Origin of the sequence: Chryseobacterium sp. ZHDP1, from assembly GCF_018603435.1 — a bacterium.
Classification (GTDB): domain Bacteria; phylum Bacteroidota; class Bacteroidia; order Flavobacteriales; family Weeksellaceae; genus Chryseobacterium; species Chryseobacterium indicum.
This window is the reverse complement of record NZ_CP075682.1, coordinates 2,191,519-2,249,189: the sequence shown is the minus strand read 5'-3', so window position 1 is coordinate 2,249,189 and position 57,671 is coordinate 2,191,519. Positions and strand designations below refer to the sequence as shown.

Genomic DNA, 57,671 nt, shown 5'->3' with positions numbered 1-57,671 from the left:
CCACTGTTTTTTTACCGTTTGTAAATTCCAGAATGTACGGATTGGAAGGAAGTTGTTTGTTAGAATCCAGCTTTATGTCGAGATAACTTGTTGTAGTATAAACAGGCGCAACATCGTTACTTTTTTTTTTATTGAGGTTTGAAGCGCTGCAACTTACAAGCAACACAGAAATAAAAATGCAGATCAAGGGATGTTTCATAGTGATTTTAATTCATTGCGGCTGGCTTTCAAATTTACACATTCGTAGATTGTACGCATACACAAACCATTGTTTTTCTTCACGTTTTTTTTGGAAAGTTAATGATTTTGTAGATATTACGATGATTTATAATTTGTCCACCGTAATAATAATCTTGTTTTTCTTCTGCTGAATATTCACCATTTTTCCTTCTCCGAAACCGAGTTCATCAAGCCATTTTCCTCTGAGGCGGATTTCCGGAACGATGATGAGTTGGTTGCTGCTTTTCTGAAATCTTGAATAAATTTTAAGTTTTCTTGAATTCGTCATGGTGTTTTTGTTATCTGATAAATTTGGTTTTGGTTATTTGTTTTTACATTTTTTCTGGCTGTACAGGAGGAAGTTGTAAAATTTATGAACTTCCTGCCTATACAAACCAAGGGTATATGATAAATTGTGTTTTTAAATCTCTAAATAATCAATTTGTTTTATATTAAATTAAATGCTTTTATTCGACAAATATAACAAAAAATCACAATACTGGCATATATCCCAATAGTATTTATTTTTTATAAATGCAATTTAGTTGAAAACATAGTATTAATGGATTTTCACAAAGACCTGCAAATTTTGATAGGAAAGCGTATTTCTGAAATTAGAACAAAAAATAATCAAACTCAACAAGATTTGGAATTCCTAACAGGTATTGATTCGGCGGAAGTAAGTAAATATGAAAAAGGGAAAAGAAATCTAACTTTGAAAACTATGATAAAGTTTGCCGTAGCATTACAAATTCATCCAAAAGAATTATTTGATTTTGACTTTGATATAGAAAAGTATAAAATTGAGTAAACCTCAATATTGCGGATTTTCAATCCGTGATTTTAACTTTTTATAGATTGGAAATTTTTACGAACGAGGTTTTTTGATAGGGAAATGTCACGGATTTAAAATCCGCGATATCGGTGAAATCGGGAAGTTGTTTATTCATCAAGCCTATTTTTCAAGTCCATTCTTTCGTGTAAAATTCTGACAACTTCAATTCTGTCTTTTGAAATAACTTGATAGAAAATTATGTGTTTTCCAGTTCTCAAACCAAGCAAATTCTTGCTTATTCCATCATATTCTTTTCCAAGTTCAGGGGTTTTTCCTATTTGTGTACAAGCAAACTCTATAGCTGCATAGTATTTGTCGGCTTGTTTTTCAGACCACTCGTCAGTAGTGTAAACCCAAATGTCATTTAAGTCGTCAATGGCTTCCTGTCTGAAAATAACTTTAGCCATTTTTTCTTTTTTCTTCTTTTAATTTTTTTAAGTTTTCTTTAAAGTCGAAATTTTCAATGAGAGGACTGTCTAATCCTTTCTGAATTGCAGCTTTCAGGGCGATTACTTTGTTTTCTTCGTCCTCTAAAAGTCGAAGTCCGGCACGAACAACTTCGCTAACATTTTTATAGCGTCCTGATGAAATCTGACTACTTACAAACTGATCAAAATAGTTTCCCAGTGATATTGATGTATTTTTCATTTTGTCCAAACTTTTCTCAAATTTACCAATTTTTGGTAAATTTACATATGCTCTGCTTACGCTTTTTCAATTAAAGTTGTTAACGTGCTTTCACAATGTGGATATGGAAATTAAGGTCACGGATTGCAAATTTGAGCTATTGGGTTTATAATTTGTTCTCGATATTATCGAGTTTGTTTTAAAATGAAAAACCGCTCTTGGAATTAAGCGGTTTTTTTGTTGATACGAGCGTGACGCTCGTACTAACAGGGGAGTCCAAATTTTGCCAAACCCTTGTTAGCGCCCGTATTGTTTAATTAAAAATAAATCGTTGAATTTATTAATTGATTTTAATAGTTCTTGTGAATTTTCGGGATTAACTTCATCTACCTCAATATAATTAATAGTCAGTTGTCCACTTATAGTATCAGATTCTTCATCAAAGTTTAATTCATAAGGAACTTCAATCTTATCTAATGTAGAATCAACTCTAATAAGATTTATTCTATTTCTATAAGCATCATTGTGACCTAATCTATTTTCTTGCATTTTATATACATAATCAGAATCAGGTTTAATTTTATCGTTTGGAGTATTACTTGTTTTGTTTTTTACGATTGAATTTTGAAACAAATGTGTTTCTAAATAAATTTCACCAGGTTGTTTTGTGTAAAAATCGTCTATATCAGGAACAACTTCCTTAAATTCGGGAAGAAAATCATTTATATCATCAAACATTATCTGCCCAGTATTATAAAATAATTTTAAATTAAAATTATTTGCAGGAGTATTTCCTTCATTTTCTATGATAAATTCTATAATGTTGGTACTTGATAAACGATATATATATTCTTCAAAATTTAAAAGAAAATTTTCTAATGAGATATTATAATTATCAATTTCATTTTTATATCGGTTATAATCTGTAGTCGAAAGTGTTCTTTTAGGATGTTTTTTCTTATTTAAGAAACTTAAAGGACTTCTGTCTGTATTAGGAGTATTCTCAATATATTTTAACTTCTTTATTTGAATAATATTTATTATTTTTTCATGGATAATTTTACGAGATGGTATTGATAATGTAAATTCATTTATAATTCCTTTATCAGATAAAACACCAAATTTTAAGCTTGGTTTTCTATTTGAAAGTCCTGTTGAAATCCAATTTTTGATTGCATCAACTTTCATAAAATCAAATTGTTCTTGAGACTCAAGTATTTTTTTTGCTTCTTGTGTTTCTGGGAGTAAAGGAAACCACGGTTTATTATTATAATAACCAAATTTCCAAAAAATTGGAATCAGAGATTTAGGAACATTGTAATAAAAAGCTGTTAATTTTCCTAAATTACCATATCCCAAAACTCGATTGTAAACTTTTTCGTATGACCAATTTTTATCAGAAAAAAGTTTTCTAGATATATCAGAAATAAATTCTTTTGTATAATCGGAATCTTGAATTGTTAGAAAAATATTTGATTGATAATCAAGATAATTTATATAATCAACTTTTCCACAAAACACTTTTAAGTCAATTTTATATTCATTTCTAATATTTTCAATTATTTGATTACTATTTTCAGATAATTGAATAGCATAACATATTCTTATTGGAATTTTTTTCAAAATTTCATGCTGACTGCTCGTAAGCGGTTGTTTGAAAAATTCCGGTTCATCACTACCTACAAATAATTCCTTAAAAAATGCTTCAAGTTGTGTCCCTGAAGTAATATTATCGTCAAATAAAATAAGAGCAGAAGGAATATTAGACTCAATATTAGATCCAATATTTTCGATGTTTATAATTTTATTTAATATATCATTCTCATCATCGAATAAATGTTTTAGTAACTGATAACAAATAACGGCACTACTATCTTGAATTCCTCCTAATGAAGATAGCATAGGCTTAACTAAATGTTCTTCTTCAATTTTATTATATGCAACTTTTAGCAAATAAGTTATCATTTTGCTATCTAAGTAATCAAACTTTTTCAAAAGTTGAATAATCATTTCTATTTCTTTATAACTATTAAATTGAGTCAAAAAGTAAATGATTCTAATTACATCAATTTTAGCATTTTGATATGTATTAAGACGTGTTTCTAATTCTTTAAAATAGTTTAAATTCTCAATAATTAATTGTTTAGACCTTTCATCCATTATTGTTAATTGTATTTATGATATTGCCGCTAACGTTCTAGCGCTATGCAAGTGGAAGCGATTATTGCTTATCAAGATAGAATTTCTTACGAAATATAAACGTGCATTTGCAATCTTACTAAACGCTTGTAAACAGGAGTTATTTTTGGTTAAGTATTTTGAATTTTTCTTTTTTCTTGATTAAAGAAGCGAAACTATCCATTTGATTTTTTAATTCATCTATCTCTCTTATTAATTCTCTGTTGGCTAGTTGTGGATTATACTGTGTATCTACATTATTTTCGATTTTATTAATCTCTTTAATATAGACGTCAAGTTCTAAAAATTTTTTCCCAATATTGGAATTTAAATCAACAGCTGCTTCATAAGTTTGGATGTCAAGATTTGTTTGATTTTCACTTAGAAAGTTAACAGTCTTCAAATATTCGTTGTAGGCTTCTGTATGTAAAGTTCTTATCTTTTCAGAATAGTAATAGTACAGTCTATGATTAATAGCTGTTCCATATTTGTCTAAACATTTACGTAATTGTATAAATGTTTTTGAATAGATTTCGATTCTCCAATTAATAATAATTAGATAAAAAAGAAACAGAGAAAATAAAATTAAAATTATTCCAATCCAAAATCCATATTCATTATTGTCTTCATTAAACACTTGCTTATTAAAAATTGATATTAAGGCTAGAAATATATTTCCATTCACCAAATTGGCTCCCGAAACGAGTAATAAAGAAGCGATAGTAAAAACTATTCCCCTCCTAAAAATTTCCAATGTAAAATATTTTGTCTTTATTCTAAGAGGAACCATATTAATCTCTTCTAAAAATAAAAATCGAGAATGAAGAATGAGAAGTTAATTGATATTGTTTCATGGTTTTATTAATTAGTTTTTCAAATATAATTAAAAAAATAATACAAAATAAAAACCGCCCTATAAATAGAGCGGTTAGTATATTAAATTGCCTCGGTCGCTGACCGCGCCCTTACATCATTCCTGGCATTCCACCACCCATTGGCATAGCTGGTTCGTCTTTTTTCACTTCAGTGATGACACATTCAGTGGTTAATAACATTCCTGAAACAGAAGCTGCGTTTTCAAGAGCAACTCTTGTTACTTTTGTAGGGTCGATGATTCCTGCTTCAAGCATATTTACATACTCGTCTGTTTTTGCATTATATCCGAAATCTCCGCTTCCTTCTGCTACTTTAGCAACGATTACAGAACCTTCACCTCCTGCGTTGGCAACGATTTGTCTCAATGGCTCTTCGATCGCTCTTTTTACGATCTTAATTCCTGTATTTTCGTCTGCATTTGCACCGGAAAGGCTTTCAAGAGAAGCGATTGCTCTTACCAAAGCAACACCACCACCTGCAACAATACCTTCTTCTACAGCAGCTCTTGTTGCGTGAAGCGCATCGTCCACTCTGTCTTTTTTCTCCTTCATTTCCACTTCAGAAGCAGCACCTACGTAAAGTACAGCAACACCTCCTGCTAATTTAGCCAGTCTTTCCTGAAGTTTCTCTCTGTCGTAGTCAGAAGTAGTCGTTTCCATCTGAGCTTTGATCTGTGCAACTCTTCCTTTGATTTTGCTGTCGTCACCACCACCGTTTACAATCGTTGTGTTGTCTTTGTCGATAGAAACTTTTTCAGCAGTTCCCAACATATCTAAAGAGATGTTTTCCATGGTGAAACCTTGCTCCTCAGAAATTACCTGTCCTCCTGTTAAGATCGCGATATCTTCCAACATTGCTTTTCTTCTGTCTCCGAATCCAGGTGCTTTTACTGCAGCAATTTTAAGAGAACCTCTTAATTTGTTTACCACTAAAGTTGCCAAAGCTTCACCTTCAACTTCTTCAGAGATAATTAATAAAGATTTTCCTCCCTGAGCGATTGGTTCAAGAACAGGAAGCAATTCTTTCATGGAAGAGATTTTTTTCTCTACCAAAAGAATGTATGGATTTTCAAGTTCAGCCAACATTTTTTCAGGATTCGTCACGAAATACGGCGACTGATATCCTCTGTCGAACTGCATCCCTTCTACAACGTCTACCGTTGTATCGATTCCTTTAGCTTCTTCTACTGTGATAACACCTTCTTTACCTACTTTTCCGAACGCTTCAGCGATTAAAGCACCGATTGTTTCGTCGTTGTTAGCAGAAACAGAAGCAACCTGCTTTACTTTATCTGTAGAATCTCCAACTTCCTGAGACTGAGCTTTTAAGTTCTCAACCACTGTTGCAACCGCTTTGTCTATCCCTCTTTTCAAATCCATTGGGTTTGCACCTGCAGCTACGTTTTTAAGACCTTCTCTTACGATAGCCTGTGCCAGAACAGTAGCGGTAGTAGTACCGTCTCCTGCAATATCATTGGTTTTGGAAGCCACTTCTTTTACCATTTGTGCTCCCATGTTTTCTACTCTGTCTTCAAGTTCGATTTCTTTTGCAACTGAAACCCCGTCTTTGGTAACGTGAGGTGCACCGAAAGATTTTTCGATGACTACGTTTCTACCTTTTGGTCCTAAAGTTACTTTTACTGCATTAGCCAATGCATCAACACCTCTTTTTAAAGCGTCTCTTGATTCGATATCGAATTTTATTTCTTTTGCCATAATATTTTGATTGTATTAATGTACTTTGTACAATGTATTAATGAACTTTTATATTCATGAAGTCATTTTACATGAATACATTTTACTTTTTACGAATTAACCGATGATTCCTAGTAAATCTCCCTCTTTTACAATTAAATAATCTTTTCCTTCCAATTTCAATTCAGAACCTGAATATTTCCCGTAAAGAACTTTGTCACCCACTTGTACAGTTGTAGGCTCATCTTTTTTGCCCGGACCAACTGCCACAACAGTACCTTCCTGAGGTTTTTCTTTTGCGGTGTCCGGAATAATAATACCTGAAGCTGTTTTAGTTTCTGCAGCGATCGGTTCGATCAAAACTCTGTCTGCTAATGGTTTAAAGTTTACTGACATAATATATTTAATTTTTTAATTATTTCTGTCTTGAAATTCTCTAATTGTATGCCAACACAGGCAAAAGAAAATTTTGGCAGACTAATTTTTTTTGAACGGAAATTTTGGCAGAAAAAAAGTCACTTCAAAAATGAGGTGACTTGTATTTTATTGATGACAAGAATCTTCGTAATCGTCGATCAGTTTTTTATAGATATCAGTGTATATTGCTGATTTATATTTCATATTTATCTTTGAAGCTTCAGCTCCTCTTTTACCTTTAAGCGCTGCTTTTCTTTCGTCATCGGTTGCTCTTTTCTTTTCCTTAAAAGTTTTATTGGAAAAATAATCGTTCTGTCTTGCTTCATCTACTTTTTTAAGAAACTCCGGACAGTCTGCTCCTACCATTTCATAGGCTGTATAGAATTTTTTGTATAATGTTTTAAGATTAAATAAATCTAAGGGACTTAAGGAAGGATAATCTACCGGCGCAATGGCAACGGTGTCGCCTGGTTTGCTTAAATAAACCATTACATAAGTTAACTGACAATCGTTTTCGTTTCCATTGGAAGCTGCGGAATAATTATTTCCAAAATCTGCCTTGCACATCATGCTTCTGTAACCATAAAGATTTATCAGTCCTTTTTCCATCAAAGGAAGCATCAGTACTTTTCCTTCGGATTCCAGTTCCTGATCTTTGTTGATCTCTTTTACCAGACGTTTGTCCAGTTGAAATTGCTCCTGGGTTTCTTCATTTGTATACAATAAACTTTTAATATCAGAAACAGGGATTAATTGTACTTTGGTATCGCTTTTTGAAGATTTAAATTTTACTTCTTTTCTGTCTAAATTGGCATATTTAGGACCTTTTCCCATGAAACTGAATGTTGCAACATCAGGAAGCATAAAGTCTTGTGCAAATCCTTTTTTTGTACTGCCGTCTTCCATTAGAATTTCTATGGGAAGGAAATCTCTTTTTCCTGTATAAAACTGTAGAGATTGTGCAAAGAAGTTTTGTGCTGAAAGAATAAACACCAATAAAAGGCTAAGTTTTTTCATGGATATTTTTAAAGTTTTTATCTGGTGCAAATCTAAAAAAAGTATCCAGATTCTGAATACTTTTAAAGAATAATCTTTTTATTTTACAGATTCCATAACCATTTTTCTTCCGTCGGAATCTATTTCCTGTTTCAGAACCTTCCTTGTGGAAAAATCAATATAATACGTGACTACAGACTTTCTGTCCTGAATATCATCCGTGGTTTTTACGATCCAGACTTTTTTACCGTTAAGATCTCCTTGGGTTACATTTTCCACATAGGCTTTTATAACGCCTTTTTTAGCAGCCGGATTATAATCGAAAATCGGCATTTCTGCGGATATATTTTCTTTTAAAGGCATAAATCTTATGATTGCGGGATACGCATTGCTGTCGAAATATTCAGTGGAAATTTTTTCGTTAATAACGTCTTTTTTCTGTGCTTTTTTATCGAAATAATATCCTGTTGCTTTATTTTTTTCAAACTTAATCACCATGTCTCTCATCATATTGTAGGAAGAATGATACATCGGCTGAAAATCTGAAATTCTTACCACCGTAGAATCTGTCCATGGTTTGTCCGGAGCCTGATTCATCTTTACTGTAGTTTTAAGAAGAAGTCTGTTTTTGTCTAGCTTTTTTACCTCGGAGGTTATTTTCCCGATTTCCATTTTCTGGTCACCTTTTGCAGCGTACCATACTGCATCGGATATTTCATCTTTAATGTATTGGGATTCAAGCTTTACATTACCCGGAGTAACAGTTTTCTGAGCAAAAATTTGGGCACTGCTCATTATTAAAAGGATCAGAAATAGTCTCATGAATTTTTTTAATAATTAGTTGTACCCTTTGTGTAAAAGTTACAGTATTTTAGTCATTTGTGTTCTTAAATTTCACAAGCCATTTATTAAAAAAATATTGCAGCAATAAAGCAACGGGTAGATAAATTACAGTATTTCCGATAACAAATAAACCCTGAATATTTCCGCATCTTGATTTTTGATCTGCAAAGTTCAGAAAATCCTCCAAAGAGAATAGCAAAAAAGGGTATATCAAAATAATAAATGTGGTAAGTAAATAGGTTAAAAATTTCTTTGTTAACATTAATTTTTTAAACAAAAGAGCGATAAAAAACGGTACTAAAATGTACGTTAACAGTTCCAAATTCCTTTTATTTATTTGATGAAATTAAATTTATCTTCAAATAACCTGCCGATCATAGGAATCGGCTTTTCTACTGAATTTACAACATTAATGATTCCGAAAATCCATAATATCAAAAATACAATTGCAAAATAGTTGATAAATGATAATGATGGCATTATTGAAGTCAGAATGCCTGCAGCAATACCAAAAGAAAATTGTGAAATAATAAGCCCTAAAGACTGTTTCAAATGATATTTTACAAAAGAATCTCTTTTGTCGCTGTTTGTAATCAGATACGCAATCAGCCATCCGATGATGGTGAGGTAAGAAATGATTGCTGCATTTTTTCTGTCCATGATGAAATTATTTTTAGATGATTAATAAAATTGTGATTTGGTTAAAACAACACTGCGTGAATGGAAATTTACTTTTATTATTGATTTGTGTTTTTAAAGTGTAAGGTTTTTATTTAAAACTTAGAAATTATGATCCAGTTACTTCCGTCACTTTGTACAGAAATACCTCTTCCTCCGTCAGAATTGTTAAGTGTATAGGAATTAAATATATTTCCGTTCAATCTGAAATTTCCCGAAACAGTTTGTGAGGCGGCTGTATCGTTAATAAGATAATATATACGTCTTATGTTGGCGGAACTTGCAGCAGGCAGACTTACAGAACCCTGAACCAATAACGTGAAATCATTATCTGCAACAGTTCCCGAAGACAAAGCTCTGATATTTCCGCCCACAGAACCTCTTACGTCCAAAGTGCTTACCGGAGCAAGATTTCCCACATTGTTTACAATCCCCATCCCTACATTTCCGGAAGCCGTCATCGTAGTAATTGTTCTGGAATTGATTACAAAATAGTGGTTTCCTCCTACTGTGCTTCTTAGCTCATGGCTAATGTTGTCTCCGTTGGAAAAGTAAACCCCCAGATTAGCGTAAGGTATTCCATCTCCTCTGGTTCCGGTATAAGATCCGTCAAAAGTTGTGACCTGGGTTTCCTTTCCCTGAAAATTAGCCACTCTTAGAGTAGATTTTTCCTGTAAAGATCCCGGAATCATATAAATATCCGCACTTGCTTCCTGAATGTTTGGAATCTGATTGGTAGGACCCACAATTTCCAGCATATGACCGGAGCCTATTGTTGTCGTTCCTATTCCTACTTTTCCTGTTTTGGTCACAATAAAATCATTGGATTGCTGATCTGTTGTCGGAATTCCGGATGATGGATTGTCTTTTCCGCCGTCAACATGAAAAGTGTCTAACGGATTAGGAGTATTAATACCGATCTGTGCTGTTGCAAGACCCGAAATGAATATAAGAAATAATTTTGCCGTCTTTTTTGTGTTCATTATTTAAAAGTTGCTATTTATTGGTTTACATTTTTTATTTAAAATCTTAATGCAAAACTCTTTTAAATTGTCAGCCGAACAATAAAAAAGGATACCACAAAACGGCTACCTTTAGTAAAAAGTGTGACTACAAAGTGACTACATGATTTTTAAATAGCTGATGTTTAGTTTTTTAGAAGTGCTTTGAAATTGTATTCGATTTCATTATCTGTTCCTAAATAATATAATTTTGCAACATGAAAAACTATAAGCAGGTACATGATTAACCATCTTCTGTCAAAAGCAAAAAGAAAAACGGAATTATAAAGACTGAATTATTGCTCTTTTGCGGAAAAAAATATCAATCGGAGAAAAATATGCTGAATTTTCCCTTTGCTTCTGACGTCATTCCTGGAGCTAATTGGATTAAATGCTGAAGTTTTTCACTACATTTTAAAACCCAATATGAAGAAAATTATTTTTTTAATACTGATTCTTTTGAACGTATTTTATCTGCAGGCACAGGTGAAAGATATAAAAGTTGTAAAACTTCTGAAAGATGCCGAACTTTCAAGATTAAATGAGGATTTTTCAACGTCTTTAAGACTTATAAATAAAGCAATTTCAATATCAGAGCCTAAAAATGATGATGTTGCTCTGGCGTACGAATATGCCTCTCTAAGCAAAATCTTCACGTTTAATGACAATGTAAAAGAGGCTAAAAATGCGATAAGCAAGTCATTATATTTTGCTGAAAAATCGAAAGATGATCTCGCAAATGCTGTGGCTTTATCAGCAAGTTCCTACTTCTATAAACACAATGAAATACTGGACTTGTCCATCCGCGATGCACAGAAAGGAATTCATTTTCTTAAAATTAAAAAAGATTACAGACTGTTGTCTTTGCTGTACTGGGATATGTATTATGCCTATGAACAGTGGGGAAAACAGGATAAGGTAAAAATATATGCTCATCTGGCATTGAAGAATGCAGAAAAATCGAAAAATGTTAATTGTATAATAGATGCATATGACGCAGAAATGCATTATTACGATCATATGGAATTTGCAACCAAAAGCAAAAAATACAAAGACAGTGTATTTTATTTTGCAGAGAAAATAAATAACCTCTGCGAAAAATATCCGGAAGAGATTGGCTACACTGCCTATTCCAGAATGAACATTAATCTAGCCACCTTTTCTTTAGCTTATCTTCCTCAAAATAATGATACTAAAAGAAAAATAGGCCATTATTTACAGATAGTAGAACAAACAGTAAAAAATCATCCTCTCAAATATGATTATCTCACCAATGTATACGGAATAAAAGGTGCATATGCGGAAAATGAAGGCGACTTGGCAGAGGCAGAGAAATATTATCTTTTGGCAGAAGAAAAAATGCTTCAGAAAAATCCTCCCTATTACTATACCTGGATGAATGATTATCAGGCTTTGGTCAATTTATATGAGAAAAAGAAAAATTTCAACAAAGCATTTGTCTATCAAAAAAAACTGCAGGATGTTATTGGAAAAATCAATAATCAGGAACAAATAAAAAATGCCCAGAAATTAGAGATCCAATACGAAGTAGAGAAGAAAAATACAGAATTGGCAACATTGAAGGAAAGGGCAGAGAGCAGGACGCTGCAAAATTATCTTTATCTTGGAATTTTTGGGGTTACTTTAGCGGGATTGGGATTCATGTTCCGTTCTTATCATTACAAACTTAAATACTCTACACAAAGAGCAAAAGAACTGGAAGCCAAAAAGCAGGAAGCCGAACTGCAGGCAAAATTCGAAAAAGAAGAAAAAGCAAGGCTTAATCTGGAGCATGAACTCTTAGCCGTAAAACAAAGCCAGCTTCAAAAAGAAATGATAGCAAGCAGTTTGCAGCTTTCTAAAAAAAATGAAATGCTTCAGCAGATTAAAGCCAAAGCCAACGAAGGAGAAACCCAGCAGATCAATAAGCTCATCAAAGAAGAAATGCTCAGAGATCATGATTTTGCCGAAATAAAATCTCAGGTACAGCAACTACATCCGGATTTTTTTAACTTACTCCATGATAAATCTGTGCAGAAACTTTCGCAGTTAGACATGAAATACTGCGCCTGTCTTCATTTACAGATGAATACGAAGCAGATTGCAGGTTTATTTCATATAGAAGCCAAAAGTGTAAGAGTGGCAAAATACAGAATTAAGCAGAAATTGGGGTTGGGAAAAGAAGATGATCTGGACCTTTTTCTACAGAAAATAAGATAAAATAAAACAGATACTTTTTGAAAAGAAAGAAAAATAAATAAATCTTACATTTTCAGAAAATATCTGTTTTAAAAATATAACTTTTACAGTTATGGATATGCTTTGATGGAAAATTTTATTTTTTCCCTGCAGCCTGCATCGGATTTACTTTTCCGTTAGAAGCGCCTCTTGCATTTCCTGTTTCTTTCTGTTTGAACAGATCGAATTTGGAAACCTGTGCTGTTCCGCCGTCATTGCTCCAGAAATTGTTGGAAGTATCAATATCGGCAGTTTCTCTCATTGGATCAAGCTGAACAGATTTTAATTTCTTTTCAAAATAATACGTTTTAGAAACTTTCTGCTCGTTCATTCTCCAGATCTGTGCAGAAGATTTGTCGGTAAGTTTTGTTCCGTCCTCAAAAGTAAATTCTAAAATAATCGGCATTACCAAACCTCCTTTGTTCACGAAATCAATCTGATAAGCGGTAAGATTTTTAAATTTATCTTTTTCTTTCTGCGTTAAAGGTTCGGTTCCCTCGAATTTAGAAACGTATTCCTTATCGTTATCCACTTTTTCCTGACTTCTGTCGTATCTGTAATAGAAATCCTGTGCTTCCTTGTCTTTGTCTACGTAGAAAGTAATGTTTTTATCTTCTCTGTTTCTGATTTTTGAAATATCTTCAAATTCGTTCAGGGCAGGTTTATCAACTTTATATTTATTTTCTTTGGCTTCTCTTGGAGCAGTATTCAGATCCGGAGTTGCAATCGTCACTTTATCAATCGCGATATCTACAGGATCAGTTCCGTAGAACCATCCTCTCCAGAACCAGTCCAGATCTTCACCGCTTGCATCTTCCATCGTTCTGAAGAAATCTGCAGGTTCAGGATGTCTGAAAGCCCATCTTTTAGCGTAGGTTTTAAAAGCTTTATCAAAAAGTTCTCTTCCCATGATCGTTTCACGAAGAATATTTAATCCGGTTGCCGGTTTGGAATACGCATTCGGACCAAACTGAATAATGTTTTCAGAATTACTCATAATTGGCTCCAGTTGATCTTTCGGAAGTTTCATGTAATCTACAATTGTCCACGCCGGACCTCTTTTTGACGGGAATTTATTGTCCCATTTTTCTTCAGTAAGATATTCCACGAAAGTATTTAAACCTTCGTCCATCCAGCTCCATTGTCTTTCGTCTGAATTAATAATCATCGGGAAAAAGTTATGTCCCACCTCGTGAATCACAACGCCCAACATTCCGTTTTTAATTCCTTCCGAATAGGTTCCGTCTTTTTCCGTTCTTCCGTAGTTGAAGCAGATCATCGGATATTCCATTCCGTTTGCCGCTTCTACAGACTGTGCGACAGGATAAGGATAAGGAATGGTGAATTCTGAATAGGTTTTAATGGTATGCGCAACTGCTTTGGTTGAATATTTTCTGTATAACCCATAAGCTTCTTTCGGGTAAAAGCTCATTGCCATTACTTTATTGTTGTTTTCAGGAATCGTAACGCCCATTCCGTCCCACACAAATTTTCTTGAAGAAGTCCATGCGAAATCTCTCACGTCATTCGCTTCAAAAGTCCATGTTTTTCTCTGCTTGGAATGATTTTTCTCCGCTTTTTTAGCTTCATCCAGAGTCACGATTTCTACAGGTTCAGTAGAAGTTTTAGACTTGTTGTATCTTGCCAATTGCTCAGATGTTAAGACCTGATCATAGTTTTTACATTCTCCTGTTCCTCCTACCACATGATCTGCGGGAACATTCATCGAAACTTTAAAATTTCCGAAAACCAGAGCAAATTCTCCTCTTCCTGTAAACTGATGATTCTGCCATCCGTGGAAATCGCTGTATACGCACATTCTCGGATACCATTGCGTCATCGTATAAAGATCGTTTCCTTCTTCAGGGAAGTTTTCGTAACCGCCACGACCGCCCATTTTCATTCGGTTCGGGATATTGTAGTTCCAGTCTACTTTGAAAACCAGTTTTTCTCCTTTTTTCAGAACTTTAGGAAGATCAATACGCATCATGGTTTTATTGACGGTATATTTCAAAGGATTTCCTGAAGCATCCGTTACTTTTTCAAGATTTACTCCATATCCATTATCGATTGCCGGAACTTCAGAAGCTTTCAGCTGTTGGTCTGTTGCCGCTTTCGGAAGGGTAGAAGAGAACGGGAAGTCCGCTTTCTTTACTGTCGACTGTTGATTCTCATCAAGCTGAAGCCAGATATAATCCAGATCGTCCGGAGAATTGTTGTAATACGTAATGGTTTCAGAACCTTTCAGATTTCTTTTGTCTTCGTCCAGATAAGCATTGATCTCGTAATCGGCTCTGTTTTGCCAATAACCATGACCGGGAGCTCCGGAAGCGGTTCTGTAGATATTTGGTGTAGGAAGAATGGTTCCTAACTGCTCGAATTTGTTTCCGTGGTTGCTTCCAGGATTGTTCTGGATATTTTGTGCGGTGAAACCTGTATACGCAAATACAGAAAGAGAAAGTATGGCAACTTTTAGTTTCATAACCGAAATTGTTTTAAAGATTTTCAAATATAATAATAAGTAGCTGAAAATTTGAAAATGTTTCAGCGTTAAAAAGGAATTCTTTCTAATGTCATTTTTAAAGAGAGGGCAAATACTCCGGAAGAGACAAAAAGGATCCAGTCTTTCTGATTTACTTTGAATAGTTTAAGCAAAATAAAGAGCAGTATTAAAATCCCGAAAACAATGGCAATCTGCCCCAATTCCAAACCGATATTGAAGCCTAAAAGAGGAACAGCAATACTCTGGCTTTTGGCAATCATCACTCTTGCGGTATTCGCAAAGCCCATTCCGTGGATCAGTCCGAAAATTAAGGCTAAATAGTAATTGGCGTTATTCTGAGACTGTTTTTTATTTCGGATGAGAATATTATTCAGCGAAGTTAAAACAATCGTCAACGGAATCAGAAACTCCACCCAATCCGAATTGATTCTTATGATATCAAAAGTGCTTAATGCCAAAGTAATGGAATGACCGATGGTAAAAGCGGTAACAAGAATTAAAACTTTCTTTAGATCGCTAAAAGAATATACCGCAATTAAAGCCAGAACAAAAAGCTGATGATCGAGTGCATCCAAAGAAATAATGTGTTCCCAGCCGAGATTCAGATAGAATAAAAAATCCTGCATTTTTCCAATATTATTTTTGAAACGCGATGATACAAAATTTATTTTAACTTTGTGTAAAATCAATACAATGAACCTTACCATAGAAATAGATAATAAAGAAGATTATTTTTTCGTTAAGCAGCTTTTAGAAAGACTGAAAGGAGTAAGAATTGTAGAAAATAATTATGAAATGGTTGAAGGTCTGCCTTCTCATGTTTTTGAAGAGATTGAAAAATATGGGGAATCTCTGAAAGATGACGATATGATCTCGAAAAATGATTTCTTTAAGTTTATTGATGAAGAAATATGCAGATTGAATTCTCAGAAATAGCAAAAAAAACGTTAGCAGAGAATATCGAATTTCTTAAGAGAATCTGGACAAATCGTGAAGTTGTTATTTTCTTAGAAGATGTGAAAAGAATAACGAATGATCTTGAAAATGGAAAATATTCTCAGTTTCAAAGTTCCCTTCACAAGACGAAAAGTGTTTTAATCGGCAAAAAACACGTAAGAATGTTCTTCCGAAAGGAAAACGAGACTAAAATTAAAGTTCTTCTGTTCTTCGATATGCGACAAGATCCACAAAAAATCCTTGATTTATTACAATGAAAAAACTGTTTTTCTTCTTTACCGTTTTAATTATATTTTTCTCTTTTACAAAGGCAAAACATCCTTATCATGTAGGTTCTGTAGAAATTAATTACAATCAGAAATCCAAAACGTTTGAAATTACAGGGCGTTTTTTTCTGGATGATCTGGAAAACGGACTGAATAATAAATACAGCAAATCGCTTCATTTCAACGATCCGAAATTCAAAACACAGCTCAACGAATCTCTTAAAAATTATTCTGCGGAATATTTTAAGCTAAAAGGCAATAATAAATTTCTGAATGTTAATTATGTAGGCTATGAAGAAGATCAGGAATCGGTAAATATTTACCTTGAATCTGAAAAAATCGACAACCCGAAAAAAGTAGAAGCAGCGGTAAGTTTTCTGTATAATTTATTTGACGATCAGATCAATATCGTCCACATCATCGTTAACGGAAACCGGAAAAGTGAAAAATTAACTTACCCGAACCGTTATTTGTTTCAGCAGTTTTAAAAATTAATTTTCGAGCTGTAAAAGCGCATTGATTTCTTTGGCATGTTCCAATAAATCAGGAAAAAAATCATCATAACATTCCTGAAGAAAATCTTTATTCTTTAAAAAAGCTTCGTGAACGGGAATATCAATGTTTAAATATTTTGCTTTGTTCAGAACGTTTCTCATACTGTAACCGATGTTTTTCTCGAAACGGTAGTTGTAAAGCCAATCGCCTTCTTCCATTTTTTCAAGCATTATTCTGAAGTTTTCGGGAAGAAATTCATAATTTTCATTCAAAACACGGTAAACTTTTCGGGAATGATTTTTCCAGCCTTCCAGAGAATTCAGGCTTAAATCATTTGCTACAAAATAATCCATAGAAACATCCACAAAAGCTCCGGCGTATAATCTTACCAAAGGTGCAAAAACTTTTTTGGCTTCATGAATGGCAGGATGACCGTCTGTAAAAGTATCAATAGCGCGGTGTAAAGTGATTCCGTCCTGAATATCTTTCGGAAAAGAATAGCGGTCTCTGTTTTTAATGAAATCTTCCAAAAACTGACCGACAATCTGTCCGTCTGTAAAAGTAAGAAAGGAATGCGCCAAATAATTCATAAACGAATATAGAAATTTTTAAGCAAAACTTTACCGTCCTGTAAAGTTTCAACCCAGACTCCGTTTTCTATTTCAGAATAGCTGAAATTGATTGTATTCAAAACGATTTCTTTCGGTGAAAGAAAACAGACAGAAAGTTCTTCATCATTCACAAAACATTGCAACTGAACCGGAAATGAAAAAGTATTCTGAAACTGTAAATCTTTATAGCCATAAACCACGGTACAATCTGAACCTAAAGGTGTAAAACGTTCATGATCCTTATAAATATCTATGGAATGAGGAAATCTTTCAATGATTTTTAAACCCGACTGCAAAGCTAGAAAATATAAGATTGAGGAAAACTGACAAATTCCGCCTCCAAAATCACTTGAAATATTGTTTTTAATTAAATTTCTCCCTTCTTTAAAATTATTTTTCTCATTCGGTTTTCCGATCAGTTTCCAGAAAGAAAAAACTTCGTTGGGATAAATAATCAGATGGTTGATTTTTTCTCCGACAATCTTCAGGTTATGAAGTTTGTTCTCATAAAATTCTCCTTTCCTGATGATTTGCCGGAGTTCAGTTTTATATTCTCCAATATTTTCTGAGCTGTAATATTTCGGATAAGAATATTGGGTTTTGCTTTCGTTAATATATCTTCTCAATAATTTCAATTGCAGTTTAAAATTATTTGGAAGGAGTTTTCGTAATTGCTGTCTCATATCTTTTCTAAAACAACAATGTGATAAGAAGCCCAGTTTTGCAGGAATGTTTTACACAGCAAAATATCCAGCGGAAGAAAATATTTTCTTAAACTTTTAGGAATTCTGTGAATCGGGAACAGTAAAATTCCGGTTGAATTTTTAATTTTCCATCGTTTTCCGGCTAATTCAGAAATTTCTTTGGGTGTAAAACTGTTTCCAGCGTGCCAATCTTCCTGTGGAGAAACAACTTTTCGTCTGTTTTTCGTGGGATAATCAAAAATTAAAGTTCCGTTTTTGGTTAATTTTGAAAAGCATTCATCCAAAAAAGCTTCCGTTTCCTTTCTGTTTTGATGCATGATGACATGGAAACAGAAAATACAGTCAAATTCATCTGCGAAAGGGATTTTTGAGATTTCTCCTTTGGCTAAAATTTTTTCAGGAAATTTTTTTCGGGCAATATTCAGCATTTCTTCACTGAAATCTGCACCGTGAGTGGCAAAATTCAGCAGTCTTCCTGTTCCGCAACCTAAATCCAGAATTTTTGAATAACTTTTATTTCTAAAAAAGGAATTTAAAAAAGCTCTTTCCTGGTCATCGATGTATTTTCCGTAGGAATTCCCGAAACGGTTTTCGTCATAGGTTTTTGCAAGATGGTTATAGTAATTGAGGATGTTGGTTTTCATCATTTAATATGGTGTGTTTTAATTAAAATAATCTTTCATGAAAATCCTCAATTTTGCTTACTTCTTCTATTTTAATCCCGAATTTTTTCTTCGGTAATTTGTTCAGATTAGAAATAAAAATCTTTTCGTAGCCTAACTTTTCCGCTTCGGTAATTCTCTGTTCCGCCTGTGCAATCGGGCGTATTTCACCACTTAAACCAATTTCTCCCGCAAAACAATAATGTTCGGAAATGGCAATATCTTCATTGGATGAAAGAATGGAAGCAACAACCGCTAAATCTAAAGCCGGATCATCGGTTTTTATTCCGCCGGTAATATTTAAGAAAACGTCTTTTGCTCCGAGTTGGAAACCTGCTCTTTTTTCCAGAACTGCAAGAAGCATATTCAATCTTTTGGCATCAAAACCGGTGGAACTTCTCTGCGGTGTTCCGTAAACTGCGGTACTTACCAAAGCCTGAATTTCCAACAGCATCGGACGGTTTCCTTCCAGAGTTACAGCGACTGAATTTCCGGAAAGTTCTTCGAATTTTTTGGTGATTAAAATTTCAGATGGATTTTTAATTTCCTTTAAACCCTGAGAAATCATTTCATAAATCCCAATCTCGGAAGTCGATCCGAAACGGTTTTTGTTGGCTCTCAATAATCTGAAAAGATGATTTCTGTCGCCATCGAAATTCAAAACCACATCCACCATGTGTTCCAGAACTTTCGGACCGGCAATTTGTCCGTCTTTCGTGATGTGACCGACCAAAAACACAGGAACGTTGTTTTCTTTGGCATATTTAATAATTTCATTGGAACATTCGCGGATCTGGGAAACGGTTCCGGGAGAACTTTCAATCAACTGAGATTGTAAGGTCTGAATGGAATCGATAATCACAAAGTCGGGCTCCAGTTTTTTAGCTTCATGAAGAATTTTTTCCAGATTGGTTTCTGTAAACAAAAAGCAGTTGGGATTTTGGATATCAGTCAGACGGTCGGCTCTCATTTTAATTTGAGAAGCACTTTCTTCCCCCGAAACATAGAAAACTTTTTTCTTCATTTTCAGAGCCAATTGAAGAAGCAGGGTAGACTTACCGATTCCCGGTTCTCCGCCGATCAGTGTAACGGATCCTAAAACAATTCCGCCTCCCAAAACCCTATTGAGTTCTTCGGAAGGTGTTTTTATTCTCGGTTCTTCATTGGTTTCAACTTCTACGATATTGATGACGTGCTGTTTTGTTTTTGAAAAAGGCGGCGTTTTGTGTGAAGTTGTTTTTTCCACGACTTCTTCCACCAAGGTATTCCATTGTCCGCAGTTTTTGCATTGTCCCATCCATTGGGAATACTGGGTTCCGCAGTTCTGACAGAAATATGCTGTTTTGAGTTTTGCCATACTGCGAAGTTCAAAATTTTTTTTGAATTTTTCTTTCGAATTTTAGTTAATTTTCGGCTATGAAAAATATTTTTTTGAGTTTGCTGATTTTTGTGGTAATGTCACTTTTGCATGCTCAGTTTACAGAATGGACGGTGAGATTTCTAAATTTGCCCGGTGGAGATTTTGGAATGTATTCTTATTTAATTTTGATCTTTTGCTCTGTAATTACTGCAATAGGTTCGCTGACTGTGATTATTTTCAGAAAGAGTTATCATTCAATTTCAAGGATTGCTATTTTATTTGAAGCTATTTATTTGTTATTTTTAATCATTTCAGGGAATAATCCTTTTGCCTATTTTACAAATTCGAGTAATGAAAATCTTTTGATGATCATGATGTATGTGAATTCTTTTTTTGTTTTACTGATGATGTTTTTAATAGATAGATTATATTCAAAAATAAATTTTGCAAAATCAAAAAATAACATAGATCAATAGTTCGTTGTTATAAGTAACTTACCTTTGTACAGGAATTAATTCAAAATATTATACAATGAAAAAATTACTTTTAACTTTTGTATTTACATTACTAAGTGTTTTCAGTTTTGCGCAGACAGACTGGGCGGTAGATCCGATGCATTCTTCTGTTAATTTTAATATCAAACATATGGGAATCAGCTTTGTGCAGGGAAGATTTGATAAGTTTGACGGGAAGGCTTCCACAAAGGGCAATACTTTAGAAAATGCAGACCTGAATTTTACAGTTGAGGTAAATACCATTAATACAGGAGTTGAAATGAGAGATAAGCATTTGAAAAGCGAAGACTTTTTCAGTGCAGAAAAATATCCGACGATGGGTTTCGTAACAACTTCCATGAAGAAGGATAAAAATAACACCTACATTCTGAAAGGAAAATTAACCATAAAAGATGTTACGAGAGATATCTCTGTTCCCGTAACTTTTGGCGGAATCGCGAAAAATCAACAGGGAAAAGAAGTGATGGGATTTCAGGCAAGTTTTACCATAAACCGTTTGGATTATGATATCAAATATGATCCTACAGGAACAGGAGTTGCTAAAGACGTGGATGTTAATCTGTACTTTGAAATGATCAAAATATAATTTGTATAACTATAAATATGATTAGAAGGTTTTCAGTTTTGGAAACCTTTTTTTATTATTTTGGAGAAAGAAGGATTTATGTATCAATTTTTAATGAAATTTTAATTTGCTAAAGATTTATTAAATTAATTACTCTGAAAAGCCTTTTCAAGCAGTAAAAATTAAAACGATTTTTGGATTTTTAATTTTATTATCAAATAAACATTTGGATTAAACTTCATCCAAAATTGCTTTGTATTTCTTTTTCCCCTAACTTTGCACAAACCTAATCTAATGAGTAAAAAGAATACAAAGTACATCTTTGTGACAGGAGGTGTAACTTCATCTTTGGGAAAGGGAATCGTTTCAGCTTCTCTTGGACTTCTACTAAAATCGCGTGGCTTCAACGTAACTATTCAAAAGCTTGATCCTTATATTAATATTGATCCGGGAACTTTGAATCCTTATGAACATGGAGAATGCTACGTAACCGAAGATGGCGCGGAGACGGATCTGGATTTAGGACACTACGAGCGTTATCTTGATGCGCCGACTTCCCAAAACAACAACGTTACAACAGGAAAAATTTACCAGACGGTAATCGAAAAGGAAAGAAAAGGAGACTTCCTTGGAAAAACGGTTCAGGTAATTCCTCATATTACGAACGAAATCAAACGCAGAATTAAAATCTTATCCAAACAGAACTACGATATCATTATTACGGAGATCGGCGGAACTGTGGGAGATATAGAATCTTTACCTTACATTGAAACGGTTCGTCAGTTAAAATGGGAGTTGGGTGAGAAAAATTCTATGGTAATTCATCTTACTTTGTTGCCTTATCTGGCTTCAAGCGGAGAATTAAAAACAAAACCTTCTCAGCATTCTGTTCGTCAGTTGATGGAGAGCGGAATTATGGCGGATGTTTTGGTTTGCCGTACGGAGCATAAGATCCCGAAAGATCAGAGAGCGAAACTGGCTCAGTTCTGTAATGTTCCTTTAGATAATGTAATTGAATGTAAAGATTTAGATACAATTTATGAAGTTCCAATGTACCTTCAGAAACAGAACTTTGATGATGTGGTTCTTAAAGAATTGGATCTAAAAAGTGATAAAGAAGCGGATCTTAAAGACTGGAAATCATTCCTTAAAAAATTCCAGAATCCTAAAAAATCTATTGAAATTGCGTTGGTTGGAAAATATGTTTCTCTTCAGGACTCTTATATTTCCATTGCTGAAGCTTTCAAACATGCCGGAGCAGATCTTGAAACGGAAGTGAAGGTAAGATGGGTGTACAGTGGAGATTTAACTTCTGAAAATATTAAAGAAACTTTATCAGGAGTTAGCGGAATTTTGGTCGCACCGGGATTCGGAGACAGAGGAATTGAAGGAAAAGTTCTTACGGCTCAATATGCAAGAGAAAATAAAATTCCGATGTTGGGAATTTGTTTAGGAATGCAGATTATGACGATTGAATTTGCAAGAAATGTTTTGGGATACACTAAAGCGAACTCTATGGAATTCGATACTTCTACAGAACATCCTGTAATTTCTTTGATGGAAGAACAGAAAAATGTAGTAGATAAAGGCGGAACCATGCGTCTTGGAGCATGGAAATGTTCTTTGAAAAACGGTTCTAAATTAAACGAAATCTACGGAGCAAAAAATATTACGGAAAGACACCGTCACAGATATGAATTCAACAGTGATTACATTGGAGAATTCGAGAAAAACGGTTTCCTAGCGACGGGAACAAACCCTGAAACCGGATTGGTGGAAGCGTTGGAAATGCCGGATCATCCTTTTTATGTAGGAGTTCAGTATCACCCTGAATACAAGAGTACGGTTGCAACACCGCATCCTTTATTCAGAGCTTTTATTAAAGCATGTACTTCAAAATAAAGTAATTTAAAAATTACAAACGTCATAAATAAACTCAGACTGATTATTCTCAGCCTGAGTTTATTATATAGTAATATATTATAGCATAGAGTTTTGATAAAAAAACAGTATTTTTGTCGACTCGAAAATGTATAGCGTTTACTATATATTATTTAATAGGTAAAATTTTAATTAAAATAAAATGCAACAGAACAACGGACTCGATAAAAGTCAGATTATTAGTTTTGCGGTTTTATGCTTAGTTCTTTTCGGTTTCATGTTTTATTTCCAAAACAAACAATCGAAAGAAGATGCAGTAAAAGCTCAGCAGCAGAAAACTGAACAGGCTAAAAATGCCGTAAAACAGACTCAGGCAACCAATATCAATCCAAATGTAACTCCCGGCTCAATTCAGACGGCAACGCTTGCAAACAATGAATTGAAAATTGAATTCAACAGTTTAGGAGGGCAGGTTTCTAAAGTGGAACTTGCAAAATACAAAGCATACGATCATAAAACGGATAACGCAGATCTTCCGCTTTACCTGATTACAAAAAACAACTCCAACTACGGTTTTCAGTTTAAAGACAGGACGGGGAAAATTATCAATACTAAAGATTTAGTTTTTGCTCCTGTTGTCAATGGAAATGTTGCGACCTTAACGGCGAATTACAATGGCGCAGTTATTCAGTTTGTATATTCATTAAATAATAATCCAAAAGCGGAACTGAAAGATCAATATGCTTTAGATTTTAAAGTAAGAACTCAGGGACTTGCTAAAATTACTTCCGACAATAAGGCAGACTTCATTTGGGATTACAGCGTAAGAAACTTGGAAAAGGGTAGAGCGCAGGAACAGTCTCACTCGGAATTCTCATATGCTTTCAATGATTATAAAGACTATGATTATGATGGAAGAACAACGATGACTGAGGATAAAGAGACGCTTAACTGGATAGGGGTTAAACAGCAGTTTTTTGCTTCTGTGATTGAATCTAAAACAGGGTTTACCCAAAGTAAAGGAAATCAGGAAGCCATTGAAGAAGGAGAATATCTGAAAAAATTAAACTATGAAGGTTTTGTTCAGATGACCGGAAGTGAGCTGAATCAGGATTTCACATGGTATTTCATGCCTTTGGATTTACCATTATTAAAAACATATGATAAAAACTTTGATGAAATTCTTCCTTTAGGATGGTCTTTCATCGGATGGATGAACAGAGGCTTCTTTATTCCTATTTATAACTTTATCGCATCTTGGGGATTAACTGCAGGTTGGGCAATTTTTTTACTGACCATCTTGGTTAAATTAATCTTATCGCCGATTATGTACAAACAGCACAAGTTAAGTGCAATGATGAGAGTAATCCGTCCGGAAATTGATGAGGTGAATGCCAAATTTAAGGATGCAGATCCGATGAAAAAGCAGCAGGCTACAATGGAGGTCTATCGAAAAGCCGGAGTTAATCAGATGGCGGGATGTTTACCGGCGTTGGTGCAGATTCCTATTTTCTATGCATTATTCCGTTTCTTTCCGAATTTTATAGATTTAAGAGGTAAAGGATTCTGGTTTGCAAAAGATTTAACGGCTTATGATGATTTAATTAAATTGCCATTTAAAGTGCCTTTCTTGGGAGATCACTTAAGTATTTTTGCTTTAGCCTGTACTGTTGTGATTTTAATTTATACTGTAATGACTTCAGGAAATATGCAACAGCCGCAACAGGAAGGAATGCCTAATATGAAGGTCTTAATGTACATCTTCCCGGTTACCTTCTTATTCTTCCTGAATACTTCAGCATCCGGTCTTTCATGGTATTATTTTGTTTCGAATGCGATTAACATCTTAATAATCCTTGTGATTAAATATGTAATTCTCGATGAAAAGAAAATCCATGCGCAGATTCAGGCGAATAAAGAAAAGCCGAAAACAGAAGGGAAGTTCCAGAAGAGAATGAGAGAAATGATGGAGAAAGCTCAGGAGCAGCAAAAATATCAGGAGCAGCAGAAGAAAAAGAAATAAAATTTCTGAGAATAAAAAAAGAGAGGTAAATTTAAATTTTGCCTCTCTTTTTTATTTGGCATAATACTGAAAAATAGTTGGTAGAATTCTATCAAAACCTCATTGTTAGGCTGCTTGGAGGAAGTTTTATGAAACGTGTTTCATAAAACTTTTTCTTTGTCTGAAAAATGGCAAAAAAACGTTGTTGGTCTTGTTCAAGCCTGGAGGTAATTCGTTGGGGAAAACAAGGGGGAAAGCAAAGATTTAAATGTAAAAATTGCGGGATTTTATTTACTCAAAACAGAACGGAGCAGAGAATTAAAAATCGTTTTATCTGGTTCAAAAAATGGGTATTGGAAAGGCAGACCTACAAAACGCTTTGCAGAGACAGCGGTTATTCGAAAGATACTTTGCAGAAAACATTTTATACCATTTTAGAGCAGTCTCCTACCTTAAAGATCATCAAACGGGAAAAGGTGAATTTAAGAATGGATGCAACTTATTTTGCTCAGTTCTGTTTAATTGCTTATCAGGATGATTTTGATGGATATACACAGCTTATCCGTTTTACCGATGGAGAACATTATGAAGAAATCAGGGAAGATTTAAACAATCTTTTACGGCTGGGCGTAAAGCTGGAAAGCATTACTACAGATGGACATAAAAGCGTTTTGAAAGCCATAAATAAATCTGATGGAGACATCATTACTCAGAGATGTCTGGTTCATATTCAGAGAATGTGCCTGATCTGGCTCACAAAGTTTCCTAAACACATTGCCGGTCAGGAACTTCGAAAACACGTTTTATTATTACTGAAAATTAAAACACAAAACGATAAAATCTGGTGGAAAAATGAACTCAACGACTGGTATTTGAGACATCAGGATTATATTAATGAAAAAACAATTAATCTTGAAACCGAAAGATACTGGTATACCCACAAGCTTATCAGACGATCGTATTTTACTATAAAACGGGCATTGCCCAATATGTTTCATTATCTGGAAAATCCCAATATTCCTAAAACAACCAATGGTATTGAGGGATATTTCAGCCATTTAAAAAATCATCTCGACCTGCACAGAGGTCTCACATTGAAAAACCGAATCAATTTCATCAAATGGTATATTTATTTTTCTAACGAAAAATAGAGTTTTTTTAGCCATAAGGTTCATCCGATAATAAACGAAAAGGTGAGGGAAACCTCACCTTAAAACTATCGTTTTGAACATTAATCCTATTGCTGAAAAGTTGATCTCCACCAGTGCTTTTGTCCTCTTCGGATTAACATCCATAATTTATTAAAATATATCCTGAATTTCACCAACTATTTTTCAGTACATTACCTTTTATTTTAAATCCTTAATATTAGTCATATTTCAACCTGAAAGACTGCCTGTGATATTTTGTCGGCCCGAATTTTATCAGCGCTTCCTGATGTTTTTTAGTAGCATAGCCAAAGTTTGTGTTCCAACCGTATTCAGGATGCTCTTCATGAAGCTCAATCATTAATTTGTCTCTGTAATTTTTTGCCAAAATAGAAGCCGCAGCAATTGATAATACTTTAGAATCTCCTTTGATAATACATTCATGAGGAATAAAATTGTATGGATGAAATCTATTCCCGTCTACTAAAATCAGCTCCGGTCTGATGATTAGTTTATCCAAAGCCTGATGCATTGCATGAATACTTGCATTCAGTATATTGTGCTGGTCTATAAAAGCAGGAGAAAGTTCTGCAATTGCGTAATCTTTTACATTATCTTTGATATAACTGTCAAGATCCATTCTAGTCTTAAAATTTAACTTTTTAGAATCGTTAACCAAATTTTGGTTAAAATTCTCATCTAAAATTACTGCAGCAGCGACCACAGGTCCGGATAAACAGCCTCGACCCACTTCATCGCAACCTGCCTCAACATAAAAAATCGACCATTTTTTTATTAAATCCATAATTTTCGCTATTTCACCCAAGTAAAATCATGCAATATTAAAGATTTTTAACAAAATATTTGGTTACTTTAAGAAAGTTTTACATATTTGCAAATAATAAAAAATAATCAATTTAAATATGAAGAAATTAACAGCAAGTGTTCTACTGGTAGTTTTATCATCTTCTTTTGCGGTTGCTAACGCCCAAAATAGAGGAAATAGAGATACTATTAAAACACAAAACATTGAAGAAGTTGTTTTCGTTCAGCCAGTAACTGGAAGATTGAAAGTAAAAGATGAAGTTACTACAGCTCAGCAAATTATTAGCAATCAGCAGTTAAAAGCTGCTAATAACCCGAATGCAATCAGTGCTATTGCAGGTAAGGCTTCTGGTGTAAGAATTAATCAGACAAACAGTAGTGTAAATTCATCTCAAAGTATTGTAATCAGAACTCCTACGACAATTACTGGTAGCCAAGAAGCTTTAGTTGTTATCGATAACGTTATTTCTAGTGCTAACATTTTGGCTCAGCTACCTCCTGATTTGATAGAATCTGTAAATATTATAAAAGGTGCCGGTGGAGCAGCAATATATGGTTCTCAGGGTATTAATGGGGTAGTAGTAGTGACTACGAAAAGAGGTACTGCGAGCGGAGGATTAAGAATTAATTATAACTCTTCTGTAGATTTCGAAACAGTCGCTTTCTTACCAAAAAGACAAAGAAGCTATGGACAAGGATGGTTTGGTAAAAAAGTTAATGTAGAAAATGGAGCATGGGGTCCTGCATTCAATGATCCTGCATATGCAGGAACAATGCAGCCATATGGTGTTCCTTTATATGATTTTGATGGAGATGGTTTTATCACAGTGAATCCAAATGACAATAATCCTACTGGTGATGAAGGAGCTTCAATTATGTCAACTTTTGCACCTTATGGTAAAGATAATGTAAGAGATTTTTTCCAAACGGGTACAATTTTCCAAAATACTTTATCGGTATCTACAGGTAACAATAATGGGTATTTTGGTTTAACTCTTGGAAGTTTAGAGAAAGAATTTATTGTGGCTAATGATAAATTAAGTAGATACTCCGTTTTAATGAAAGGAGGTACCAAAATCAATAAATGGTCTTTTGACGGTCAAATTAATTATATCAGAACTAAAACTTCTCAGGCTGATGCAACAATTTACCATGACTTACTTCAGAGTGCGTCAGATATTCCAATTGAGAAGTTTAAAGATTATTCAGACAATGCATATGGTTGGAATATTTATTATACTAGTCCATATTTTAGACAAAAGCATATAAGATCTAATTCCATTCAGAATTATTTTAATCTAATTGGTGCAGCTGCTTATAAGTTTGACGATCATATTAATTTATCATATCGTGGTAACATGAGCTTTAATAATGCTGAAAGCAGTAATTATAATGATGGTTATGTAGTAGCTCCAATTTACGATGGAATTTTCCCTAATGTTCAGTCGAGTTATTTTCAATCAAATGTAAATCAACAGAACTATTATGGAGATTTAACTTTAAATTTAAATTATGATATCGCAACGGATTTAAATTTAGATATTACAGTAGGTCATAACTATCAGGACAGAAGAACTACAAACAGCCAAGCTGGAGGTACAGGTTTATTGATTCCGGGATTATATACTATTCCAAATCTATCTAATCCGGCGCAGCCAAGTACTTTAAATAATAGAAAATTCCACACGAATGTTCATGCGTTTTTAGGAAATATCGATTTATCTTACAAAAAATACTTATTCTTCAACGCTGCAGGAAGATATGAGATGAACTCAAGTTTAAAACAATTATCTGTAAATAATGATTTCTCTTATTTCTTCCCATCAGCTTCACTTTCATTTATTCCGACAAAAGCATTTGATTTTGGAGGTAAAATTTTGAATTATTTGAAGGTTAATGCAGCATTAGAAAGAACAGGAGGAATTTCAGCTATTGGGAATTATCAGTTATATCCAGTTGCTACTGTAGGTGGTGGATATCCATATGCTGGTAGTGGATATATTAGTTATCAGCCACAAACAAGTGTAACAGATCGTTCATTAAATCCTGAATTTACGACTAGAGCCGAAGTAGGGTTATCATTTGGATTATTCAATGATAGAATTACTTTTGATGGAGCAGTATATAAAAGTAAAACAGACGATCTTATTACTTTTCAAACAACATCTAGTACAACAGGTTTAAGTGGACAATGGAGAAATGTTGGAGATATGGAAGGAAGAGGTATTGAGATGAATATTAATTTTGTTCCAATCAAAAATAAAAATATACGTTGGGATATTGGAGCTAACTTTACAAGTGGCTATAGTAAAGTTACTAAATTGGCTGATGGTGCAAAAGAGATTGCTCTACTTTCTTCTTCTTCTGTAGGTATTTTTGCTGTTGAAGGTGAGAAATTTGGAGTAATTAAAGGAACAACTTACGTTCGAGATGATCAAGGAAGAATCGTTGTAAATGCTGCTACAGGTTTACCTCAGGTTAATTCTCAGCTTAGCGTTTTGGGAAGAAATACACCTAAATATATTTTAGGTCTTACAACTTCATTAAAAGTAAAAGGCTTTACATTATCTGCAACAGCTGATTACCGTACAGGACACGTATTCTATTCAGGTACTAAAAATTCGATGGCATTCTCAGGTCAGCTTGAAGAATCTGCAGCTTTTGATAGAACAAAACCTTATGTAATACCGAATTCTGTATACTTACAGAATGGTGCTTACGTTGCGAACACGAGTGTTCCTATTTTTGCAACTACTTACAATAATCCTAATAGTGCTAATTATAATCCTACATTAGCTTTATCAGAACATTATGGAGGAGCTACTTATAATTCTGTAGGTGAAAATTTTGTAATGGATGCTACAGCGTTTAAAGTTCGTGAAATTGCTATTTCTTATACATTTGATAAAAAGATATTAGGGAATTCTAAAATTAATGAGCTTACTATTGGATTCCAAGCTAGAAATCCATTCATTAAATTTGCAAAAGAAAACAGAAATTATGATGATCCTGAAACAGGATTTGATGGAAATGGTGCTTATGCTGGTTTTATTGGAAATGCAGCTACACAGTATCCTAACCTAAGAACTTATGGAGGTAATATCAGTATCACTTTCTAATTCACTCACTAATTAATTTTATTACAATGAAAAAATATATTTTTATAGCGTTAGCAGCATTATCAGTTGCTTCTTGTAAGCTTGATGATAACATTTCGCCGAACGACCCTAGCGTTGAGGCTGTAACTCCAAATTTATATTTAAGTGCAGCTCAAACTTCTAACTATAATGTGCAGGTAGGAGATATTTTCGAATTATCCAACGTGTGGATGAATAACTGGGCTGGAAATATTTATTATTTTGCTTCTCCTTATAGTGCTGAATATCAGTTACAGGTAACTTCAGCATTTACCAGAGGAAATAACTTTTGGAATAATAGTTATATAGCAATGAGTAGATATGCGAATATTTATAATAATCCACAAGCTGCTCAGTACTCTAATCACGCTGCGATTGCGAAGATTTTAATGGCAAATGAAATGCAGTATATTGTAGATTTTTTTGGAGACGCTCCTTTCTCTGATGCATTCAAGCGTGATGCGAATCTTACTCCAAAGTATGATAAGGGTGAGGATATTTACAAGAATTTAGTATTGATGATCAATGATGCGATCACTAGCATTAATACTGGTAATCCTCAATTTGCGGTAGGTACAGAAGATGAAATTTTTGCAGGTGATATGACTAAATGGGTAAAACTAGCTAATACAATTAAGCTGAGATTATTACTTAGACAGTCAAAAGTTACAGATGCTACTATAAAAGCTTTTGTAACGGCTCAACTTCAGTCTTTACAAGGAGCACAATTCTTATCTGAAACTGATGGAGATGCTACAATTAATCCAGGTTATGGTAGTGGTACTGCTGCACAGCAAAATCCATTAATCAGAAATTATGCTTATTTAAATTTTGATCAGCAAACTGAGAATATTCAAGGATATAGACTTATTGATATTTCAAGTCACTTTGCAGGTTTATTAAATGGAGCTAATGCTAAAACTACAGGAACTACTGATACTCGTCGTGGAAGTATGTACCGAGCTGTTGGTGGTACTATTAGAGGTATTACTCAAGGTGATGGTCAGATTCCTGGAACGACAGAAGCTTCTTTTTCACGATTAGGTTGGAAGTTCCGTCAGATTAACGCTCAAGGTACTGCATTTGTCGACAATTCTAATATTGATGGAGTAGTAATGAGTGTTGCAGAGTCTGAATTGTTGCAAGCTGAAGCAGCAGAATTGTATCCAGCAATCTTTACAAATGCAGTTGGTCATTATAATCAAGCAATCGTATCATCATTTAGATTCTTTGGTTTAACGGCTGCACAGGCAACTGCTTATACGACTTCTTTGTCTACTAAACCTTATGGATGGAATGGATCTGATGGTCATATTGCAGCAATTCAATATCAAAGAATGGTTGCTTTACACTTCATCAAACCACAGGAAACTTACATCAACTATTTAAAAACAGGTTATCCTGTAACTCCTTTAGCTCTTACGGCTACTCAGCCGAACAAGCCGTGGAGATTAGTATATCCTTCTAGAGAATATAACACAAACAGTGCAAATGTACCGGTTGTAAACCAAGCAGATGTTTTTGTGAAAAATCAATTTACTCCTTTCTGGAATAGAAACTAATCTATTTGAAATAATATCTAAAAACCGCCTTCGGGCGGTTTTTTTATTTTTAAGTGTTAAAATTTTAGTTTCCTCATCAATAAAATGTATGCGAAACATCGTATTTAATCTTTATAAAAAGAGATAAATGCGTTTTTATTTTATGTAAGTTGTTGTTTATCAGATTTAATGAGTTTAATTTTTATTTTTATTTGTGTTCGATTTATACCAGTTTGATTTTTGAATCTAAGAAAGCTTTAATATGTTAAAACTGTATAAAATTTGTTAATTTTAGTTTTTTTAACATATTTTGTTGATTTTTTATAGATTATTAATTGTTTTATATGTGTTTTTGTTAAATTTCTGGCATATTGTTTTGTATTAATCATAAAATTATACAAATTTGTGATAAGTAAATATAATGTGATATGAAAAAACTGACGGCAGGTGTTCTTGTTCTTGTTTTGTCTTCATCTCTAGCTGTAACTATGGCTCAGAAGAAGAAGAGTGATACAGTAAGAACACAGGAAATTGAAGGTGTGGTTGTAACTGCACTCGGTATTAAAAGAGAGAAAAAAGCTTTAGGATATGCAACGTCCCAGATTGGAGGTGGAGATTTGCAAAAGTCTGGCGAAGCAAACGTAATTCAAGGATTAGCAGGAAAAGTTGCAGGTGTACAGGTAACCGGAACGGCAGGTACTCCTGGGGCATCAAGTAGAATTGTTATCAGAGGACAGAAATCACTAGAACTTAGCAGCCAGCCTATAATTGTGCTGGATGGACAGATTATAGATAACTCATACAATAATAATGCAGGATCCGGAACTAATATCGGAGGTGTTGATGATTCTAACAGAGCGGTTGATATTAATCCTGATGATATTGAAAGTGTAACTGTACTAAAAGGAGGTGCAGCCGCTGCATTATACGGTGAAGGAGCCAGAAATGGAGTTATCATTTATGTTTCTAAAAAAGGAAAAAAAAGAAAAGGTATTGGTGTAGATTTTTCGACTACTGTAGGTTATGACGAATTGAGTAATATGATTGATCTTCAAAAGACTTATGCAGCAGGTACTAATGGTGTTACCTATATTGCTCCGGCTCAATACGGAGCAGATGGGTTGGCTTTAACATCAGGTACCAATCAGTCTTGGGGACCATTAATTTCAAGTGTTCCAGGTTTGAAATCTTATGATAATGTTAAAAATTTTTATAAAACCGGAGTTACTAATAACTATAATTTAGCACTTTCAGGAGGCGGAGAAAATGGTAATTTCAGAGCTTCATTTGGCCATTTGGATCAGACAGGGATTGTTCCAAATACCAGTCTGAAAAAAACATCTTTCAACATTAATAGCGAATATAAATTTACAGATAAATTAAAAGCAGGAGCAGATTTTCTTTATAGTAATACCACTGGAGTTAGAGCTCAAAAAGGAAGTAATTTGTCTGGTATAATGCTTTCTTTGTTAAGAATGCCGTCTACTTATGACGTAAGAGATTATCAAACGCCACAAGGATATAATAAGAATTATTTTGCAGCATACGACAATCCATTTTATACTGTTTACAATAATCCGTATAAAGATGAAACCAATCGAGTAATTTTTAATGGACATGTCAATTACAATTACAGCAAATGGCTAAATGCAACTATTAGAGCAGGCGTGGATACCTTTACTACTCACGCACAGCAAAATTATTCATTTTCTAGTAATGGAAATACTACGGGGGACAGATCCGGGCAGGTTATTATAGATACTTTTACCAAAAGTTTATACAATTTTGACTTAATTTTCAATGGTTTGGTTGATATTACAGAACATATCAATATGAATTATAATATTGGTGGTCAGATTAATTCTACTTTTTTTAATGATCAGTACAGTATAGGATCAACAATGCTTGAAATTAATCAGTATAATCTTAGTAATTTCTCTACATTTACTGCTCAAAACAGTGACTATAAACAGATCAGAAGGGGGATTTTCGGATCATTAGAATTTGGTTTTTATGATCAGTTTTATTTAACGGCAACAGCTAGAAACGATTGGAATTCAGCTTTACCAAAAGCAAATAATTCCTATTTTTATCCATCTTTGTCAGCTTCTTGGCTATTTAACAAAACACTAGGATTGCCGGATTGGGTAAATTTAGGAAAAATTAGAGCGTCGTATGCAAGTACCTATGCAGCACCACTCTCCTATAATGTAATTACCCCATACACAACACCTCTTTTTACGGATTCATTTGGTCCACAACTGACTTCTCCATATAATAGTGTAGGAGCCTATGGTTTTTCTACAATGCTGAGAAATTCTAATTTAAAACCAGAACATAATAAAGAGTTTGAAATTGGTTTAGAGTTGGAGATGTTCAAAAGACTTCATTTTAATGCTAGTGCTTATAAGTCTACTAATTATGATTTGCTAATACGTCTTCCTATAGCACCTTCTTCAGGATATTCAAGTTATTATACCAATGGACCGACAGTAGAAAATAAAGGGCTAGAGCTAAGTCTTGGTTATGATATTCTAAAAAATGAAAATTTTGGTTGGGACTTTACACTAAATTGGTCTCTTAACAGAAATAAGGTGACAGATCTAAATGGTGTTCAAAATAATTCTGCTATGGGCAATGATTACTTTAGTGGTAATCTAACACCAACCATATCTTTGGGACAGCCTCTGGGCATTTTTTATGGTTCTTCATACAAGAAAGATAACAATGGTAATTTAATAATTGGCTCTAATGGTCTTCCTATTTTAAATTCTGAATCTCAGTTAATCGGAAATCCTAATCCTGATTGGACTGGCGGATTCAGAAATAATTTCAGATATAAAAATATATCATTAAGTTTCTTATTAGACTTTAGAAAAGGTGGAGATATTTGGAATGGTACTTTAGCAAGACTGAATAGATTAGGAATGACGCAGGCTTCAGCAGATAATAGAACGGGAACATACATAATACCAGGTGTTTTAGAAGACGGTACACCAAATAATATAGCTATTTCCAATAAAACGTATTATGTTAGTTATTTGGGAGATGGTTCAGGTAGTGCCAATGAAACAGCAGTTGAGAAAGATATTAACTGGTTAAGATTAAGAGATGTTAGCTTAAGTTACAATTTAAGTAAAGTTTTTTCACAATCTATGGGCTTATCATTTGTAAAGAATGCAGAACTAAGTTTAAGCGCCAGAAATCTTTTCCTTATTACTAATTATAAGGGGATAGATCCTGAAAACTCCTTTGCTGGTTCAGCATCCAATACACAGGGCTTCGATTATTTTAATAATCCAAATACCAGAAGCTATTATTTTACATTTAAATTCGGATTTTAATTATGAAAAAGTTTACATATATAATAGGTAGTGCGATGTTTGCTCTACTCAGTTTAAATTCTTGCCAACACGAAATAGATACGTTTAACGATAATCCCAATAGTCCTACGGAATTATCTACTCCTACTACTTTATTAACAGGGGGCGAAATAGGAACTATTATTAATTCTACGGGCAATCTTCCTAGAACTTTGAGTTTATTTACACAGCATACAAACGGAAATCAGTTCCAGTCATTAGATTATACCAATTATTTTATAACAGAAACGGATGTTGAGACAGATTGGACCAACATCTATCAGGCAGGAGTTAATTTAAATCAGATTATTACACAATTTGGAGCTCAGAATCCCTATTATGATGGCGTTGCAAGAGTATTATTAGCTATGAATGTGGGGTATGCAACCGATGCTTGGGGAGATGTTCCGTTTTCACAGGCATTTCAAGGCAATAATAACCTGAATCCTAAATATGAAACTCAACAACAGGTTATTTCTCAAATTCAGTCTTATTTAGATATTGCAATTGCAGATTTTGCTAAACCTCAAAGTGCGAATAAGTATTTACCTTCTTCTAATGATATCTTTTATGGGGGAGATATAGCGAAATGGAACAAGCTGGCGTATGCATTAAAAGCAAGATATGCTTTAAGATTAACACAGAGAGACGGAAGTACAGTTGCTGCACAGAAAGCATTAAACTATCTTCAAAACTCATTTACTTCCAAAAGTGATAATTTAGTGGCAACTTTTGACGGAGGGAATAATCAGAATCTTTGGTATGGTTTTAATAACCAAAGAGCAGGTTACATGTCTATGGGAAAATATTTTGTAGATATTCTTAAAAATAACAATGATCCAAGACTTGCATATTTTGTAGGATTAGATAGTCATAATCCACCAGGTTATTCAGGTTCTGCTCCAGAAGATGCTGATACTGATGCTTCACCATTTGGAAATTATTTTTCTGGAAATGCAAGTACGCCCAATGTAATATTTAGTTATAGTGAAATTAAATTTATAGAGGCAGAAGCTCAGTTCAGATTAGGAAATACAACGGCTGCTCAGGCGGCATTGAAAGCTGCTGTAAGCGCTTCTTTAGTAGATGTTACGGGAGCAGATAATCCAACATTTGCAAATACAGCATCAGCAGCTGTCACCTTACAAAATATTATTACTCAGAAGTATATTGCATTGTTTACGACTATGGAGCCGTATAACGATTGGAGAAGAACAGGCTTTCCTGCCCTGACACCTAATCAAAGTAGTCAGTCAAAGAAAATTCCTCTTAGATTAATTACTCCAAAATCTGAACGAACTTTGAACACTAATGCTACAGTTGTAGGAGATTTATATGCTCCTGTCTGGTGGGATAATTAAAAAATATATTAATATACAAAAGTCAACCGCCTTCGGGCGGTTTTTTTATTTCCGTATATTTGCAGAGCAGAAAAAAGACTCATTCGTTTTTTAAATAACAGACAATGAATATTAAAAATATAATAGAAGAAAAACTTTCGGAGGTTATTTTAAATGTGTTTCAGTTGAAAGACATTACGCTGGAAGTTCAGGAAAACAAAACAGAATTTGAAGGAGATTTTACAATTGTAACGTTTCCTTTGGTGAAGCAGTTAAAGAAAAAGCCGGAACTTATCGGGGTAGAGTTAGGAGAAGCTTTAACAGAACAGACCGATTTACTGGAAAGTTTTAATGTGGTAAAAGGTTTCCTGAATATTAAAATCAGAAATCAGTTTTTTGTAGACAATTTTACATCTGCTTATAATGATTTCGATACTGTAGAAAGTAAAAATGCTACGGTAATGGTAGAATATTCTTCTCCCAATACCAATAAGCCGCTTCACTTAGGACACGTAAGAAATAATTTATTAGGTTTTTCCGTTGCTCAGATCTTGAAAGAAGCGGGATATGATGTCATTAAAACGCAGATCATTAACGACAGAGGAATTCATATCTGTAAATCTATGCTTGCTTGGGAAAAGTTCGGGAAAAATGAAACTCCTGAATCTACCAATACAAAAGGAGATCATTTCGTAGGAAAATATTATGTAGAGTTTGATAAGGAATTGAAAAATCAGACCAATATTATCTTCAATGATTTCAGAATAAATAAATTTGATCAGTTTGACACTCCTAAAAAAGAGGAAGTTAAAGCATTAAACGAAAAAATAAATACTCTTGAAGCTAAGAGAAAAGAATTGCTTCAGACAGTTGATCTCTCTGAACTTTCTGCATTGCATGAAGAGTTCGAAAAACAGTTTGAAGAAGCTTTAAATAATGATTCTTTGATTTCTGCTGTTCCTAAAAAGGTGGAAGAAATCATTTCCAAAAAGAATAAGGAAGAAAATATTTCTGACGAAAAAGAGCTGGAAACCATTAAATCTCAGACCAAAGTTTTTCAGAATATTTTTAAGGAAGTATTGGAAGTTGAAGGCAAACTTGAAGCTGAAAAGTCCAACCTGAAAGAGATCTGTAAACCGGTAACCGAAATCATGAAAGAAGCGCAACAAATGCTTCTGGATTGGGAAAACGGTGACGAAAAAGTAAGAAACCTCTGGAACGAGATGAACTCTTGGGTTTACAAAGGATTCAACGAAACATACAACAGATTGGGAGTGGATTTCGATCAGGTTCAGTATGAAAGCAATACCTATATTTTAGGAAAAGATTTGATTCAGGAAGGTTTGGATAAAGAAGTGCTGTATCAGAAAGAAGATGGTTCGGTATGGTGCGATCTTACCGACGAAGGTCTGGATCAGAAATTACTGCTTCGTTCAGATGGAACTTCCGTGTATATGACTCAGGATTTGGGAACTGCGGTAGAGCGTTTCAAGCAGAATGATATTCAGAAACTGATTTACACCGTTGGAAACGAGCAGGATTATCATTTTCAGGTTTTATTTAAAATTTTAGGAAAATTAGGATATTCATGGGCAGATCAGCTGTATCATTTATCTTACGGGATGGTGGAACTTCCGAACGGAAAAATGAAATCCCGTGAAGGAACCGTAGTAGATGCAGATGATTTAATGCAGGAAATGTACAAGGAAGCTAAAGCAATTACCACTGAACTAGGAAAACTGGAAGGTCTTACCGACGAAGAGAAAGAAGCTTCTTACGAAATTATCGGGCAGGCTGCGTTAAAATATTTCATGCTGAAAGTAGATCCTAAGAAAAAAATGCTGTTCAATCCGGATGAAAGTGTAGAATTTGCAGGGAATACAGGACCTTTCGTTTTATATACTTATGCACGTATACAATCCGTTTTGTCTAAAGCTCATTTTGAATTTAAAGCAACTTCAGATCTGGTTTTGAATGAATATGAAAAGGAACTGATTATGCTTTTAGCAAACTACAAAGGCACGGTAGAGAAAGCTGCCGAATTATTAAGTCCGGCGTTCATTGCCAATTATGTGTATGATTTGGTTAAATCTTATAATTCATTCTATCAGAGCAATCCGATTATCAGTCAGGAAGACGAAAATCTGAAACAGTTCCGATTGAATTTATCAGATCTTACGGCAAAAACCATAAAAAAATCATTAGGTTTACTCGGAATAAAAACCGTAAACAGAATGTAAAAATAAAACCTTCAGAACGCTCTGGAGGTTTTTTATTTTATCATTTTAAGCTTTTTCAGCATTCATTTTCTCTTTTAGACTGTCTTCATATAATTTGGCATCACTCCATTTTGCGTGTTTAGAGGGTAAAATCGTATATCCTTTTTTATAGGCGTAAACTTTCGTGTATTCCGCGCCAAAGAAAATCAGCATACAGGAATAATTAATCCACATCATGATCAGAATCACGGTTCCTGCAGCTCCGAAAGCGGAAGTAGGTTTCGTAGTTCCGAAATAAAGACTCAGTAAAAATTTACCCAGAGTAAACAATATTGCCGTTAGAAAAGCTCCGTTCCACACCGGTTTCCAACGCATTCTTACATCAGGAAGAATTTTAAACATCAATGCAAAAAGCAACATGACAATGGCAAAACCGATCACAAAATTCACCAACTGAACAATCAGATAGGTTTCCAGACCAAAATAATTCGTAATCCAGTTATTCAGGATACTGATCATTGAAGAAAGTACCATTGTGATCATCAGTAAAAAACCGATAATCAGGATCATTCCCAAAGAGTTGGCTCTGTCCAGTAAAAATTTAACGAATGCTTTCTGCGGAGTTGCCTGAACATCCCACAAATTATTAAGCGAGTGCTGAAGCTGAAAGAAAAGAGTAGTGGAACCGAAAACCAAGGAACCGACTCCCACAGCTTTCATAAAAATATTTTCTCTGTCAATTAATGCCCCTGCAATCATGTCCTGAATGCTTTTTGCAACATCTTTTCCCATGATTCCGCTGATCTGATTCGTGATTTCGCCGCGAATTGCCTCCTCTCCAAAGAAATATCCTGCAATCCAGATGATGATAATTAAAAGCCCGGGAATTGAAAAAATAGCGTAATAGGCAAGACTTGCGGCATCACTTGAAGCCGAAGAATTATTCCATTGTCTGAATGATTCTTTTAATGTTTCCCAGAAAAATTTTAATTGTTCGATCATTGATGGTGGTGTTTAGAAAGGATATCCGATGGCGATATTCAGGATAAGATTATCTTTTCTCCAGCTCGAATCTCCGAAATTAATTTTATCAAATGTCCATCTTTCACCCCTTTCATAATAAGGAACGCGCAATGGCATTGCTAGATCCAGTCTCAGGATCAGTATAGAGAAATCAAGTCTCAGACCAAAACCTGCGCCTACAGCCATTTCGCTTAAAAATTCTTTAGAAAATTTCGCTCCCGGTCTTTGAGGATCATCATTAATCAGCCATACGTTTCCGGCATCGGCAAACACGGCAACATTTAAAAATTTATACAAATTGGCTCTGTATTCCGCATTCAGTTCAAGTTTTACATCTCCCGACTGATCAAAATAATAGCCGGGCTTAATGGTTCTCGGATCAAAGCTTCCCGGTCCTAAAGTTCTTGCACGGAAGGCTCTCACACTGTTGCTTCCTCCGGAGAAAAACTGTCTGGAAAAAGGAATATACTCCGAATTTCCGTAAGGATAGGCAACTCCCGCAATGGCTCTCGTCGCCAAAGAAGTTTTTTCATTGAATTTATGATAGAACCTGAAATCATTCTCAATTTTGGCAAACTGACTGAACGGAACGCCGAAAATTTTTCTTTCTTTATCTTTTTCAACATTCGCTCCCGTAATCAAACCGGTTAAATTTCCTGCAAGATCCAAAGTTCCTTTATAATAAAAAGTATTCGGCTTCTGGAGCATCGTGTTGGTATACGTATAGGAATAAATCGGTCCGAATATCAACTGAGGTTTTACCACTCTGGCTAAAGCATCGTTATTCCTTGAAATTGAATCGTAAAGAGGTGTAATATTTGCCGGAGAAACATAGGTGATGTCAAAAATCTTCAGATCATGCTCTTTTCTTGCATTTTCTTTCCAGTTGTACCCGAAAGATCCCGTAAAAGTATTCAGGGAATAATATTCTGTTCTGTTCTGGAATTCGTAGCCAACCGAAATATTGGTTCTCGGAACAAATGCGCTCGAAGAATTAAACCTGAAAGGCGCAACAATCCTCGGAATTGAAAGTTGCGCATTGGCTCCCGTTCTGAAAATATTTTTCGCGTTTTCCGGACCTCCGATCTGGAAATCAAAAGCACCGTAAACAGAAGCTTTAAACTGTTCGGCGCCGCGGAAAAAATTACGGTGGGTCCAGTTAAGATTCACTTCACTTCCGGCGTAGTTTGCAGAATTGGTTCTTCCCAAAGCTTCCAGACGAAGCGACTGAAGCTCTCTCGGAGTCAGAAGATAATACGTGTCAAATTTATGTTGTAAAGAATCGGAAACAATAAATTCATTTTTCACAAATTTGAAGACACCAAGACTGATGAGTCTGTTCAGCGTAAGATTATGATTCGTTCTGTTGTACAGATCTCCTTTTTTAAAATATAATGCTCTGTCGAAAATTTTTGGTTTAAATTTATTCTGAGGATCAATAACATAAATGTCGCCGTGTTCATATTTCTGAAGCGAATCTGTGTTCATCGGGATCGAATATTTTCCCTGTTTCACATCCTGAATACTATAATTCGGGAAAACAATTACTTTATCAATGCTGAATTGTTGCGTAGACAGATCCGGAGTATTATCCTTCAGCTTCACATTCAGTTCCACCTTGTGATTTTTGCTTACTGTACTGTCTGCCTGAACAATAAGATTATCGGGATGGAAATAATAGAATCCTCTTTCTTTCAGACGGTTATCTATTCTTTCTCTTTCAGATTTTATCACATCAAGATCAAAAGGATTTCCCTGCTTCAAAAGCGTGTAGTCTTTCAGATTCTGGATTTCCTGATTCACCAGTGAAGAATCTTTCTGGAATTTTACATTGCTGATCAGGTATCTTGCTCCTGGTTTCAAAGTATAAATTACTTTGGCTTTTTTATTTTTGGAAACCGTGTCATACGTAGCTCTTGCATTGAAATATCCTTTGTTTTCAGAATAATTAACAATGATGTCTTTATTGAATTCGCGGTCTACATCTCCCAGCAAAACAGGTTTTTCTCCCACTTTATATTTCAGCCAGTAATTGAAGCCTTTTTCTTTTTTCGGTTCTTTGGCAATATTATAAAAATACAGTTTAGGTCTTAATCCTAAAAATGAAGAATTCGGTTTAGGAGTCAGTTTATCCTGAAGCGCACTCTGAAGATCTTTCTTTTCCTTTTTCGGTAAAGTGTCGTTTTCAATCTTCACTTCCGCACCCGTGTAAAGCATCTGTCCTTTCTTCAGAAATCGTGTATTGCTGCAGGAAAGTGTTGCGGAAGCCATTCCGCAGGTGATTAAAAATTTAAAATAGGTATGATAATTTTTTTTCATTTACTTAAATTCTACCGCTTGGTTTTGTTGGTTTTTTCTGGATTCCTTCTGTTTCCTGTTTTTAGATTTCTGGAAGATCTCCCGGAATTTGTCATAATCCAGTGTAATGATAAATCCTACGCCAGTTTCCACGATCTGCCCCTGAAGCGCAACCTGATATTCATTCTTACGGTACGCTCTAAGCATATATCTGCCGTCTCTGGAAAGGCTGTAATCTACCGTTACGTCTCCTGCAATATTCGTCATGTTTTCATTTTGTCGGGCTTCTCCTTCCAGTGCAAAATTACTTCCCACAGAAACTTTCAGACGGTCGTTCAGCAGTTTTTTGCTGACTCCGACATTCAAATCTGTTCTTGTATTTTTAGATCCTGTGGAATAATCTTCAGAAGATTCAAGGTCAAAATTCAGATCCACTCCTTTAATGAGATCCGACGCAAGATTATTTAACTGCTGGGAAAGAATTTTACTCACACTCTGTCTGGCAAGCATTTCTCCCGAAAGTCCCGCTCCGGATTCGAAAGGATTCTCTCCCACAAATCTGTTGAGGAGAAGAAGGGCAAAAACCTGTTTGTTCATTTCAGATTCCTGAGTTCTCAGCTGAGAAAGTTTCTGATCTACAATATCTGTAACTGTAGAAGAAACCGCATTATTTTTCTTATCGGTGGTTATATCAAAAGTGATTACCGGTTTCAGCAGTTCTCCTTTCATCTTCAGTAGTGTGCTGAAAGGAATTCTCTGTTTAAACTGATTGAGTGTAGAAGCCTGTTCTCCGCTGATTTGCTGTTCCACAAGATCAATTGGGGCGGCTTCGGTTTTATAGACGGCGGTAATATCCAGATTTGCCGTTGTCGGTTCTCCGGTCCATGTAATCGTACTTCCTTTCTGAATATCAAATTTACGTTTCAGGATGCTCACCGTCATTTCATAACTTCCGGATTCCACTTCATAAACTCCGACGAGTGTCGTTTTTCCGGACGGATCGATTCCCCCTGTTAATTCTGCCTCCCCCTGAAGTTTTACAAAATCTCCGTTGGCTTTATCAATCAGTAAAGACATTTTTGCTTTTTTGCTGATCTCAATATTCACATTAACATCCATTCCCTTAATTTTACTTTGGGAATTTAAAGAATCTGCTTTTATAGTCTTATTTAAAACAACCTGATCCTGATCGATAAATTCTACAATTCCGTCTCTTTCCTGAAGCGTAGGAGAAGATTGGGGAAGCACAAAAGTAAAATCTGTATTGTCTGCAACAGCCAGCCTTCCGTCCACCTTCGGCAAATCTAAATTTCCACGGATGTGCAATCCTGCATCAATAGAGAGAACACCATACATAATCGCATCGTTGGATTTTTCAGAATTAACCACTTTGAAATTCTGTGCATCTACATCGAGGTTAAAGGCAAAATCTCTGTATGTCTGCGTAAGAACCTGTCCGTCCACTCTAAGCGCGTTTCCGTCTTTATCGTTAATTTTAAAATTATCAAACTCAATTCCGCGGTTGGTAAAGCTTATTTCGTCATTCAGTTTTCTGAAATCGCTTCCTGTTTTTGCTATTTCCAGCCCTACATCATTGAATTTTACTTTACCTAAAATATTCGGTTTGGATGCTGTTCCTGTAATCTTAAGATTTCCTGAAAGATATCCTTCCGTATTGTTTATCGCATTCATCGAGAATCCCTGTACAGATTTCATCTGAAGCTGATTGATCGCCATATTCATATCAAATGTGCTGGAAGAAGTATTGTAATCTCCCAGAATTTTCACATCATTATTATTTCCGGAAAGTGCAATATCCGCATTCAGAAGATTCGGAGCATTGTTATTGACTTTTACGGCAAGGTTTCCGACAGGATTTCCGTAGACAATCAGATCAGATACATTGAGATCTGAAGTGAAGGTCATATTTTTGGTGATATTTTTAAGCTGAGCCGTTCCGTTAATGGTTCCTCTTGCCAAAACCGTATCTTTTTTAATTAATTCGGTAATGGTTTCAATTTTAAAATCCTTCAGAGAAACATTCAGCGGAGCATTCGGAGTCTTGCTTTCAGATTGTAAGGCAATTTCGCTTCCGCCGTTGGAAAGTCTGAAATTATCTGCCAGAATTCCGTTTTTGCCGATCTGTATTTTATTTCCTTCAGAAACCGTCCAGTCAGAATAATTTAATTTTAAACCATTCGGATTTAAAGAAATCTCCGTGATGTCGTTCAGCGATTTTGCATTTCCGGCAATCAGGAACTGGGTAACCTCTTTCTGGTCTTTTGTGGTGATGTTATAATTGATGATATTATTGGCAACATCTCCTGTAATTCCGACTCTATTCAGCGCGAAGCTGGAACTTTTCAGCCCTGCAACATAAAGATTATATTGTAAAGCATTATTTTCGTTCGTTACTTTTATGGTGGCATTTTCAATAGAATTTTCACCGTAAAGAACCTGCGGAATCTGTCCGTCGATCTCAATTTTCTGAGAATCTGCGTCATAATTTCCGTTTAAATTAATGGTTTCAAAACTTTTAAGATCCGGAACAAATTTTCTGATCAGATCATCATTTTTAATTTTTGCATTGAAGGTGAAAAACTGTCCTGCCTGAATTTTCTGTGCTTTTCCGGGTTTTTGGAACTGATAATATTGGTTAATTGTGTTTGACAAAGCACCGAAAATCTGCGTCAGTTTATATTTTCCTTTTAATTCGACATCTGCAATCTGGGAATTGAAAATAATATGGGTGGAATCCGCAGTTGAAGACGCTTTTAAATTCACTTCCTGAATCGGGTATACTTCTTTGGTATCCGAAAAGGCAAAGTCTTTTAAATTCAGATAACCGTTCAGATTGTCGGGATCGAGATTAGAAAAATCTCCGTCTATTTTTCCGGCAAGAGTCATCGGATCTTTATAGAATCCCAGTTTGTTGAGGTCTAATTTTATGACTTCTCCGTTTACTTTTACCGTCGGATTTTTTTCGTTGTACACTCCGGAAGCGGTTAACATCATGTTCGCATTCGGATCTTTTGAATTTAAAACAACATTATACACACCGCGGCGGATTTTTCCGGTAAGATTCATGTTCTGATAACGGTATCCTTTATAAACAGCCGAAGCAACATGACCTTTAAGATCGGCATTGGCATTTTTAAAATCGAAACTTTCTCCTTTCGCGTAAATCTGTGCAGAAATAGCCCCGATTTCTTTATTCTGAATGATTTTCCCTAACTGAAGTCCCTGAAGATTGGCTTTTACATCATACAGTTCTCTGTTTTTTCTGCGCATATCCACATTTGCCTTAACGGAAGCATTTCCAAGCGTAGAGTAGAGGTTAAGGTCTGTTGCAACTACTTTCGTAGTTCCTTTTGCGATTCCTTTGATGCTGAAATTGGAAGGAAGCGAAATATTTTTCGGAATTGTATTTTTGGGAACTAAATTGTAAATGGTTTTTGCAGATGAAGATAATTCTGCTATTTTCAGATCGTAATACAACTGATCCGGATTTGTTGCATTTTTCACTCTTCCTGATGCGGCAACTCTTAGCTGATCGATACCTGAAATTTTCAGATTATTAATCAATAAATCATTGACGCTTCCTTTTACATTGGCATTAATATTTAAAACCGCGTTGGGATATTTGTTGAAAGGTGTGGTATTTCTTAAGGTCGGAACAATATTCAGGATATCAGAAAATCCGATTCTGGAATCTTTGATGTTGGCTGAAATCTGTACGGCTCCTAAATTAGAACTCAACTGTTCGATTGAATTGTAATTTAAAACCACCTCATCGCGAAGAATGGTTTTCGGAGTCTGTAAATAAAGATCTTTTAAGTACGCCTGTTTATCATTATATACAAAATCTGTGTTGAATTTCTGAATATCCAATCCTCTTGCTTCCTGAATTTCTGCAGAATTTACGTTTCCTGCAAAAGTATTGTTCTGCATTTTAAAACTTCTGACTTCAAGATTCAGCTTGGAAAAATTCAGATGATTGAAATCCATTCCCTGTTTTGTCGGAGCAATCGCGGTATTGTTGTAAGCAACTTTTACATCATTTAAAACAAATTTTCCTAAAAGAAGGCTGAGTGCTTTTTCTTTTTCTGAAGGTTTTGAAACTTCCGGCTCCGTTTTCGGATTGGCATTTTTTGCAGGAAGATATAAGTTGGCGTTAATATCGGCTCCGGAAAGAAACACATTATCTACATTGTAGGCATTGTTTTCCAGATCGAGTTTATTCACTTTCGTGCTTAATTCTTTAAATAAAACTTTAGCGAAAGTTTTGGTATTGTCATCTCCATAATCGATGTTGAAATTGGTGAGTTTAATTCCTCTTAAACCAATCTGCATCGGCTTTTTATTATTAAGGGAATCTACTTTTTTCTCGACTTTTTTGGAAACCTCTTCTACAAGATCCTGCTTCAGTTTCAGTTTTAAGCCGTCTAAATTGATGTCGTTGACGGCATAAGAATTCTTCTGAAGATCAAAGGTTTTTACCCTTGTATCAAAAGATTTAAAGTAAAGCTGAATATCATTTCTGGATTGCTGATCGTTGAAGGTAACGCCGATGTCTTTCAGATTGATTTTATCTAAAGAAATAATGAACGGTTTGGAAGTGCTTTCTTCCTTATCGCTTGTTGCAAAAGCATCCAGAATATAATCGAAGTTAAATTTTCCGTCGGGTTTTCTCACTACATTGGCTCTTGCTCCTTCCAGATCTACAGAGGTAATATCTGCGGTGGAATTAATAAGCTTCAGCATATTTAAACCGACATCCAGTTTTTTTACTGCCAAAAGGGTGTCGATATCCTGACCTTTCAGGTAAAGGTTTTCCATCACAAGACTGTTCGGAAAACCGACGTAGACTCTTTCGAGGCTAACTTTTGTTTTGATTTTTTTCTCCAGATAAACCACCAGTTTGTCTTTGATAAAATTCTGAACAACAGGAAGTCTCAGGCTGAGTATTAGTAACGAAAAAAATACCAGTATGGATATAATGGTAATTGCAAAACGCTTAAAGAGTTTTCTTTTATTGATTTTCAGTTTCAAAAGTGATCGGGTTTAAACAAATATAACAATACTTATCGTACTGTTACTATGTTGTGGTACACTTTTGTGAATACAAAAACCCTGCCTTGACTGCCAATTATGGAATTTAGTTTAGTTAATTGTCAAGTGAATAGTTGAAAATGGCAGTCAAGGCTCGGGTTTGGTTTTCTAAAAAGCCCCCTTTTTAATCATTTTTCTGTTGAAAAGGTTTAGCAAAAATGAATATTCAAAATATTATGTTAGGTTTATGGATAGGGGGCTTGGCATGGTTTAAGTGTTGAGATAATTATTTTTTATTCGTTTCCGTTTTCCCATTTCACCAGCTCACCCTGTGGTGCAGCACCGCCCTGAGCCGGAGTAATAGCAGGGGTTTCCTGATTAATATGGTAAATATAGGCTGCGATTTTTTCTGCATCTCTTCCGGTAATGGTTCCTTCTTTAATTAAAGGTCTCATTGTAGGATTGTTTGGAGAACCGTTTTCCAGCATCCAGATTACGTTTTTAAACAGGCTTTTCTGTTTTACATTAATCCAGTGTGTGTCTGTAAGGTTAGGACCAATTCCGCCTTTTCCGTTTTCTCCGTGGCAGGTTACGCAGTTTGTTTTAAATAATTCCTGACCTTCCGCGATGTTGTCTGCACTGTATTTTGCATTTTCCAGTGTTACCTGCGGAGCTGTTTTTTCAAATTCTGCAATGGAAGCCAGCATTGTTTTGGTTTCTGCATTCAGTTCTGCATCCGGATGCGCATAATCTGTGAAGGCAAAAGCGGTAAGATATATGGCGCAGAAAATACATCCGAAGTAAAATAAGCCGATCCACCATTTTGGAAGAGAATTGTCCAGTTCGGTAATTCCGTCGAATCCATGATCGATAAGAATATCTTTTTCCTCTGTTGCAGACTGTTTTTTGAATGCCGAATTCCAGAGTTTCTGAAAGTAAGGCGTATTTTTATCTTTAATATAGGCTGCTTTTTCTTCGTCAGATAATTTCTTAAAATTTTCACCTTCAATTAAATCTCCGATGGAGTTCATGATGAGAAGAAGAATAATTGCAATAAGCATTAATCCCCAGAAAAAAGGTGAAGAAAAATATCCTGAATCGTGCGCGAACATTTCGAACGCCATAATCGTTAAACCTACTGTTACGAGAATGTAGATTGAAATCGGGGTTCTTGTTTTCATGTCAATTTAATTTAAATTATTCTGCACTTGCAGTTTTAATCTGAGTGGTTTTAATATCGGTTCCTAATCTTTGCAGATAAGCGATCATGGCTACGATTTCTCTTTTTTCCAGAGGAACGAATGAAGCTCCTTTTGCCGCACGGTCTTTTTCCACCTGATCTTTCACGTCTTTCGCTTCAGAATAAATTCTTTTTACGATAGCACCTGCCTGATTGTCTGCCCACTGGTTTGCGGAATCTATCTCAGCTTTTGAATAAGGAACGTCAAAGTAATTTTTCATTAATTTCATCTTGTCTACCGTCTTTGTTCTGTCCAGTGTATTGCTGATCAGCCAAGGGAAACGCGGCATGATAGAACCCGCTGAGGTAATTCTTGGATTATACATGTGTTTGAAGTGCCATGAATCCGGGTTTCTTCCGCCTTCTCTCTGCAGATCCGGCCCTGTTCTTTTAGATCCCCAAAGGAATGGTCTGTCGTAAACAAATTCTCCTGCTTTGGAATACTGTCCGTTTTTGCCTTCAAATCTTACAATTTCATCACGGAAAGGGCGGATCATCTGAGAGTGGCAGGCGTTACAGCCTTCGCGGATGTATAAATCTCTTCCTTCCAGTTCCAATGGGGAGTAAGGTTTTACTGCGGTAATGGTAGGAACACTCTGTTTTAAGGTTAATGTCGGAATAATTTCTACCAAACCTCCGATAGCTACTGTAATGAAAGCCAATATTGCCATAACTCTCGGAGTTCTTTCGATCCATAAGTGGATTCCTTCGCCTTCTTTTCTTGCAGATCCGATATTTGCCAGTGCCGGAGCTTCTGCCGGAACGTTTTTCTGGAAAGATCCTGCTTTGATGGTTTTAATAACATTCACCAGCATTAAAATGGCTCCTGAAATATAGAACAGACCTCCTAAGAATCTCATTTTATAGTAAGGAATAATTGCAGTTACGGTATCCAGCCAGTTTTTCCAAACTAAAGTTCCGTCCGGATTGAACTGTTTCCACATTAATCCCTGAGTAAATCCTGAAATATACATCGGAACCGCGTAGAAAATAATTCCTAAAGTTCCCAGCCAGAAATGCCAGTTGGCTAGTTTTCTGGACCAAAGCTGTGTTCTCCACATTACAGGAATCAGATAATAAACGATACCGAAAGCCATGAAACCGTTCCATCCTAATGCTCCGATGTGTACGTGACCGATTACCCAGTCTGTATAGTGGCCAATTTTATTTAAAGATTTTGTTGCTAAAAGCGGACCTTCAAAAGTTGCCATACCGTAGCATGTTACCGCAACGACGAAGAATTTTAAGATAGGATTTTCTCTTACTTTGTCCCAAGCTCCTCTAAGAGTCAGCAATCCGTTCAGCATGCCTCCCCAGGACGGAGCGATCAGCATGATGGAGAAACCTGTTCCCACCGCCTGTGCCCAAGCCGGAAGCGCAGTATATTGTAAATGGTGTGGTCCTGCCCAAAGGTAAACGAAGATCAGAGACCAGAAGTGAATGATGGATAATTTGTATGAAAATACAGGTCTGTCTGCCGCTTTTGGTAAGAAATAATACATTAAACCAAGAACTGGAGTTGTCAGTACGAACGCTACCGCGTTATGACCGTACCACCACTGAACCAACGCATCTTTAGCTCCTGCGTAGATAGAATAAGATTTCCATGTGGTAAAAGATAACGGAACTTCAAGATTATTGAAGATATGAAGCATTGCTACGGCAAGCCACGTTCCCATGTAAAACCAAATGGCTACATAAAGATGTCTCACTCTTCTTTTGGCAATGGTTCCGAACATATTGATCCCGAAAATCACCCATGAAATGGTAATTAAAATATCAATCGGCCATTCGTGTTCTGCATATTCTTTTGAGGTGTTAATTCCCATTAAGAACGTAATTACCACTGAAACAATCATGATCTGCCATGTCCAGAAGTGAATCCATGACAATGTATCACTGTACATTCTTGTTTTAAGAAGTCTCTGCATACTGTAATACGCACCGCAGAAAAAGGAATTACAGACAAATGCGAAAATCACAGCACTCGTATGAAGCATTCTGATTCTCCCGAAACCTAAAGCTCCCTGAGTATTAATAAGCCCCTGAATATTACCGGATGCTAAACTTTTAATCGTTGTATCATCGGTTCCGAATAAAAATTCCGGAAGTTCAGGATAAAAAAGCATCAGCGCAGCAGTAAGCCCGAGTAAAAAACCCACCAAACCGAATGCGATTGTAGCATAGAGGAATGCTCTGACAATATTATTGTCATAATTAAATTTTTGCGTCTCCATAATTCCTATTGTGTTGTACTGAAGTTGATATTTTTCTATTAAAGCTTAATTTCACAAACAAATTTTAAGGTAATATTAAATATCATGTAGTGTAATAATGTTTTGACAAAGGTATTTACTAACTTTGTGTAAGTCTAATAGATATACTTCTAAAATATACCGAAAACTACTAAAACCGGAAGACATGAAAATATGTGGACAAAATATCAGAAAAATAAGACGGAGTAAGGATTTTACTCAGGAATATATGGCTTTTGAGATGGGAATTTCTCAGAAAGCGTATTCCGATATTGAAAATTCCAAAGTAAAGATCAATCTCGATATTCTTACCAGAATTTCGGATATTTTAGAAATTAAACCTTCTGACATATGCAGTATTTCAGATAAGTGCGGTAATGGCTATGAAGATAAATATAATGATCTGCTAGAGTATATGAAGAAAAACGGAATTGAAGTTCCTAAAGAATATTTATAGTATTGTTAGATATAAAATCGGAAAGGCTGCTTTTTTTGAGGCAGTCTTTTATTTTTAAAATAAATTAAAAACGGAGAAAATAAAAATTTATTAAAAATAACGAAGCTGAAATTCTGAAAAAAAAGAAACAAAAAACCACCCTTGAAAAAGGATGGTTTTTGTAGACTCACAGGGATTCGAACCCCAGATGACTGAACCAAAATCAGTAGTGTTACCGCTACACCATGAGTCTCTGTTTGTTTTAGTGGTGCAAATTTACAGCTTTTTTTATTACATACAAGAAAATATTAAACTTTTTTTTAAATTTACTGTATATTTTATTCTCGGAAATGATGCAGATCGACTTCAATAATCTCAATATTAATCAATTATCCTTTGAAACAGAATTCGAAATCAAGGTGAAGAATTTTCTGGAAGAATGGTTCTCGGATTCTGATACCGTAAAAGTACAGACTTCCGGTTCTACGGGAACTCCCAAAGTTTTTGATATTGAAAAAAGCAGAATGATAAATTCGGCAGAGATGACCTGTGATTTTTTGAGATTGAAAGAAGGAAATACGGCTTTAATCTGTCTTCCGGTCGAATATATTTCCGGGAAAATGATGGTCGTTCGTTCAATGATGAGAAAATTAAAATTAATTGTTGTTGATCCTTCGATTAAACCCGTTGAAACTTTAGATCAGTCTGTTGATTTCTGTGCTATGACGCCGTTTCAGGTGGAGAATTCTTTAGATAAACTGTATCTGATTAGAAATCTGATTATTGGCGGAGCCGCAGTTTCCGAAGACCTGAAAAAAAAGATGAAAGAAGCTTTGAATAACTCAGACTCTGAAACCTTTATTTTCGAAACTTACGGAATGTCTGAAACGCTTTCTCACATTGGATTAAAACAGATTTTGCCAAACCCTGAAGAATATTTTACGGTTTTTGAAAATGTAGAAATATCTTTGGACGAAAGAAACTGTCTGAGAATTTTTGCCTCCAAATTAAATCCCGAAATTCTTCAAACGAATGATTTAGTTGAAATAAAAAACGAGAAGCAGTTTAAATTTTTAGGAAGAATTGACAATGTAATCAATTCAGGAGGTGCAAAAATTTTTCCTGAACAGTTGGAGGCTCTGGTAAAAAAAGAAATTTCGAATGAAGTGGTTTTGTTAGGAATTGATGACGCAAGTCTTGGACAGAAATTGATTGCAGTACTTGAAGGCGGAAAATCGGACGATTTAATTAAAAAAGTAAGAGAAATTCAGTTTGAAAAAAGTTTTCACAAGCCGAAAGAAATTATTTTTGTTGAAAAAATTCCGAGAACGCCCAATGGGAAAGTATCGAGGAAAGAACTTTTAAAATTGATTTTATGAAAAGACAACTGATAAAAATTGCAGTTATTTTTGTCATTTTTCTTACCTGCTCGATGTTTTATTTTCAATGGAGTGTGAGAGAAGCTGAAAAACAGGATCAGTATGAAGAGCCTTTATTCCAAAATAATATTGTTATAAAAGGAATAATTGATGATATCAGCGATTCCGGTAATCATTGTTTTAATATCATTTATCTGAAAAGTTTTAAAAGTACAGCGCATTATTTTAATCCTTTCAGGAAAAATACTTATCCCTATGCAATTAATGGCAGAAATTGTGAAATATATTCTTGGGCTTGTGTGCATGATGCGGAACGTGGAGATTCAATAATTATAGACTCCAATAAAAGAAGTTTTTTGATTATTAAAAAAGATACGGTGAACAATTTAAGAAGCGATTTGTCTTTTGTGGATGGAGAACTCAGTTATATAAAAGAACATTCAAAATTAAAATTTAAATGAAAGATTTTACCAAAGAACTAAGTTTTAAAACTTCCCGGAGTAGTGGAGCAGGAGGACAGAATGTGAATAAGGTGGAAACTTCCGTAACGGTTCTTTGGAATGTTCAGGAATCCGGATTTTTCAATGAATTTCAGAAAAATTTAATTCAGGAAAAACTGAAGAACAGGATTAATGCAGAAGGATTTTTATTTTTAACTGTTTCAGAAAGCAGAACGCAGCTTGCCAATAAAAATAAAGCGACGGATAAAATTCTGGAAATCGTCAACAAAGCTTTAATTATACCCAAAAAACGTTTGGCAACAAAACCTTCAAAAGCGCAGAAGCAAAAAAGATTAGACACAAAAAAGAAATTATCGGATAAAAAAGAGAACAGGAAGTTTAAATATTAAACGGATTTCAGTATTACGGTTGATTTTTTTAATGTTAAACTTTATTTTCTTTGACATCAATTCACATATTCGTTTTATTTTTGCGGCAAATTTTTTAAACTAATGATCAAAAAACTATTCGCATTGGGTTTATTCTCAATCTCAGTATTTTCTTTTGCGCAAAAAGTTTCTATTTCTCCATCGGTAGGTTATGCGTGGAGACTGGCAAAAACTCCGGACAATATTCCGAGAGATCAGAAAGAATACATCAAAGGAATTAAAAGCGGTCTTAATTTCGATGTTGCGTTGCGCTACGAAGTAAAAAGAGGGCTTCTTATCGGGTTCAAATATTCCAATTATAGTGCTTCTACAAGCGGAAGATTAAGTGTGGCAGACAATATTGGAAATATTGTTTCTGCAAATGTAAGTACAAAAGACCAGATTAATTTTTACGGTCCGGAACTTACCCTAACCAATGATGCTCACGAAACAAAGCACAAACTGTTTATGGATGTCGCTTTAGGAGCAATGACCTATACGACAAAAACAGGAACGGTAAAAGGAAAAGGAACAACATTCGGGGCGGAACTGGATTTTGCGTATCAGTATGAAGTAAGCAAGAACTTTTTAATTGGTCCGAAAATCGGACTTTCGGGAGGAACCCTTAGCAAAATGAGCTTTAACGGACAGTCGGTAGAATTCGGAGAAGACCAAAAAGAAGGTTTAACGAGACTTTCTTTAAGTGCAGCCGCTACATTCCGTTTTTAAGTTTTATCTTTGCAAAAATTATAAAAAATGAGCAAACCGATAACTGAGTTCATAGAAAAGTACTACCTGCACTTCAACGCAGCTGCATTGGTGGATGCTTCTAAGGGATATGTTGCACATCTAAAGGATGGCGGAAAAATGATGATCACTCTTGCCGGAGCAATGTCTACTGCGGAGTTGGGGAAAATTCTTGCAGAAATGATCCGTCAGGACAAAGTAGATTTCATTTCTTGTACAGGGGCAAACCTTGAAGAAGATTTAATGAATCTTGTAGCACATTCTCACTATGAAAGAGTTCCTCACTACAGAGATCTTACGCCACAGGAAGAATGGGATCTTCTGGAAAGAGGTCTGAACAGGGTTACAGATACGTGTATTCCTGAAGAAGAAGCTTTCAGAAGATTGCAGAAACATATTTTTGAAATCTGGAAAGATGCAGATGATAAAGGTGAAAGATATTTCCCGCACGAATACATGTACAAAATGATCCTTTCCGGAGTTTTGGAACAGTATTATGAAATCCCGAGAGAAAACTCATGGATGATTGCTGCTGCGGAGAAAAATTTACCAATCGTCGTTCCGGGATGGGAAGATTCTACAATGGGTAATATTTTTGCTTCTTACTGCATCAAAGGAGAACTTAAATTCTCTACGATGAAATCAGGGATCGAGTATATGGCTTATTTAGCAGACTGGTACACTAAAAATTCAGCAGGAAAAGGAGTAGGATTCTTCCAGATTGGAGGAGGTATTGCCGGAGATTTCCCGATCTGTGTGGTTCCGATGCTGTATCAGGATATGGAAATGCATGACATTCCGTTCTGGTCTTATTTCTGTCAGATTTCAGACTCAACGACTTCTTACGGTTCTTATTCCGGAGCAGTTCCGAACGAGAAAATTACCTGGGGTAAACTGGATATCACAACACCGAAATTTATCGTTGAAAGTGATGCTACCATTTGTGCACCATTGATGTTTTCTTATATCCTTGAAAACTAATTGGATAAATTTCAATTAATTATATTTAAAAGGCTTATTTATTAAGCCTTTTTTTGTATCATACTTTTAATTTAACCGCAAAAGACTCAAAAGAACTCATTGAAAAAAATAGAAATTCAAAAGTTTGCAAAATGTGACTTTGTTAATTTTTTCATGTTTTGTAACCTTTTGAAATACTCTTTACATTCAAAATTCTTTGTTTCTTTTGTGGTTTAAAAACTAAATAACTTTTACTGTTATAAAACTTGGAAGCTTTTCAGAAAAATAAATTCGATGCTCTTACAGGAATGCGTGCTGTTGCTGCGATTATGGTATTTGTATATCATAACCGTAAATACTGGCGTAATGATCTTCCCTTTGAAATCATGCGTTTCATCAGCGAATGGCATATCGGAGTAACGGTTTTCTTTGTCCTGAGCGGATTTTTACTCGCTTACCGTTACGAAGAAAAACCTCTGGAGTCCAAAAAATCTTATTTAAAATACATTTTACTGCGGATCGCCAGAATTTTTCCGCTGTACTGGATTTTGCTGAGCGCTTTTTTTCTGGATGTAAAATATTCCAAAGATGTAGATACATATTTCTTACAGTATTCACTTTTTTACTCTTTATTTGAAAAGTACTCTGTCTCAGGAATCGTTCAGGCTTGGTCGCTTACGGTAGAATTTTTCTTTTATCTTTTCGCTCCGTTTTTATTTCTTTTGCTTAAAAAAAACTGGAGCTACTGTATTCTTTTTTTAGCCGGATTTTTTCTTGTAGGTTGGGGAATCGGTTATGGTCTACATGAATATAACGGAAATCCAAAAGGCTTTTTATATCCTCTGAAATTCATGACAGGAAGCACGTTTTTCGGAAGAAGCTCTGAGTTTTTCTTCGGAATGTTGCTTGCTTATGTAATGAAGAAAGAGAAAGGTATTCAGTTTTTAAAAAAATTAAAACGGTCTACTTTGTTGGGCGGTATTTCAATTATTCTCTTGACCATTGCCATTGCATTTTTTGCCCGAAATAACTTTGTTCATGGAGTAGAGCGATGGGAAGGAAGACTGATTCACGAATTTTTGCTTCCGGTCGCGATTATCACTTTCTTTTGGGGACTGATGTCTGAAAAAACATGGATTTCAAAGTTTCTTTCTTCAAAACTATTGATTCTTTTGGGAAATGCCTCATTTGTGTTTTACCTGATCCATCTGAGTTATTTCAATATGAAACTTAAGTCTTTCGTTTATCTTCCCGATAAAAATTTTGTTCTGTTGTGGATTTGTTCGATCATTATTTATCTGCTCATTGAAAAACCTCTGTATGAAAAATGCAGAAAATTAATTGCTAAAATTAAATAAACTTTTCTCAGTCTAATCCATCGAATTTATCAGGACAAAATAACGGTAGGCAAGAATTCCTTTCTGAATTTTTGTCAGTTTGCTTGGATCTTTATCACTTAATTTGGGTAAAATTGCCTTATTTATTTTATTCAAAAAGCGGAAAAACGATTTTTTCATAACTTTATATTTTACAGATTGAATTTCAATGGTCAATTCAAAAATAATGCAAAACAAAAATGGACGAAATATTTAAAAAGCAGGTTTGGGAAATCACTAAGTTAGTTCCGAAAGGCAGAGTAACGAGTTACGGAGCAATTGCCAAAGCAGTGGGTTATCCCAATCATTCCCGCCACGTTGGAAAAGCAATGGGAGGCTGTCCGAAAGACGTTCCAGCCCATCGTGTAATTTCAAGTTCAGGAACTTTATCGGTTCCGGAATTTCAGGAAAAACTGGAAGCGGAAGGAATTACTGTTGAAAATTTCAGGATTAAAAATTTCAAAAACCTGTTCTGGAATCCGCTGGAAGAACTGTAAGAAAAGAATATTTACCATTCAGAAGAGAAAAATTACGGCTGAGTCTGTTTTTTTGGCGAAAGACTTTTGTAAAGGCTAGTTTTGCTTCATAAATAATACGCTATGAAAACAAAACTTCTATTCTCCGCACTTTTTTTAATGACAGTCTGCTTTTTTAAAGCACAGATGGATGATAATTTCTACAAGCCGGGCAAGACACTTCGTCCTGTAGAAAATCTGGTTTACGAAGATTTTTCCATTCCAGTGGAAAAAGATACCATTACAGGAATTATTTTAAAGCCAAAATCGGGAAAAGCCAAAGGAACGGTTCTGTTTTTTCACGGTGCAGGAGGAAATGTAACTTCTTATCTTTTCATGACGAAACCTTTGGTTGAAAATAATTTTCAGGTAGTAATGGTCGATTTTCGCGGTTATGGAAAATCAACAGGTAAACCGACTCACCTTAACATCGCATCAGACGGACAGATTTTCTTTGATAAAATGATGCAAAGACCTGAAATTGCCGATATCAAAATTATTCTGTACGGAGCTTCCATGGGATCGCAGATTGCGGCTCATTTAGCGAAAAATAATAAAACCAAAATTGCAGGACTGGTAATGGACGGAAGTATTTCTTCTTTCACTGATATTGCGATGTATTACAAACCTGAACTCAAGGAAGTCATTTCCCGATATGTTATTTCTCCTTATTCTGCTAAAGAGGATTTACAGGATACGGAAGGTCTTCCTAAACTTTTTATCCACAGTAAAGATGATAAGGATGTTCCTTACGAAGAAGGATCTGAGAATTATGCCAAAGCTTCTTTGCCGAAAGAGTTTTTGGAATATTCTGGCAAACATCTGGA

The 57,671-nt window shown here is 35.0% G+C and carries 48 protein-coding genes and 1 tRNA gene (2 of these 49 only partly in view); 24 read left to right on the top strand and 25 right to left on the bottom strand.

Annotated elements, in window-relative coordinates; translation table 11 throughout:
* On the bottom strand, positions 1-199 hold the start of the coding sequence (locus KKI44_RS10270) for a hypothetical protein (protein WP_214590912.1). Its footprint begins 701 nt before the window's first position; 199 of the gene's 900 nt are visible here — the first part of the coding sequence; its start codon is at positions 197-199; its stop codon lies off the left edge, out of view.
* 126 nt (positions 200-325) lie between these two features.
* Positions 326-508, bottom strand: coding sequence for a SymE family type I addiction module toxin (locus tag KKI44_RS10265; protein WP_214590911.1), 183 nt, complete (start codon positions 506-508; stop codon positions 326-328).
* A 273-nt stretch (positions 509-781) separates the two neighbouring features.
* On the opposite strand from KKI44_RS10265, the gene KKI44_RS10260 reads away from it, so the two are divergent.
* Entirely contained in the window at positions 782-1,030 is a 249-nt protein-coding gene (locus KKI44_RS10260) for a helix-turn-helix domain-containing protein (protein ID WP_214590910.1), read from the top strand.
* 131 nt (positions 1,031-1,161) lie between these two features.
* Here KKI44_RS10260 and KKI44_RS10255 read toward each other — a convergent pair whose 3' ends face one another.
* From KKI44_RS10255 to KKI44_RS10210, 10 genes are all read right to left on the bottom strand, one after another.
* Positions 1,162-1,461, bottom strand: a complete 300-nt coding sequence (locus KKI44_RS10255) for a type II toxin-antitoxin system RelE/ParE family toxin (protein WP_214590909.1) — start codon at positions 1,459-1,461, stop codon at positions 1,162-1,164.
* The gene (locus tag KKI44_RS10250; RefSeq protein ID WP_214590908.1) at positions 1,454-1,702 is read right to left on the bottom strand and encodes a type II toxin-antitoxin system ParD family antitoxin; all 249 of its coding nucleotides are present in this window, start codon (positions 1,700-1,702) and stop codon (positions 1,454-1,456) included. The genes KKI44_RS10255 and KKI44_RS10250 overlap by 8 nt, the downstream gene beginning before the upstream one ends.
* Positions 1,703-1,978: 276 nt before the next feature.
* Positions 1,979-3,841 carry a hypothetical protein gene (locus KKI44_RS10245; protein WP_214590907.1) on the bottom strand — a complete coding sequence of 621 codons (1,863 nt, stop codon included), beginning with the start codon at positions 3,839-3,841 and terminating at the stop codon, positions 1,979-1,981.
* 139 nt (positions 3,842-3,980) lie between these two features.
* Positions 3,981-4,613: a hypothetical protein gene (locus tag KKI44_RS10240; RefSeq protein WP_214590906.1), complete on the bottom strand. Its 633-nt coding sequence runs from the start codon at positions 4,611-4,613 to the stop codon at positions 3,981-3,983.
* 211 nt (positions 4,614-4,824) lie between these two features.
* Positions 4,825-6,450 (bottom strand): chaperonin GroEL, encoded by a 1,626-nt coding sequence (groL, locus tag KKI44_RS10235; protein ID WP_076390782.1) that lies wholly within the window; start codon positions 6,448-6,450, stop codon positions 4,825-4,827.
* Positions 6,451-6,546: 96 nt separating this feature from the next.
* On the bottom strand, positions 6,547-6,825 hold the full coding sequence (gene groES, locus KKI44_RS10230; RefSeq protein WP_040997294.1) for a co-chaperone GroES: 279 nt from the start codon (positions 6,823-6,825) through the stop codon (positions 6,547-6,549).
* Between the two features lie 147 nt (positions 6,826-6,972).
* The gene (locus KKI44_RS10225) at positions 6,973-7,863 is read right to left on the bottom strand and encodes a hypothetical protein (RefSeq protein WP_214590905.1); all 891 of its coding nucleotides are present in this window, start codon (positions 7,861-7,863) and stop codon (positions 6,973-6,975) included.
* Positions 7,864-7,941: 78 nt separating this feature from the next.
* Positions 7,942-8,664: a hypothetical protein gene (locus KKI44_RS10220; protein WP_214590904.1), complete on the bottom strand. Its 723-nt coding sequence runs from the start codon at positions 8,662-8,664 to the stop codon at positions 7,942-7,944.
* A 354-nt stretch (positions 8,665-9,018) separates the two neighbouring features.
* Positions 9,019-9,345, bottom strand: a complete 327-nt coding sequence (locus KKI44_RS10215) for a DUF4870 domain-containing protein (RefSeq protein WP_214590903.1) — start codon at positions 9,343-9,345, stop codon at positions 9,019-9,021.
* A gap of 113 nt (positions 9,346-9,458) precedes the next feature.
* Positions 9,459-10,346, bottom strand: coding sequence for a hypothetical protein (locus KKI44_RS10210; RefSeq protein ID WP_214590902.1), 888 nt, complete (start codon positions 10,344-10,346; stop codon positions 9,459-9,461).
* Between the two features lie 444 nt (positions 10,347-10,790).
* Between KKI44_RS10210 and KKI44_RS10205 the strand changes: the two genes are divergently transcribed.
* Positions 10,791-12,584: a hypothetical protein gene (locus tag KKI44_RS10205; protein ID WP_214590901.1), complete on the top strand. Its 1,794-nt coding sequence runs from the start codon at positions 10,791-10,793 to the stop codon at positions 12,582-12,584.
* 115 nt (positions 12,585-12,699) lie between these two features.
* Here the strand turns inward: KKI44_RS10205 and KKI44_RS10200 are convergent, their stop codons facing one another.
* Both KKI44_RS10200 and KKI44_RS10195 read right to left on the bottom strand, forming a co-directional pair.
* Complete coding sequence (locus KKI44_RS10200; protein WP_214590900.1) at positions 12,700-15,084, bottom strand: M1 family metallopeptidase; 2,385 nt, start codon at positions 15,082-15,084, stop codon at positions 12,700-12,702.
* A gap of 68 nt (positions 15,085-15,152) precedes the next feature.
* A complete protein-coding gene (locus tag KKI44_RS10195; protein WP_214590899.1) occupies positions 15,153-15,731 on the bottom strand; it encodes a HupE/UreJ family protein in 579 nt (192 codons plus the stop codon).
* 67 nt (positions 15,732-15,798) lie between these two features.
* On the opposite strand from KKI44_RS10195, the gene KKI44_RS10190 reads away from it, so the two are divergent.
* Genes KKI44_RS10190 through KKI44_RS10180 form a run of 3 tightly spaced genes read left to right on the top strand, consistent with a single transcriptional unit; the run spans position 15,799 to position 16,816 of the window.
* Positions 15,799-16,041: a hypothetical protein gene (locus tag KKI44_RS10190; protein WP_214590898.1), complete on the top strand. Its 243-nt coding sequence runs from the start codon at positions 15,799-15,801 to the stop codon at positions 16,039-16,041.
* A complete protein-coding gene (locus KKI44_RS10185) occupies positions 16,017-16,319 on the top strand; it encodes a hypothetical protein (RefSeq protein WP_214590897.1) in 303 nt (100 codons plus the stop codon). Before KKI44_RS10190 ends, KKI44_RS10185 begins: the two co-directional genes overlap by 25 nt.
* Positions 16,316-16,816, top strand: a complete 501-nt coding sequence (locus KKI44_RS10180; RefSeq protein WP_214590896.1) for a DUF6702 family protein — start codon at positions 16,316-16,318, stop codon at positions 16,814-16,816. The genes KKI44_RS10185 and KKI44_RS10180 overlap by 4 nt, the downstream gene beginning before the upstream one ends.
* A 3-nt stretch (positions 16,817-16,819) precedes the next feature.
* On the opposite strand, the gene KKI44_RS10175 is transcribed toward KKI44_RS10180, so the two are convergent.
* From KKI44_RS10175 to radA, 4 genes are read right to left on the bottom strand one after another with little or no spacing between them, the layout of a single operon-like run.
* A complete protein-coding gene (locus KKI44_RS10175; protein ID WP_214590895.1) occupies positions 16,820-17,413 on the bottom strand; it encodes an ACP phosphodiesterase in 594 nt (197 codons plus the stop codon).
* The gene (locus KKI44_RS10170; RefSeq protein WP_214590894.1) at positions 17,410-18,117 is read right to left on the bottom strand and encodes a VanW family protein; all 708 of its coding nucleotides are present in this window, start codon (positions 18,115-18,117) and stop codon (positions 17,410-17,412) included. Before KKI44_RS10170 ends, KKI44_RS10175 begins: the two co-directional genes overlap by 4 nt.
* Complete coding sequence (locus tag KKI44_RS10165; RefSeq protein WP_214590893.1) at positions 18,114-18,785, bottom strand: class I SAM-dependent methyltransferase; 672 nt, start codon at positions 18,783-18,785, stop codon at positions 18,114-18,116. The genes KKI44_RS10170 and KKI44_RS10165 overlap by 4 nt, the downstream gene beginning before the upstream one ends.
* A gap of 19 nt (positions 18,786-18,804) precedes the next feature.
* Positions 18,805-20,157 (bottom strand): DNA repair protein RadA, encoded by a 1,353-nt coding sequence (gene radA / locus KKI44_RS10160; protein WP_076390791.1) that lies wholly within the window; start codon positions 20,155-20,157, stop codon positions 18,805-18,807.
* A 59-nt stretch (positions 20,158-20,216) separates the two neighbouring features.
* Between radA and KKI44_RS10155 the strand changes: the two genes are divergently transcribed.
* The 5 genes from KKI44_RS10155 (at position 20,217) to KKI44_RS10135 (ending at position 26,274) form a co-directional block, all read left to right on the top strand.
* A complete protein-coding gene (locus KKI44_RS10155; protein ID WP_214590892.1) occupies positions 20,217-20,636 on the top strand; it encodes a hypothetical protein in 420 nt (139 codons plus the stop codon).
* 55 nt (positions 20,637-20,691) lie between these two features.
* Positions 20,692-21,261, top strand: coding sequence for a YceI family protein (locus KKI44_RS10150; RefSeq protein WP_214590891.1), 570 nt, complete (start codon positions 20,692-20,694; stop codon positions 21,259-21,261).
* Between the two features lie 273 nt (positions 21,262-21,534).
* Entirely contained in the window at positions 21,535-23,142 is a 1,608-nt protein-coding gene (locus KKI44_RS10145) for a CTP synthase (protein WP_214590890.1), read from the top strand.
* A 181-nt stretch (positions 23,143-23,323) separates the two neighbouring features.
* Positions 23,324-25,144 carry a membrane protein insertase YidC gene (gene yidC / locus KKI44_RS10140; protein ID WP_214590889.1) on the top strand — a complete coding sequence of 607 codons (1,821 nt, stop codon included), beginning with the start codon at positions 23,324-23,326 and terminating at the stop codon, positions 25,142-25,144.
* Positions 25,145-25,311: 167 nt separating this feature from the next.
* Positions 25,312-26,274, top strand: a complete 963-nt coding sequence (locus tag KKI44_RS10135) for a transposase (protein WP_250902065.1) — start codon at positions 25,312-25,314, stop codon at positions 26,272-26,274.
* Positions 26,275-26,491: 217 nt separating this feature from the next.
* Here the strand turns inward: KKI44_RS10135 and KKI44_RS10130 are convergent, their stop codons facing one another.
* Positions 26,492-27,076: a ribonuclease HII gene (locus KKI44_RS10130; RefSeq protein ID WP_214590888.1), complete on the bottom strand. Its 585-nt coding sequence runs from the start codon at positions 27,074-27,076 to the stop codon at positions 26,492-26,494.
* Between the two features lie 118 nt (positions 27,077-27,194).
* Between KKI44_RS10130 and KKI44_RS10125 the strand changes: the two genes are divergently transcribed.
* The 5 genes from KKI44_RS10125 to argS all read left to right on the top strand — a co-directional run bounded on the left by KKI44_RS10125 (position 27,195) and on the right by argS (position 38,716).
* Positions 27,195-30,215 (top strand): SusC/RagA family TonB-linked outer membrane protein, encoded by a 3,021-nt coding sequence (locus tag KKI44_RS10125; RefSeq protein WP_214590887.1) that lies wholly within the window; start codon positions 27,195-27,197, stop codon positions 30,213-30,215.
* Between the two features lie 26 nt (positions 30,216-30,241).
* Positions 30,242-31,795, top strand: coding sequence for a SusD/RagB family nutrient-binding outer membrane lipoprotein (locus KKI44_RS10120; protein ID WP_214590886.1), 1,554 nt, complete (start codon positions 30,242-30,244; stop codon positions 31,793-31,795).
* A gap of 407 nt (positions 31,796-32,202) precedes the next feature.
* Positions 32,203-35,118: a SusC/RagA family TonB-linked outer membrane protein gene (locus KKI44_RS10115; RefSeq protein WP_214590885.1), complete on the top strand. Its 2,916-nt coding sequence runs from the start codon at positions 32,203-32,205 to the stop codon at positions 35,116-35,118.
* Positions 35,119-35,120: 2 nt separating this feature from the next.
* Positions 35,121-36,497: a SusD/RagB family nutrient-binding outer membrane lipoprotein gene (locus KKI44_RS10110; protein ID WP_214590884.1), complete on the top strand. Its 1,377-nt coding sequence runs from the start codon at positions 35,121-35,123 to the stop codon at positions 36,495-36,497.
* 104 nt (positions 36,498-36,601) lie between these two features.
* Positions 36,602-38,716, top strand: a complete 2,115-nt coding sequence (argS, locus tag KKI44_RS10105; RefSeq protein ID WP_214590883.1) for an arginine--tRNA ligase — start codon at positions 36,602-36,604, stop codon at positions 38,714-38,716.
* A 45-nt stretch (positions 38,717-38,761) separates the two neighbouring features.
* Here argS and KKI44_RS10100 read toward each other — a convergent pair whose 3' ends face one another.
* The 5 genes from KKI44_RS10100 to ccoN all read right to left on the bottom strand — a co-directional run bounded on the left by KKI44_RS10100 (position 38,762) and on the right by ccoN (position 50,545).
* On the bottom strand, positions 38,762-39,697 hold the full coding sequence (locus KKI44_RS10100) for a YihY/virulence factor BrkB family protein (protein WP_214590882.1): 936 nt from the start codon (positions 39,695-39,697) through the stop codon (positions 38,762-38,764).
* Positions 39,698-39,709: 12 nt separating this feature from the next.
* Positions 39,710-42,037: a BamA/TamA family outer membrane protein gene (locus KKI44_RS10095; protein WP_214590881.1), complete on the bottom strand. Its 2,328-nt coding sequence runs from the start codon at positions 42,035-42,037 to the stop codon at positions 39,710-39,712.
* Positions 42,038-47,068 carry a translocation/assembly module TamB domain-containing protein gene (locus KKI44_RS10090; protein ID WP_214590880.1) on the bottom strand — a complete coding sequence of 1,677 codons (5,031 nt, stop codon included), beginning with the start codon at positions 47,066-47,068 and terminating at the stop codon, positions 42,038-42,040.
* Between the two features lie 293 nt (positions 47,069-47,361).
* A complete protein-coding gene (locus KKI44_RS10085; RefSeq protein WP_214590879.1) occupies positions 47,362-48,249 on the bottom strand; it encodes a c-type cytochrome in 888 nt (295 codons plus the stop codon).
* 16 nt (positions 48,250-48,265) lie between these two features.
* Entirely contained in the window at positions 48,266-50,545 is a 2,280-nt protein-coding gene (ccoN, locus tag KKI44_RS10080; protein WP_214590878.1) for a cytochrome-c oxidase, cbb3-type subunit I, read from the bottom strand.
* A gap of 184 nt (positions 50,546-50,729) precedes the next feature.
* Here ccoN and KKI44_RS10075 point away from each other — a divergent pair, with 184 nt between their 5' ends.
* Positions 50,730-51,020, top strand: coding sequence for a helix-turn-helix domain-containing protein (locus KKI44_RS10075; protein ID WP_214590877.1), 291 nt, complete (start codon positions 50,730-50,732; stop codon positions 51,018-51,020).
* A gap of 161 nt (positions 51,021-51,181) precedes the next feature.
* On the opposite strand, the gene KKI44_RS10070 is transcribed toward KKI44_RS10075, so the two are convergent.
* Positions 51,182-51,252 (bottom strand) — tRNA-Gln (locus tag KKI44_RS10070).
* Positions 51,253-51,352: 100 nt separating this feature from the next.
* On the opposite strand from KKI44_RS10070, the gene KKI44_RS10065 reads away from it, so the two are divergent.
* The 8 genes from KKI44_RS10065 to KKI44_RS10030 form a co-directional block, all read left to right on the top strand.
* Positions 51,353-52,378 (top strand): AMP-binding protein, encoded by a 1,026-nt coding sequence (locus tag KKI44_RS10065; protein ID WP_214591135.1) that lies wholly within the window; start codon positions 51,353-51,355, stop codon positions 52,376-52,378.
* Positions 52,375-52,839 carry a hypothetical protein gene (locus KKI44_RS10060; protein WP_214590876.1) on the top strand — a complete coding sequence of 155 codons (465 nt, stop codon included), beginning with the start codon at positions 52,375-52,377 and terminating at the stop codon, positions 52,837-52,839. The genes KKI44_RS10065 and KKI44_RS10060 overlap by 4 nt, the downstream gene beginning before the upstream one ends.
* The gene (gene arfB / locus KKI44_RS10055; protein ID WP_214590875.1) at positions 52,836-53,228 is read left to right on the top strand and encodes an alternative ribosome rescue aminoacyl-tRNA hydrolase ArfB; all 393 of its coding nucleotides are present in this window, start codon (positions 52,836-52,838) and stop codon (positions 53,226-53,228) included. Before KKI44_RS10060 ends, arfB begins: the two co-directional genes overlap by 4 nt.
* 102 nt (positions 53,229-53,330) lie before the next feature.
* A complete protein-coding gene (locus tag KKI44_RS10050) occupies positions 53,331-53,975 on the top strand; it encodes a hypothetical protein (RefSeq protein ID WP_214590874.1) in 645 nt (214 codons plus the stop codon).
* Positions 53,976-54,002: 27 nt separating this feature from the next.
* Complete coding sequence (locus KKI44_RS10045) at positions 54,003-54,974, top strand: deoxyhypusine synthase family protein (RefSeq protein WP_214590873.1); 972 nt, start codon at positions 54,003-54,005, stop codon at positions 54,972-54,974.
* Positions 54,975-55,219: 245 nt separating this feature from the next.
* The gene (locus KKI44_RS10040) at positions 55,220-56,311 is read left to right on the top strand and encodes an acyltransferase family protein (protein WP_250902191.1); all 1,092 of its coding nucleotides are present in this window, start codon (positions 55,220-55,222) and stop codon (positions 56,309-56,311) included.
* Positions 56,312-56,529: 218 nt separating this feature from the next.
* On the top strand, positions 56,530-56,826 hold the full coding sequence (locus KKI44_RS10035) for an MGMT family protein (protein WP_214590872.1): 297 nt from the start codon (positions 56,530-56,532) through the stop codon (positions 56,824-56,826).
* A gap of 102 nt (positions 56,827-56,928) precedes the next feature.
* Positions 56,929-57,671 carry the 5' portion of an alpha/beta hydrolase gene (locus tag KKI44_RS10030; RefSeq protein WP_214590871.1) on the top strand. Its footprint extends 61 nt past the window's final position, so 743 of the gene's 804 nt are visible here — the first part of the coding sequence; it begins with the start codon at positions 56,929-56,931; its stop codon lies off the right edge, out of view.

What these genes read in the sequence shown, in the direction of transcription:
- KKI44_RS10255 (WP_214590909.1), bottom strand. Translation starts at nt 1,461, where the DNA reads ATGGCTAAAGTTATTTTCAGACAGGAAGCCATTGACGACTTAAATGAC.
- argS (WP_214590883.1), top strand. Translation starts at nt 36,602, where the DNA reads ATGAATATTAAAAATATAATAGAAGAAAAACTTTCGGAGGTTATTTTA.
- KKI44_RS10260 (WP_214590910.1), top strand. Translation starts at nt 782, where the DNA reads ATGGATTTTCACAAAGACCTGCAAATTTTGATAGGAAAGCGTATTTCT.
- KKI44_RS10200 (WP_214590900.1), bottom strand. Translation starts at nt 15,084, where the DNA reads ATGAAACTAAAAGTTGCCATACTTTCTCTTTCTGTATTTGCGTATACA.
- KKI44_RS10185 (WP_214590897.1), top strand. Translation starts at nt 16,017, where the DNA reads ATGCAGATTGAATTCTCAGAAATAGCAAAAAAAACGTTAGCAGAGAAT.
- KKI44_RS10125 (WP_214590887.1), top strand. Translation starts at nt 27,195, where the DNA reads ATGAAGAAATTAACAGCAAGTGTTCTACTGGTAGTTTTATCATCTTCT.
- KKI44_RS10195 (WP_214590899.1), bottom strand. Translation starts at nt 15,731, where the DNA reads ATGCAGGATTTTTTATTCTATCTGAATCTCGGCTGGGAACACATTATT.
- KKI44_RS10155 (WP_214590892.1), top strand. Translation starts at nt 20,217, where the DNA reads ATGAAAAATATTTTTTTGAGTTTGCTGATTTTTGTGGTAATGTCACTT.
- KKI44_RS10045 (WP_214590873.1), top strand. Translation starts at nt 54,003, where the DNA reads ATGAGCAAACCGATAACTGAGTTCATAGAAAAGTACTACCTGCACTTC.
- KKI44_RS10065 (WP_214591135.1), top strand. Translation starts at nt 51,353, where the DNA reads ATGCAGATCGACTTCAATAATCTCAATATTAATCAATTATCCTTTGAA.
- KKI44_RS10250 (WP_214590908.1), bottom strand. Translation starts at nt 1,702, where the DNA reads ATGAAAAATACATCAATATCACTGGGAAACTATTTTGATCAGTTTGTA.
- KKI44_RS10220 (WP_214590904.1), bottom strand. Translation starts at nt 8,664, where the DNA reads ATGAGACTATTTCTGATCCTTTTAATAATGAGCAGTGCCCAAATTTTT.
- KKI44_RS10175 (WP_214590895.1), bottom strand. Translation starts at nt 17,413, where the DNA reads ATGAATTATTTGGCGCATTCCTTTCTTACTTTTACAGACGGACAGATT.
- KKI44_RS10075 (WP_214590877.1), top strand. Translation starts at nt 50,730, where the DNA reads ATGAAAATATGTGGACAAAATATCAGAAAAATAAGACGGAGTAAGGAT.
- ccoN (WP_214590878.1), bottom strand. Translation starts at nt 50,545, where the DNA reads ATGGAGACGCAAAAATTTAATTATGACAATAATATTGTCAGAGCATTC.
- KKI44_RS10085 (WP_214590879.1), bottom strand. Translation starts at nt 48,249, where the DNA reads ATGAAAACAAGAACCCCGATTTCAATCTACATTCTCGTAACAGTAGGT.
- KKI44_RS10180 (WP_214590896.1), top strand. Translation starts at nt 16,316, where the DNA reads ATGAAAAAACTGTTTTTCTTCTTTACCGTTTTAATTATATTTTTCTCT.
- KKI44_RS10205 (WP_214590901.1), top strand. Translation starts at nt 10,791, where the DNA reads ATGAAGAAAATTATTTTTTTAATACTGATTCTTTTGAACGTATTTTAT.
- KKI44_RS10170 (WP_214590894.1), bottom strand. Translation starts at nt 18,117, where the DNA reads ATGAGACAGCAATTACGAAAACTCCTTCCAAATAATTTTAAACTGCAA.
- KKI44_RS10115 (WP_214590885.1), top strand. Translation starts at nt 32,203, where the DNA reads ATGAAAAAACTGACGGCAGGTGTTCTTGTTCTTGTTTTGTCTTCATCT.
- KKI44_RS10050 (WP_214590874.1), top strand. Translation starts at nt 53,331, where the DNA reads ATGATCAAAAAACTATTCGCATTGGGTTTATTCTCAATCTCAGTATTT.
- KKI44_RS10145 (WP_214590890.1), top strand. Translation starts at nt 21,535, where the DNA reads ATGAGTAAAAAGAATACAAAGTACATCTTTGTGACAGGAGGTGTAACT.
- KKI44_RS10035 (WP_214590872.1), top strand. Translation starts at nt 56,530, where the DNA reads ATGGACGAAATATTTAAAAAGCAGGTTTGGGAAATCACTAAGTTAGTT.
- radA (WP_076390791.1), bottom strand. Translation starts at nt 20,157, where the DNA reads ATGGCAAAACTCAAAACAGCATATTTCTGTCAGAACTGCGGAACCCAG.
- groES (WP_040997294.1), bottom strand. Translation starts at nt 6,825, where the DNA reads ATGTCAGTAAACTTTAAACCATTAGCAGACAGAGTTTTGATCGAACCG.
- KKI44_RS10135 (WP_250902065.1), top strand. Translation starts at nt 25,312, where the DNA reads ATGGCAAAAAAACGTTGTTGGTCTTGTTCAAGCCTGGAGGTAATTCGT.
- groL (WP_076390782.1), bottom strand. Translation starts at nt 6,450, where the DNA reads ATGGCAAAAGAAATAAAATTCGATATCGAATCAAGAGACGCTTTAAAA.
- KKI44_RS10265 (WP_214590911.1), bottom strand. Translation starts at nt 508, where the DNA reads ATGACGAATTCAAGAAAACTTAAAATTTATTCAAGATTTCAGAAAAGC.
- KKI44_RS10120 (WP_214590886.1), top strand. Translation starts at nt 30,242, where the DNA reads ATGAAAAAATATATTTTTATAGCGTTAGCAGCATTATCAGTTGCTTCT.
- KKI44_RS10210 (WP_214590902.1), bottom strand. Translation starts at nt 10,346, where the DNA reads ATGAACACAAAAAAGACGGCAAAATTATTTCTTATATTCATTTCGGGT.
- arfB (WP_214590875.1), top strand. Translation starts at nt 52,836, where the DNA reads ATGAAAGATTTTACCAAAGAACTAAGTTTTAAAACTTCCCGGAGTAGT.
- KKI44_RS10165 (WP_214590893.1), bottom strand. Translation starts at nt 18,785, where the DNA reads ATGATGAAAACCAACATCCTCAATTACTATAACCATCTTGCAAAAACC.
- KKI44_RS10110 (WP_214590884.1), top strand. Translation starts at nt 35,121, where the DNA reads ATGAAAAAGTTTACATATATAATAGGTAGTGCGATGTTTGCTCTACTC.
- KKI44_RS10215 (WP_214590903.1), bottom strand. Translation starts at nt 9,345, where the DNA reads ATGGACAGAAAAAATGCAGCAATCATTTCTTACCTCACCATCATCGGA.
- KKI44_RS10060 (WP_214590876.1), top strand. Translation starts at nt 52,375, where the DNA reads ATGAAAAGACAACTGATAAAAATTGCAGTTATTTTTGTCATTTTTCTT.
- KKI44_RS10190 (WP_214590898.1), top strand. Translation starts at nt 15,799, where the DNA reads ATGAACCTTACCATAGAAATAGATAATAAAGAAGATTATTTTTTCGTT.
- yidC (WP_214590889.1), top strand. Translation starts at nt 23,324, where the DNA reads ATGCAACAGAACAACGGACTCGATAAAAGTCAGATTATTAGTTTTGCG.
- KKI44_RS10245 (WP_214590907.1), bottom strand. Translation starts at nt 3,841, where the DNA reads ATGGATGAAAGGTCTAAACAATTAATTATTGAGAATTTAAACTATTTT.
- KKI44_RS10225 (WP_214590905.1), bottom strand. Translation starts at nt 7,863, where the DNA reads ATGAAAAAACTTAGCCTTTTATTGGTGTTTATTCTTTCAGCACAAAAC.
- KKI44_RS10095 (WP_214590881.1), bottom strand. Translation starts at nt 42,037, where the DNA reads ATGAAAAAAAATTATCATACCTATTTTAAATTTTTAATCACCTGCGGA.
- KKI44_RS10130 (WP_214590888.1), bottom strand. Translation starts at nt 27,076, where the DNA reads ATGGATTTAATAAAAAAATGGTCGATTTTTTATGTTGAGGCAGGTTGC.
- KKI44_RS10150 (WP_214590891.1), top strand. Translation starts at nt 20,692, where the DNA reads ATGAAAAAATTACTTTTAACTTTTGTATTTACATTACTAAGTGTTTTC.
- KKI44_RS10100 (WP_214590882.1), bottom strand. Translation starts at nt 39,697, where the DNA reads ATGATCGAACAATTAAAATTTTTCTGGGAAACATTAAAAGAATCATTC.